This window comes from Catenuloplanes sp. NPDC051500 (assembly GCF_044454585.1).
In the GTDB taxonomy this organism is placed as follows: domain Bacteria; phylum Actinomycetota; class Actinomycetes; order Mycobacteriales; family Micromonosporaceae; genus Catenuloplanes.
In genome coordinates, this window is the sequence record NZ_JBITDX010000001.1 from 178,477 (window position 1) to 235,117 (window position 56,641).

The 56,641-nt window shown below is 69.9% G+C and carries 54 protein-coding genes and 3 pseudogenes (1 of these 57 cut by a window edge); 16 read left to right on the forward strand and 41 right to left on the reverse strand.

What is annotated here, in order from left to right:
- Positions 1–401: 401 nt before the first annotated feature.
- The 7 genes from ACIA8K_RS00710 to ACIA8K_RS00740 all read right to left on the reverse strand — a co-directional run bounded on the left by ACIA8K_RS00710 (position 402) and on the right by ACIA8K_RS00740 (position 5,363).
- Positions 402–647, reverse strand: a complete 246-nt coding sequence (locus tag ACIA8K_RS00710) for a DUF2630 family protein (RefSeq protein ID WP_396053465.1) — start codon at positions 645–647, stop codon at positions 402–404.
- Between the two features lie 9 nt (positions 648–656).
- Positions 657–1,562, reverse strand: coding sequence for a serine protein kinase RIO (locus ACIA8K_RS00715; protein ID WP_396053467.1), 906 nt, complete (start codon positions 1,560–1,562; stop codon positions 657–659).
- Between the two features lie 183 nt (positions 1,563–1,745).
- Positions 1,746–2,408, reverse strand: a complete 663-nt coding sequence (locus ACIA8K_RS00720; RefSeq protein WP_396053469.1) for an HAD family hydrolase — start codon at positions 2,406–2,408, stop codon at positions 1,746–1,748.
- A gap of 66 nt (positions 2,409–2,474) precedes the next feature.
- Complete coding sequence (locus ACIA8K_RS00725) at positions 2,475–2,909, reverse strand: hypothetical protein (protein WP_396053471.1); 435 nt, start codon at positions 2,907–2,909, stop codon at positions 2,475–2,477.
- Positions 2,902–3,726 (reverse strand): DUF692 domain-containing protein, encoded by an 825-nt coding sequence (locus ACIA8K_RS00730; protein WP_396053473.1) that lies wholly within the window; start codon positions 3,724–3,726, stop codon positions 2,902–2,904. Before ACIA8K_RS00730 ends, ACIA8K_RS00725 begins: the two co-directional genes overlap by 8 nt.
- Positions 3,727–3,786: 60 nt before the next feature.
- Entirely contained in the window at positions 3,787–4,731 is a 945-nt protein-coding gene (locus tag ACIA8K_RS00735; protein WP_396053475.1) for a TIGR04222 domain-containing membrane protein, read from the reverse strand.
- Positions 4,732–4,790: 59 nt separating this feature from the next.
- The gene (locus ACIA8K_RS00740) at positions 4,791–5,363 is read right to left on the reverse strand and encodes a TetR/AcrR family transcriptional regulator (protein ID WP_396053477.1); all 573 of its coding nucleotides are present in this window, start codon (positions 5,361–5,363) and stop codon (positions 4,791–4,793) included.
- Between the two features lie 82 nt (positions 5,364–5,445).
- On the opposite strand from ACIA8K_RS00740, the gene ACIA8K_RS00745 reads away from it, so the two are divergent.
- The 4 genes from ACIA8K_RS00745 (at position 5,446) to ACIA8K_RS00760 (ending at position 7,500) form a co-directional block, all read left to right on the forward strand.
- Positions 5,446–6,201, forward strand: a complete 756-nt coding sequence (locus tag ACIA8K_RS00745; protein ID WP_396053479.1) for an SDR family oxidoreductase — start codon at positions 5,446–5,448, stop codon at positions 6,199–6,201.
- The gene (gene mug, locus ACIA8K_RS00750) at positions 6,201–6,743 is read left to right on the forward strand and encodes a G/U mismatch-specific DNA glycosylase (protein WP_396053481.1); all 543 of its coding nucleotides are present in this window, start codon (positions 6,201–6,203) and stop codon (positions 6,741–6,743) included. The genes ACIA8K_RS00745 and mug overlap by 1 nt, the downstream gene beginning before the upstream one ends.
- A 9-nt stretch (positions 6,744–6,752) precedes the next feature.
- Entirely contained in the window at positions 6,753–7,220 is a 468-nt protein-coding gene (locus ACIA8K_RS00755) for a MarR family winged helix-turn-helix transcriptional regulator (protein WP_396053482.1), read from the forward strand.
- A 76-nt stretch (positions 7,221–7,296) separates the two neighbouring features.
- Complete coding sequence (locus ACIA8K_RS00760; RefSeq protein ID WP_396053484.1) at positions 7,297–7,500, forward strand: hypothetical protein; 204 nt, start codon at positions 7,297–7,299, stop codon at positions 7,498–7,500.
- Positions 7,501–7,531: 31 nt separating this feature from the next.
- Here the strand turns inward: ACIA8K_RS00760 and ACIA8K_RS00765 are convergent.
- From ACIA8K_RS00765 to ACIA8K_RS00780, 4 genes and pseudogenes are all read right to left on the reverse strand, one after another.
- A pseudogene (locus ACIA8K_RS00765) lies at positions 7,532–9,409 on the reverse strand (ABC transporter ATP-binding protein); the annotation flags it as partial.
- Positions 9,410–9,440: 31 nt separating this feature from the next.
- Positions 9,441–10,196, reverse strand: a complete 756-nt coding sequence (locus ACIA8K_RS00770; protein ID WP_396053486.1) for an enoyl-CoA hydratase/isomerase family protein — start codon at positions 10,194–10,196, stop codon at positions 9,441–9,443.
- Positions 10,197–10,242: 46 nt separating this feature from the next.
- Entirely contained in the window at positions 10,243–10,470 is a 228-nt protein-coding gene (locus ACIA8K_RS00775; protein WP_085066491.1) for a helix-turn-helix domain-containing protein, read from the reverse strand.
- A 370-nt stretch (positions 10,471–10,840) separates the two neighbouring features.
- Positions 10,841–12,439: an ABC-F family ATP-binding cassette domain-containing protein gene (locus tag ACIA8K_RS00780; RefSeq protein ID WP_396053489.1), complete on the reverse strand. Its 1,599-nt coding sequence runs from the start codon at positions 12,437–12,439 to the stop codon at positions 10,841–10,843.
- Positions 12,440–12,643: 204 nt separating this feature from the next.
- On the opposite strand from ACIA8K_RS00780, the gene ACIA8K_RS00785 reads away from it, so the two are divergent.
- Positions 12,644–13,567 (forward strand): neutral zinc metallopeptidase, encoded by a 924-nt coding sequence (locus ACIA8K_RS00785; protein WP_396053491.1) that lies wholly within the window; start codon positions 12,644–12,646, stop codon positions 13,565–13,567.
- A 16-nt stretch (positions 13,568–13,583) separates the two neighbouring features.
- On the opposite strand, the gene ACIA8K_RS00790 is transcribed toward ACIA8K_RS00785, so the two are convergent.
- The 15 genes and pseudogenes from ACIA8K_RS00790 to ACIA8K_RS00860 form a co-directional block, all read right to left on the reverse strand.
- Complete coding sequence (locus tag ACIA8K_RS00790; protein WP_396053492.1) at positions 13,584–14,225, reverse strand: acVLRF1 family peptidyl-tRNA hydrolase; 642 nt, start codon at positions 14,223–14,225, stop codon at positions 13,584–13,586.
- A gap of 13 nt (positions 14,226–14,238) precedes the next feature.
- Positions 14,239–14,871 (reverse strand): sigma-70 family RNA polymerase sigma factor, encoded by a 633-nt coding sequence (locus ACIA8K_RS00795; RefSeq protein WP_396053494.1) that lies wholly within the window; start codon positions 14,869–14,871, stop codon positions 14,239–14,241.
- Positions 14,872–15,810, reverse strand: a complete 939-nt coding sequence (locus tag ACIA8K_RS00800; RefSeq protein WP_396053496.1) for a hypothetical protein — start codon at positions 15,808–15,810, stop codon at positions 14,872–14,874. It lies immediately after the preceding gene.
- A 26-nt stretch (positions 15,811–15,836) separates the two neighbouring features.
- Positions 15,837–17,306, reverse strand: coding sequence for a bifunctional 3-(3-hydroxy-phenyl)propionate/3-hydroxycinnamic acid hydroxylase (locus tag ACIA8K_RS00805; RefSeq protein WP_396053498.1), 1,470 nt, complete (start codon positions 17,304–17,306; stop codon positions 15,837–15,839).
- Positions 17,307–18,138: 832 nt separating this feature from the next.
- Entirely contained in the window at positions 18,139–18,768 is a 630-nt protein-coding gene (locus ACIA8K_RS00810; protein ID WP_396053500.1) for a LysE family transporter, read from the reverse strand.
- Between the two features lie 348 nt (positions 18,769–19,116).
- Positions 19,117–19,860 (reverse strand): HAD family hydrolase, encoded by a 744-nt coding sequence (locus ACIA8K_RS00815; RefSeq protein ID WP_396053502.1) that lies wholly within the window; start codon positions 19,858–19,860, stop codon positions 19,117–19,119.
- Between the two features lie 75 nt (positions 19,861–19,935).
- Positions 19,936–20,343, reverse strand: coding sequence for a metal-sulfur cluster assembly factor (locus tag ACIA8K_RS00820; protein WP_396054446.1), 408 nt, complete (start codon positions 20,341–20,343; stop codon positions 19,936–19,938).
- A gap of 46 nt (positions 20,344–20,389) precedes the next feature.
- Complete coding sequence (sufU, locus tag ACIA8K_RS00825; RefSeq protein ID WP_396053504.1) at positions 20,390–20,848, reverse strand: Fe-S cluster assembly sulfur transfer protein SufU; 459 nt, start codon at positions 20,846–20,848, stop codon at positions 20,390–20,392.
- Positions 20,849–20,859: 11 nt separating this feature from the next.
- Positions 20,860–22,152 (reverse strand): cysteine desulfurase, encoded by a 1,293-nt coding sequence (locus ACIA8K_RS00830; RefSeq protein WP_396053506.1) that lies wholly within the window; start codon positions 22,150–22,152, stop codon positions 20,860–20,862.
- Between the two features lie 16 nt (positions 22,153–22,168).
- A complete protein-coding gene (gene sufC, locus ACIA8K_RS00835; RefSeq protein ID WP_396053508.1) occupies positions 22,169–22,942 on the reverse strand; it encodes a Fe-S cluster assembly ATPase SufC in 774 nt (257 codons plus the stop codon).
- Entirely contained in the window at positions 22,939–23,274 is a 336-nt protein-coding gene (locus ACIA8K_RS00840) for a non-heme iron oxygenase ferredoxin subunit (protein WP_396053510.1), read from the reverse strand. The genes sufC and ACIA8K_RS00840 overlap by 4 nt, the downstream gene beginning before the upstream one ends.
- Before the next feature lie 3 nt (positions 23,275–23,277).
- A pseudogene (gene sufD / locus ACIA8K_RS00845) lies at positions 23,278–24,177 on the reverse strand (Fe-S cluster assembly protein SufD); the annotation flags it as partial.
- A gap of 92 nt (positions 24,178–24,269) precedes the next feature.
- Positions 24,270–24,408, reverse strand: a pseudogene (locus ACIA8K_RS00850) (Fe-S cluster assembly protein SufD); the annotation flags it as partial.
- A 35-nt stretch (positions 24,409–24,443) separates the two neighbouring features.
- Positions 24,444–25,874: a Fe-S cluster assembly protein SufB gene (gene sufB, locus ACIA8K_RS00855; protein ID WP_396053512.1), complete on the reverse strand. Its 1,431-nt coding sequence runs from the start codon at positions 25,872–25,874 to the stop codon at positions 24,444–24,446.
- Positions 25,871–26,635: a helix-turn-helix transcriptional regulator gene (locus tag ACIA8K_RS00860; protein WP_396054448.1), complete on the reverse strand. Its 765-nt coding sequence runs from the start codon at positions 26,633–26,635 to the stop codon at positions 25,871–25,873. The genes sufB and ACIA8K_RS00860 overlap by 4 nt, the downstream gene beginning before the upstream one ends.
- A 151-nt stretch (positions 26,636–26,786) precedes the next feature.
- Between ACIA8K_RS00860 and ACIA8K_RS00865 the strand changes: the two genes are divergently transcribed.
- From ACIA8K_RS00865 to ACIA8K_RS00875, 3 genes are all read left to right on the forward strand, one after another.
- The gene (locus tag ACIA8K_RS00865) at positions 26,787–27,647 is read left to right on the forward strand and encodes a heme A synthase (RefSeq protein WP_396053514.1); all 861 of its coding nucleotides are present in this window, start codon (positions 26,787–26,789) and stop codon (positions 27,645–27,647) included.
- Positions 27,648–27,912: 265 nt separating this feature from the next.
- A complete protein-coding gene (locus ACIA8K_RS00870) occupies positions 27,913–28,830 on the forward strand; it encodes a ParA family protein (protein ID WP_396053516.1) in 918 nt (305 codons plus the stop codon).
- Positions 28,827–29,387 carry a hypothetical protein gene (locus ACIA8K_RS00875; RefSeq protein ID WP_396053518.1) on the forward strand — a complete coding sequence of 187 codons (561 nt, stop codon included), beginning with the start codon at positions 28,827–28,829 and terminating at the stop codon, positions 29,385–29,387. Before ACIA8K_RS00870 ends, ACIA8K_RS00875 begins: the two co-directional genes overlap by 4 nt.
- Before the next feature lie 121 nt (positions 29,388–29,508).
- On the opposite strand, the gene ACIA8K_RS00880 is transcribed toward ACIA8K_RS00875, so the two are convergent.
- Complete coding sequence (locus ACIA8K_RS00880) at positions 29,509–30,156, reverse strand: TetR/AcrR family transcriptional regulator (protein ID WP_396053520.1); 648 nt, start codon at positions 30,154–30,156, stop codon at positions 29,509–29,511.
- A gap of 105 nt (positions 30,157–30,261) precedes the next feature.
- Here ACIA8K_RS00880 and ACIA8K_RS00885 point away from each other — a divergent pair, with 105 nt between their 5' ends.
- The gene (locus ACIA8K_RS00885; RefSeq protein WP_396053522.1) at positions 30,262–31,407 is read left to right on the forward strand and encodes an FAD-dependent oxidoreductase; all 1,146 of its coding nucleotides are present in this window, start codon (positions 30,262–30,264) and stop codon (positions 31,405–31,407) included.
- 26 nt (positions 31,408–31,433) lie between these two features.
- On the opposite strand, the gene ACIA8K_RS00890 is transcribed toward ACIA8K_RS00885, so the two are convergent.
- The 4 genes from ACIA8K_RS00890 to ACIA8K_RS00905 form a co-directional block, all read right to left on the reverse strand.
- Positions 31,434–31,568, reverse strand: a complete 135-nt coding sequence (locus ACIA8K_RS00890) for a hypothetical protein (protein ID WP_396053524.1) — start codon at positions 31,566–31,568, stop codon at positions 31,434–31,436.
- Positions 31,569–31,794: 226 nt separating this feature from the next.
- Positions 31,795–32,721, reverse strand: a complete 927-nt coding sequence (locus ACIA8K_RS00895; RefSeq protein ID WP_396053526.1) for a RimK family alpha-L-glutamate ligase — start codon at positions 32,719–32,721, stop codon at positions 31,795–31,797.
- Positions 32,722–32,780: 59 nt separating this feature from the next.
- Positions 32,781–33,107 carry a hypothetical protein gene (locus tag ACIA8K_RS00900; protein WP_396053528.1) on the reverse strand — a complete coding sequence of 109 codons (327 nt, stop codon included), beginning with the start codon at positions 33,105–33,107 and terminating at the stop codon, positions 32,781–32,783.
- Positions 33,108–33,394: 287 nt separating this feature from the next.
- Positions 33,395–34,291, reverse strand: a complete 897-nt coding sequence (locus ACIA8K_RS00905) for a heme o synthase (RefSeq protein ID WP_396054450.1) — start codon at positions 34,289–34,291, stop codon at positions 33,395–33,397.
- A 399-nt stretch (positions 34,292–34,690) separates the two neighbouring features.
- Here ACIA8K_RS00905 and tkt point away from each other — a divergent pair, with 399 nt between their 5' ends.
- From tkt to ACIA8K_RS00940, 7 genes are all read left to right on the forward strand, one after another.
- Positions 34,691–36,829: a transketolase gene (tkt, locus tag ACIA8K_RS00910; protein WP_396053530.1), complete on the forward strand. Its 2,139-nt coding sequence runs from the start codon at positions 34,691–34,693 to the stop codon at positions 36,827–36,829.
- A gap of 32 nt (positions 36,830–36,861) precedes the next feature.
- Positions 36,862–37,998 (forward strand): transaldolase, encoded by a 1,137-nt coding sequence (tal, locus tag ACIA8K_RS00915; RefSeq protein ID WP_396053532.1) that lies wholly within the window; start codon positions 36,862–36,864, stop codon positions 37,996–37,998.
- A complete protein-coding gene (locus ACIA8K_RS00920) occupies positions 37,998–39,659 on the forward strand; it encodes a glucose-6-phosphate isomerase (RefSeq protein ID WP_396053534.1) in 1,662 nt (553 codons plus the stop codon). The genes tal and ACIA8K_RS00920 overlap by 1 nt, the downstream gene beginning before the upstream one ends.
- 37 nt (positions 39,660–39,696) lie before the next feature.
- Entirely contained in the window at positions 39,697–41,214 is a 1,518-nt protein-coding gene (gene zwf / locus ACIA8K_RS00925) for a glucose-6-phosphate dehydrogenase (RefSeq protein WP_396053536.1), read from the forward strand.
- Positions 41,211–42,179, forward strand: a complete 969-nt coding sequence (locus ACIA8K_RS00930) for a glucose-6-phosphate dehydrogenase assembly protein OpcA (RefSeq protein ID WP_396053538.1) — start codon at positions 41,211–41,213, stop codon at positions 42,177–42,179. The genes zwf and ACIA8K_RS00930 overlap by 4 nt, the downstream gene beginning before the upstream one ends.
- A 145-nt stretch (positions 42,180–42,324) precedes the next feature.
- Positions 42,325–43,047: a 6-phosphogluconolactonase gene (gene pgl, locus ACIA8K_RS00935; RefSeq protein ID WP_396053540.1), complete on the forward strand. Its 723-nt coding sequence runs from the start codon at positions 42,325–42,327 to the stop codon at positions 43,045–43,047.
- Positions 43,048–43,317: 270 nt separating this feature from the next.
- Entirely contained in the window at positions 43,318–43,968 is a 651-nt protein-coding gene (locus tag ACIA8K_RS00940) for a M50 family metallopeptidase (RefSeq protein ID WP_396053542.1), read from the forward strand.
- Here ACIA8K_RS00940 and ACIA8K_RS00945 read toward each other — a convergent pair.
- The 10 genes from ACIA8K_RS00945 to whiA form a co-directional block, all read right to left on the reverse strand.
- A complete protein-coding gene (locus ACIA8K_RS00945) occupies positions 43,946–47,434 on the reverse strand; it encodes a helicase HerA domain-containing protein (protein ID WP_396053544.1) in 3,489 nt (1,162 codons plus the stop codon). The two genes, ACIA8K_RS00940 and ACIA8K_RS00945, sit on opposite strands and share 23 nt — an antisense overlap.
- A complete protein-coding gene (locus tag ACIA8K_RS00950; RefSeq protein ID WP_396053546.1) occupies positions 47,434–48,099 on the reverse strand; it encodes a hypothetical protein in 666 nt (221 codons plus the stop codon). The genes ACIA8K_RS00945 and ACIA8K_RS00950 overlap by 1 nt, the downstream gene beginning before the upstream one ends.
- Entirely contained in the window at positions 48,096–49,181 is a 1,086-nt protein-coding gene (locus tag ACIA8K_RS00955) for a DUF559 domain-containing protein (RefSeq protein ID WP_396053548.1), read from the reverse strand. The genes ACIA8K_RS00950 and ACIA8K_RS00955 overlap by 4 nt, the downstream gene beginning before the upstream one ends.
- 23 nt (positions 49,182–49,204) lie before the next feature.
- Complete coding sequence (locus ACIA8K_RS00960) at positions 49,205–51,289, reverse strand: hypothetical protein (protein ID WP_396053550.1); 2,085 nt, start codon at positions 51,287–51,289, stop codon at positions 49,205–49,207.
- A 534-nt stretch (positions 51,290–51,823) separates the two neighbouring features.
- On the reverse strand, positions 51,824–52,168 hold the full coding sequence (locus tag ACIA8K_RS00965; protein ID WP_396053552.1) for an RNA polymerase-binding protein RbpA: 345 nt from the start codon (positions 52,166–52,168) through the stop codon (positions 51,824–51,826).
- A gap of 141 nt (positions 52,169–52,309) precedes the next feature.
- Positions 52,310–52,570 carry a preprotein translocase subunit SecG gene (secG, locus tag ACIA8K_RS00970; protein ID WP_396053554.1) on the reverse strand — a complete coding sequence of 87 codons (261 nt, stop codon included), beginning with the start codon at positions 52,568–52,570 and terminating at the stop codon, positions 52,310–52,312.
- A gap of 119 nt (positions 52,571–52,689) precedes the next feature.
- Complete coding sequence (gene tpiA, locus ACIA8K_RS00975) at positions 52,690–53,481, reverse strand: triose-phosphate isomerase (protein WP_396053556.1); 792 nt, start codon at positions 53,479–53,481, stop codon at positions 52,690–52,692.
- Between the two features lie 5 nt (positions 53,482–53,486).
- Positions 53,487–54,686: a phosphoglycerate kinase gene (locus ACIA8K_RS00980; RefSeq protein ID WP_396053558.1), complete on the reverse strand. Its 1,200-nt coding sequence runs from the start codon at positions 54,684–54,686 to the stop codon at positions 53,487–53,489.
- Positions 54,687–54,695: 9 nt separating this feature from the next.
- Entirely contained in the window at positions 54,696–55,703 is a 1,008-nt protein-coding gene (gap, locus tag ACIA8K_RS00985; RefSeq protein WP_396053560.1) for a type I glyceraldehyde-3-phosphate dehydrogenase, read from the reverse strand.
- 479 nt (positions 55,704–56,182) lie between these two features.
- A protein-coding gene (whiA, locus tag ACIA8K_RS00990; RefSeq protein WP_396053562.1) for a DNA-binding protein WhiA crosses the window boundary here: on the reverse strand, positions 56,183–56,641 show its end. The gene runs 522 nt beyond the window's last position; only the last 459 of its 981 coding nucleotides appear in the window; its start codon lies off the right edge, out of view; the stop codon is at positions 56,183–56,185.

The window sequence follows — 56,641 nt, forward strand, 5'->3', positions numbered from 1 at the left end:
ACGCGCCACGCGCCACGCGCCACGCGCCACGCGCCACGCGCCACGCGCCACGCGCCACGCGCCACGCGCCACGCGCCACGCGCCACGCGCCACGCGCCACGCGCCATGCGCCATGCGCCAATTAAGCCTGAGTGCCGCAAAAGGTAGATCGACTAGCAAAGTCGATCTACCTTTTGCGGCACTCAGCGATATTTCCCGCGTTGCGTTCTCAGGCCCGTCCGGAGCAGCCTGCCGCCCAGGCGCCTTATCACGATATATCGGGCACCGGGCCGAATGCCGAGAGCGAAACCGCGCCACGCCCGGCACGCGCGGTCGTCCGTCAGGCGTGAATGACGGTGCCGCCGAGAGGAAGCGCCGCCGGCCCGCGCGTGACATCACGCCAGGGCCGGCGGCGGTGTGGGCTAGTTGATGTAGCCCTCGACCTGCTCCTCGGGGCGGACCTGCTGCTCCTCCGGGTTCTGGCCGAACTCTCGGGCGGCACGCCGGCGGCGCAGGAGGTCCCAGCACTGGTCGAGGGAGACCTCGACGGCACGGAGGCGCTCGTGCTCCTCGGCGGCGGAGATCTCGCCGGAGGCGAGCTGCATGCGCAGCTTGTGCTCCTCGTCGACCAGGTCGTTGATTTTGCTCAGGATTGACGTGTCTTCCATGGGTTATTCCTACCGCAGGTTCGCCTCGTCGAGGAGGGTGGAGATCAACGGGTCGGGGTCGGCAAGCTCGGCGGGGAGGCCGCGGGCGGCGAACCAGGCGGAGACGACCTTGACGTCGCGGCTCAGGAATTCCCGTCCCTGGGGGTTGGCGATCACGTCGACGATCTGCGGCAGGTCGATCAGGATCAGCCTGCCCTGGTGGACGAGCATGTTGTAGGGCGACAGGTCGCCGTGGGCCAGGCCGCAGCGGGCCAGTACGGTCAGCGCCTCGATCATCTGGCGCCACAGGTCGAGCAGTTCGGCGGGTTCGGGGCGGGCTTGGGCCAGGCGGGGTGCGGCTTGGCCGTCGTCGTCGCCGATGAATTCGAGCATCAGCTCGGTGCCGAGCAGTTGCACCGGGTACGGCACGTGGATGCCGCCCATGGTGCGGCCGATGTGCCAGAGGCGGGAGAGCGCGGCGAACTCGGCCGCGGCCCACTGTCCGGCGATCATCTGGCGGCCGAACGAGGTGCGGTTCTCCATCGCGCGCATCTCGCGGGAGCGGCGCACGCGGCGCCCTTCCAGGTAACCGGCGTCGCGGTGGAAGAGGCGGTGGTCGGCGTCCCGGTAGCGTTTGACGGCGAGCAGGACGGAGCGGCCGGTTTCCGGGACGGCACGGCGTACCAGATGGACGTCGGCTTCTTTTCCGGTTTTGAGAATGCCGAGTTCGTCGTCGACGGCCGCGTGTTCGGTGACCACCCAGTCGGGGATCGGGTCGGGGCCGTGGTCGGCGGCCTCCCAGGTGGACCAGCGGTCGCCGATGTCGGGAAGGTCGGCTTCGGCGACCGCTTGACGGCGGGCACCGCGGAACTTCAGATCGTTTGACTCGTCGTCGTCGAATGTGCGGCGACCACGCCGGCGGGAACTATCGAACACTTTAGGGTCTCCTCGACCGAGAAAAGAAAGAAAGGCATGGCGAAGTTCGTGACCATGACAGCCATTCCTCGCACCTCCTCCTTCTCCCGCCGAGAGCTCTCCGCCCCGGTCAAGCACACGATCACCCTGGTCAGGGCGCCGCGAGCATCACTATTGCGAACCAGCCCGCGATCCGCAACCCATTTATCCGTGGACCACGCGACCACCGGCCAGCACGGCGGACAGGCCCTGGATGAGCGAACCAGCGCTTGTCGTCGGTTCGAAGCGCGACTCCATCCAGCGCCGGCCGCGGTGCAGCCAGACGCTTGGCAGGCCCATCGCGGCGGCGGCGCCGATGTCCGCCTCGGGGCTGTCGCCGACGATCCAGGCGTCCTCCAGGTGCATGCGCACCCGCTCGGCGGCGAGCGTGAAGATCCGCGGGTTCGGCTTGCTGACCCCGGCGGCCTCGGAGATCACCCAGTCGGCGACGTAACGGTCCAGGCCGGTGCGGCGGATGATGGTCTCCTGCCGGTAGGCGGGGCCGTTGCTCACCACCACAGGCATCCAGCCGGCGTCGTCAGCGATCCGCAGCGCGCACGCGACAAGCGGGTCCAGCCGGGTGTTCTCCATCAGGCCGAGGTCCAGCTCGTCGACCAGGTCCACGGCGGAGGCGCGCAGGTGGTACCGGTTCAACATCGAGTCGGCGAGGTCCCAGCGGGACGTGAGGCCGTCGGCGTCGATGGAGACCAGCCACTCCAGGTCCCCGGGGGGCGCCCCGATCTCGTCGAGGAACTTCGCACCCCAGGCACGGAACGCCGCCTCCCGGTCGAGGAGGGTGTTGTCTAGCGCCAGCAACATGAGGGGCACTCGCGCACACTAGTTGAGCAGTCCGGGGGCCGACCAGTCCCACCATGTAAACAGCACGTTTATCTGTCAGTATCCGCCCCGGCGCCGGGTGAACGTGCGACCACCCAACTGCACGATCACGGACTCGGGGGTACGCCGAAGCGCCGGCAGACGCCGTGGCCGGGGCGGCTTCGCGCCGTCGTAGACCCAGGCCGCCTCCCGCCGGGCCAGCTCGTCCGCCGCTGCCGCACCGAGCGGGCCGCACTGCCGCGCGAAGTCCCAGCCGTCGCGAAGCGAGCCGCTTGTGGGCCGCCCGGCCGCCCAGTCCGCGAACTCCGGTACCCAGCGATCGCCGAGTGTGAACGCCAGCACCGGCCAGTGCCGCGCCACGTCCCCGGCACGCTTGCGCAGCAGCGCCTTCCGGGCCACGCCGACCAGCCGCTCGTCGAAGCCGTCCGGGATCGGCGCACCGCTGGTCAGCGCCGCGACCAGCGCTTCCTGCCGGGCGGCGAGGTCACCCACGGCTCGGGTCCGGATAGCCGGCCGCGGCCGCGATCGAGGACAGCTCCGCGGTCAGCTCCGCCGCCGGTGGATAGTCGCCGTCCCGTTCCAGCATCAGGGCGGGCGGCCGGGCCCGTTTCACCAGCTCGCCGATCAGGTCGAGCACCGTCTGGGGCGTCGCCGCCGTGTGCGTGTCGTGATAGATGCCGTCGTGGTCGTCGCCGCCCGCCACGTGGCAGTAGGCGATCCGCTCCAGCGGGAGCCGGTCGAGCAGGTCCACCGGGTCGGTGCCGCGGTTGCGCGCGTTCGCGTACACGTTTGCCACGTCGAGCAGCAGCAGCGCGTCCGACCGTTCCAGGATCTCGGTGATGAAGTCCGCCTCGGACAGTTCGTCGTCCGGCCAGTCGAAGACTGCCGCGATCGGCTCCAGCGCGATCGGCACGGACACGGCGGCGCGCAGGCGGCGCACGTTGGCCACGACCGCGTCGACCGCCTCCCGGCTGCGTGGCAGCGGCAGCAGATGCCCCGCCTCCACGCCGCCGGCCCGGACGAACGCGATGTGCTCGCTGACAAGTGGCGCGTCGAGCATTTCGGCCGCGGCCGCGAAGTGCTCGAGCCGGTGCGGGTCGACCGGCTCGGCGCCGCCAAGCGAGAGCCGGACGCCGTGCGGCACCACTGTCACGCCGCGGGCGCGCAGCGCGGCGAGCGCGGGCGGTGGCGGGCCGGCGTGCGGTAACGACTCCGCCACCACCTCGGCGAACCGCAGGCCGGGCAGCTCGGCGACGAAGCCGGCGATCTCCGGCCGCCAGCCGATGCCCACGCCGTAGAATGGGGTCATATGCCACCGCCTCCGCCGTAGAGGGAGGTCATCCGCCACAGCCTCCGCCGTAGAAGGAGGTCATCCGCCACAGCCTCCGCCGCCGCCGCAGCCACCACCGCCGCCGCAGGAGCTGCCGCCGCCGTCCGAGCCGCTGCTGCCGCCGTCCGATCCGGACCAGGACGAGCCGCCGTCGCTGCCGGTCCAGCCGCTGCTGCCGGACGCCGCGGCCTGCCGCTGGATCTCCGCCTCGGCCGCGAACGCCGGGTCGTAGGAGTAGAGCGACGCGGTGCCCCAGAGCGCCACGCCCATCGCCACGCCTGTCGCGCCGTACGTCGCCCACGCCGGCGACTGGGACGGCGACAGGTACTGGTAGCGGGTGCGCAGCCCGGCGACCGCGCGCCGCCCGGCGCGGGTCATCCAGGGCTTGCGGGAGCGCAGGATCAGCGTGACCACGCCGAGGATCACCAGGATGAACACCAGGTTCATCACCGGCTTGTCACCTGCCACCCCGAATGCACCCCGCGCCACGCCGAGCGCGAACAGCGCGGTGAGCAGCAGCGTCGTGTTGCGGTAGGCGCGGCGGTCGTCCTCGCTGAACGCCAGCCCGAGCCGTTCCAGATCGGTACGCAGCACGTCGAGCGCGCTGCGGACCTGGGTGTCGTTGCGGGCGGCGCGCACCGAGCGGTGCAGCTCGATCGCCCGGTAGACGGCGGTGTCGAGCGGCGGCACCCCGTACGGCAGCGGCGCGGTCGGCACCGGCCGCTTGTCCGGCCCGGTGCCGATCAGCCCGGCGCTGCGCAGCGCCGCGATCGCTGAGTAGACGGCCTGGTCGGGGCCGCCGGTGAGGTAGGCGGCCTGTTGCGCGGTCAGCTGGTCCGCACCCGGGACGGTCTTGCCGCCCGCGATCGTGTGACGGCGGACCAGGACGACCACGAGGGCGACGGCGATCGCCCCGAGGTACAGCGCGAGGAAGGTCGGCCCCGGGATCCCCCAGGTGTCGCCCGATGCCATTGGCGCGTTCATGCCGTCATTGTGCTGCACGAACGCCAGCGGGTGATCTCCCCGGATCGTGCCGGCAATCGTTACGGGTGCCGGACCGCTTCCTCGACCACGTCGAGCACCCTGCTGAGCGAGCCCGCCGGCCGCCCCATCGCCAGGTGCAGCACAAGCCCGTCGTAGGCGAGCTCAAGGAACTCCGCGAGCACGTCAAGCGGTACGTCGTCGCGCAGCTTCCCGGCGTCGCGCAGCCGGCCGAGGCGCTCGCGGGTGGCCTCCTCGATCGCGGCCTGCCGCTGCGCCCACCGGGACGCGAAGTCCGGGTCGGTGCGCAGCCGCCGGGACACCTCCAGCTGACTGCCGAGCCAGCCGGCCGTGTCCGGCGACGCGGCGCGGGCGAGCAGATCGCGCATCACCTGGACGAGTCCGTTCTCCGCGACCGTGCTGACCATGGCGGCCGCGTCGTCCTCCGCGACCGCGAGGAACAGCGAGTCCTTGTCCCGGAAGTGGTGGAAGATCGCGCCCCGGGAAAGCCCGGTGGCCTCTTCCAGGCGACGGACTGTGGCGCCCTCGTATCCGTGCCGGGCGAAGCAGGCGCGCGCGGCTGAGAGAATCTCCTGGCGGCGCGCGTCGAGCTGATCCTGGCTTACCCTTGGCACGCGATCGATCGTGTCACGCAGCGCAGTCAAAGTGCAATCCGTACGTACGGCTTGTAACCCGCCCGTGAGTAGGATGACACCCATGGATCTCGGTCTGGACGGTCGTGTCTACGTGCTCACCGGCGCCTCTCGCGGGCTCGGCTTCGCCACCGCTGCCGCGCTCGTCGCGGACGGCGCCCGGGTGGTCATCTCCGCCCGGGACGCGGACGCGGTGAACGACGCGGTCTCCCGGCTGGGCGATCACGCGCACGGCCTGGCCGTCGATCTCGCCGACCCGGCCGCGGCCCAAGCGCTTGTCGACGCGGCCACCACCCGCTTCGGCCGGATCGACGGCGCGCTGATCTCGGTCGGCGGCCCGCCGCTGGGCGGCTCACTTGAGATCACCGACGAGCTGTGGCGGGCGTCGTTCGAGACCGTCTTCCTGGGCGCGGTGCGCACGGCCAGGACCGTGGCCGGCGCGCTGACCGAGGGCGGCGCGATCGCGTTCGTGGCGTCCAACTCGGTCCGGTCACCGATCAGCGGGCTCGGCATCTCCAACGGCCTGCGCCCGGGCCTCGCCATGGTCGCCAAGGAGATGGCCGACGAGCTGGGCCCGCGTGGCATCCGGGTGCTGAGCCTGTTGCCCGGCCGCATTCTCACCGACCGGCTCCGCCAGTTGTTCGCGTCGAGCGCCGACCCGGCCGCCGAGGAGGCGAAGTCCGCGAACGCGATCCCGCTACGGCGCGTCGGCACCCCGGAGGAGTTCGGCCGCGTCGCCGCGTTCGTGCTCTCCCCCGCCGCGAGCTTCCTCACCGGGCTCGCGTTGCCTGTCGACGGCGGCGCGATGCGTACCCCCTGATGGGCTTCACGGCTTCTGAACTCCAGGCCGCGTCCGGCAACGTCATTCCGGACGTGATCGCGCCCGGGCTGCGGGTGCTCTTCTGCGGCATCAACCCGGGGCTCTGGTCCGCCGCGACCGGACACCACTTCGCCCGGCCCGGCAACCGGTTCTGGCCCGCTCTGCACGGCGCCGGCTTCACCCCTGAACGGCTCAAACCCGCAGATCAAGACCGCCTTCCGGGGTACGGGCTGGGGATCACGAACCTGGCGCCGCGCGCTTCGGCCCGGGCGGACGAGCTGACCGCGGACGAGCTTGCGGCCGGCGGGGCGGCACTTGCCGAGCGGGTGATCACGTTCAAGCCGGCCTGGCTGGCCGTGCTGGGCATCGGTGCCTACCGCACCGCGTTCGCCCGCCCGAAGGCGACGATCGGCCCGCAGCCGGACCGGATCGGCGACACAGGCATCTGGATCCTGCCGAACCCGAGCGGCCTCAACGCGTCCTACCAGCTGCCGCGCCTGATCGAGGAGTTCGGGAAACTGCGCGCCGCGGCCGCCGGTTAGCCTCTTCGCATGTCCCGTTCCGGCTCCGATCTCGCACTCCTGCTGCTCGGCGGCTTCCGCACCCTGGTGGACGCCGCCCTCGCCGAGCTGGCCGCCCGCGGCCACGAGGACGTGCGGCCGGTGCACGAGTTTGCGATGCGCGCGATCGCGGCCGGCGCGGACAGCGCGTCCGAGCTGGGCCGCCGCCTCTCGATCACCAAGCAGTCCGCCGCGAAGATCATCGTGGTGCTGCAGGAGCGCGGCTACGTCACCCGCGGGCCCGACCCGGCCGACGCCCGCCGCAAGCGCCTTGAGGTCACGCCGCTCGGCTTCCAGGTGATGAGCGAGGGCGAGGCGATCTTCGAGGCGCTGCGCGCGCAGTGGGCCCGGCAGATCGGCACCGCCGAGCTGGAGACGCTTGAGCGGCACCTGACCGAGCTGGTCGGCGCGAGCCCGATCCGGCTCGACACGCCCGGCTGGGTCGCGCACGAACTCTGAGGTTGGGGCGCGCGGACCGGCCCCGGGCGCGGACGATGGGCATGGTGTCCCGTCGTCCTCGAGAAAGGCCAGACCCATGTCCATCGGTTCCGTCCCCTCCTCGCCGAGCGAGCTGACCGGCGCCCGCGCGCAGTTGCAGAAGGACCAGCAGCAACTGGCGGCGGACCGGGCCGCGAAGGCGGACGAGAAGACGCTCTCGGCCGACCGGGCCACGGTCGCGAAGGATCAGCAGCAGGTGACACCTACCGCGCCGCCCGGGCGGCTCGACACGTACGCCTGAGCCGCTACGCGGGCCTACGCCTGAGCCGCTACGCGGGCGCGAACTGCGTGCGGTAGAGGTCCGCGTAGAGCCCGCCCGCGCCAAGCAGCGACTCGTGCGTGCCGCGCTCGACGATCCGGCCGTGGTCCATCACCAGGATCTGGTCCGCCGCCCGGATTGTCGACAGCCGGTGCGCGATGACAAGCGCGGTACGCCCGGCCAGCGCCGCGGTGAGCGCGGCCTGCACCGCCGCCTCGCTCTCCGAGTCCAGGTGCGCGGTGGCCTCGTCGAGAAGCACCACGGCCGGTGCCTTGAGCAGCAGCCGGGCGATCGCGATCCGCTGCTTCTCGCCGCCGGAGAACCGGTAGCCGCGCTCCCCCACCACGGTGTCCAGCCCGTCCGGAAGCGCGCACACCACGTCCGACACCCTGGCCGCGTCAAGCGCGGCCCACAGCTCGGCGTCGGTCGCGGCCGGGCGCGCGTACCTCAGGTTCTCCGCGATCGTCTCGTGGAACAGGTGCGCGTCCTGGGTGACCACGCCGACCGTGTCGCGAAGCGAGGTCAGCCGCGCGTCGCGCACGTCAGTCCCGCCGATGGTGATCGCGCCCTCGGTGACGTCGTAGACGCGGGACAGCAGCATCGCGGTGGTCGACTTGCCCGCGCCGGACGGCCCGACCAGCGCCACCAGGCTGCCCGGCTCGACCGTGAACGAGACGCCGCGAAGCACCGGCGGGGACTCGGTGCGGTCCAGCACTGCCACGTCCTCAAGCGACGCGAGCGAGGTCTCCGCCGCGGTCGGGTACCGGAACGTCACGTCGTCGAAGACAACCCGCGCGTCGGTCCGGGACAGGGTCACCGCGTCGGCGCGCTCCGCGATGGCCGGGTGCAGGTCGAGCACCTCGAAGACGCGCTCGAAGCTGACGAGCGCGCTCATCACGTCGACCCGGACGTTCGACAACGCGGTCAGCGGGCCGTAGAGCCGGGTGAGCAGCAGCGCTAGCGTGACGACGGTGCCGGCGCTGACCGCGCCGTTGACCGCGAGCCAGCCGCCGAGGCCGTAGGTGAGCGCCTGGGCGAGCGACGCGACAAGCAGCATGGCCACGAAGAACGTGCGCGAGTAGATCGCCTGCCGGATGCCGATGTCCTTCACCCGCCGCGCCTTGGCCTCGAACTTCCGCGCCTCCGCCACCGGGTCGCCGAACAGCTTGACCAGCAGCGCGCCGGCCACCCCGAAGCGCTCGACCATGGTGGCCTGCATGGACGCGCTCAGCTCGTACGACTCCCGGGTGATCTCCGCGAGCCGCCGCCCGACGCGCCGGGCCGGGATGATGAAGACCGGCAGCATGATCAGCGACAGCAGCGTGATCTGCCAGGACAGCGTGAACATGACGCCCGCCGTGAGCGCGAGCTGGATCGCGTTGCTGACCACGCCGGAGAGCGTGGACGTGAACGCCTGTTGCGCGCCGATCACGTCGTTGTTGAGGCGGCTGACCAGCGCTCCGGTCTGGGTGCGGGTGAAGAAGGCAAGCGGCTGGCGCTGCACGTGGTCGAAGACCTTGGTGCGCAGGTCGAGGATGATGCTCTCGCCGACCCGGGCGGAGTACCAGCGCTGACCGAGCGAGAGCAGCGAGTCCGCGAGCGCGATGCCGGCGATGGCGACCGCGATCAGGACGATCGTGCGGGCCGCCTCCGGACCGCCCTCGGTGATCTCGTTGACCACGTCGCCGGCCAGCACGGGCGTGGCGACGCCGAGAACCGCCGAGATCACCACCGCGACCAGGAAGATCAAAATATCGCGGCGGTACGGGGTGGCGAAGCGCAGCACCCGCCTGGTGATCTTCCAGTCGACCCTGCGCCCGGCCAGCTTCTTCTCGTTGTCGAGCGACCGCAGCGTCGACCAGCCGCCCATGCTCCCGGGACCCCCGGGCATTCCCCGCATGTTGTTCATCAGGCCGCCAAGCCTAACGCCGCTCCTGGAACAGCTCCCTCAGGCGCCTGACCTGGGCCTCACGCTCGGCACGGTCGGCCTCGGCATAGGAGCGGTCGGCGGCGCCGCTCAGCAGCGCCTTGATCTCGATGACCGCGTCGCGGTTGCTCGACAGGACCGCGGCGGCCAGGTCACGGGCGGCCGAGTCGAGGTCCGCGAGCGGTACGACAAGGTTCGCCAGGCCGAGCGCCGCGGCCTCGGGGGCGGGGATGCGGCGGGCGGTCGTGCAGATCTCCAGCGCGCGGGCGTACCCGACAAGTTCGACAAGGCGCTTGGTGCCGCCGAGGTCGGGCACGAGGCCGAGCGTCACCTCGGCCATGGTCAGTTTGGCGTCATCAGCAAGGATGCGCAGATCGCAGTTGAGCGCGAGCTGGAAACCGGCGCCGATCGCGTGACCCTGCACCGCGGCGATGGTGATCAGGTCCGGGCGGCGCAGCCAGGTGAAAGCGTCCTGGAAGAACGCGATCCGGTCGACGGCCTCATCGTCGGGCAGAGCGGCGAGGTCGGTGAAGTCGGTGCCGGTGAGCACGGCACGGTCGAGGCCTGCGGAGAATGCGCGTCCTTCACCCTTGACGAGAACAACCCGGACGTCGCCGGTGAGTTCGCGGGAGAAATTGCGAAGAGTCCGCCACATTTCGGGAGTCTGTGCATTGAGCACGTCGGGCCGGCACAACGTCACCGTCGCCACCGGCCCGTCGCATTCAAGCCGCACGCCACTATCTGAATTCATCGGGGGGATCCCGGACGCGCGTACTGTTTGCCGGCGATTGCTGGCCTCACGCCTTCTTGCGACGGCGCGCGCCGCCGCGCTGGCGCAGTTGAACGCCGCTTTCGGTCAGAACACGGTGCACGAAACCGTAGGAACGGCCGGTCGAGGCCGCCAAGGCGCGGATGCTTTCCCCCGAGGTATACCGCTTTACGAGGTCCTTGGCGAGCGTCTGCCGCTCTGCCCCAACAATTCGGCGACCTTTCTCAGTGCTGGTGGCTGTGCCAGTGGCTGCCATGTTGAATCCTCACGTCCCAGACTGTGCGGTTCGATGCGGTCCCACCTATTAGACCGCCTCGAACGATCATGCGCCAGATACCATTCGTTCGCCAACCGACACGCATGGCGGTGTCCGGCGGCGAGCGCGGCGGCCGAGTCGCTTCCTGAGCTGGCTCGTTAGCGGCCTATCGGCTTGTACCTGCGCATTCTTGGCATGACCGGTCGGGAGGGGCATCGTCGGCCGTACATCGGGGGCGGCACGGAGTGTGCCAAGATTTTCACACTCCCGTGTCGCCGCCGGCACCAGAAGGCGTCAATACCTACCGTCACTGAAACTTTCGGCGCTAATTCCATGCGCGGGATCTGCAAAACATGGGATTAGCTGCCGGTCAGGCGAGTTCGACAAGCTCAAGCAGGTCGTCGCTCCACGCGTCCTCGTCACCGTCCGGCAGAAGGATCGCGCGGTCCGGCTTCAGCGCCAGCACACAACCCGGATCGTGGGTCACCAGCACGATGGCGCCGGGGTAGTTCGCGATCGCGTCCAGCACCTGTTCACGACTGGCCGGGTCGAGGTTGTTCGTGGGCTCGTCGAGAAGCAGCACGTTCGCCCCCGAGCAGACGAGCGTGGCAAGCGCCAGGCGGGTCTTCTCGCCACCGGAGAGCACGCCGGCCGGCTTGTTCACGTCGTCGCCGGTGAACAGGAACGCGCCGAGGATCTTCCGCAGCTCGGTGTCGTTCTGATCGCCCGAGGCGCTGCGCATGTGCTCAAGAATCGTGCGGTCCACGTCAAGCGTCTCGTGCTCCTGGGCGTAGTAGCCGAGGCGCAGGCCGTGCCCGGGGTTCACCGAGCCGGTGTCCGACCGCAGCAGCCCGCCGAGCATCCGCAGCAGCGTGGTCTTGCCGGCGCCGTTCAGCCCGAGGATCGCGACCCGGGAGCCGCGGTCGACCGCCACGTTCACATCCGTGAAGATCTCCAGCGAGCCGTACGACTTCGACAGGTTCGACGCGGTGAGCGGCGTCTTGCCGCACGGCACCGGCGCGGGGAAGCGCACCTTCGCCACCCGGTCGGCGGAGCGCACCTCCTCCAGACCGCCGAGCAGCCGCTCCGCGCGCTTCGCCATGTTCTGCGCGGCGACGGTCTTGGTGGCCTTGGCCCGCATCTTGTCCGCCTGGGCGAACAGCGCGCCGGCCTTCTTCTCCGCGTTGGCCCGCTCGCGCTTACGGCGGCGCTCGTCCGTCTCGCGCTGCTCCAGGTACGCCTTCCAGCCCAGGTTGTACTGGTCGACGACGGACCGGGTGGCGTCCAGGTACCAGACCTTGTTGACCACGGCCTCCAGCAGCGCGCCGTCGTGGGAGATCACCACGAGCCCGCCCTTGTGCGCGGAGAGGAAGCTCTTCAGCCAGTTGATCGAGTCGGCGTCCAGGTGGTTCGTCGGCTCGTCGAGAAGCAGGATGCCGCTGTCGCCGGCGTCCCGGAACAGAATCCGGGCCAGCTCGATCCGGCGGCGCTGACCGCCGGAGAGCGTGCCGATCGTCTGCGCCAGGATGCGGTCCTCGAGCCCGAGGTTCGCACAGATCCGGGCCGCCTCGGCCTCGGCCGCGTAACCGCCGAGGCCTGCGAACTGGTCCTCGAGCGTGCCGTACCTGCGGATCAGGCGGTCGTCCGTGTCGTACGCGAGCTTCTCCTGCAACTCGTTCATCTCGCGGAGGAGCGCGTCCAGCCCGCGGGCGGAGAGCACCCGGTCGCGGGCGGTGACACCGAGGTCGCCGGTGCGGGGGTCCTGTGGCAGGTAGCCTGCCTCGCCGCGGCGTTCGACCTTCCCGGCGTACGGCTGGCCCTCGCCGGCCAGCACCTTGAGCGATGTGGTCTTGCCGGCCCCGTTGCGGCCGACCAGGCCGATCCGGTCGCCGGGCTGAATCCGCAGATTCGCCTCGGAAAGAAGAATTCGAGACCCGGCGCGCAGCTCCAGGCCGGTGGCGGTGATCATGCGGTGACTCGCTCTCGATGGAGATCCGGACCGGGCCGAACCCGGCGCAGAAAAACCGGGCTGACCCGGAACAGTGAGAAGCTCCGCCGAGGCGGAGCACCAACCTTCAGTGTACCGACCGCTCAACGCGCACTGCTCCGGATTGATTTCCAAGATCAACGGGTACGTCGAGGCCAACCCCTGATCGATGAGTGGAGTCGGGCGATGGAGCTCAACGAAAACGCACAGGTCGACGCCGACCAGGTGACCGACCGGCGAGGCAGCGGCGGCGGTGGCGGCGGTCTGTCCGGCATTCCGATTCCGATCGGCGGCGGCAAGGGCGCCTGGATCGGATTCGCGGTCTTTCTGGTGATCTCGCTCATCGGCGGCGGCGTCGGCCTCAACTCGCTTGGCGGCGGCGCGGACAGCTCCGGCGGCGGCTCCGGTGAGTCGCTGTCCCAGGAGTGCAGCGGGGCGGACAAGCTCGACAAGCTCGACTGCCGCAACGCGCTCTACGTGAACTCGATCCAGGACTACTGGAAGGACGCGCTGCCCCAGCAGTTCGGCGACCAGTACACGGCGGCGGACACGGTCTTCTTCGAGCAGGCCGTCAGCACCGGGTGCGGCAACGCGGACTCCGGCGTCGGGCCGTTCTACTGCCCCGCGGACGACCTGGTCTACATCGACCTCTCGTTCTACAAGCAGCTCGCGGACCAGCTCGGCGCGCCCGGCGAGTTCGCCCAGCCGTACGTGCTCGCCCACGAGTACGGCCACCATGTCCAGGACCTGCTCGGCACGGAGGCGGAGATGCGCCGCGCCCAGGAGCGCGACCCGGGCGCGCAGAACAAGCTGTCCGTGATGCTCGAGCTGCAGGCCGACTGCTACGCGGGCGCCTGGGCGAAGAACGCGACCGGCACCGACGACGCGAGCGGGCAGAAGATCTTCACGAGCATCACGGACAAGGACATCCAGGAGGGTCTGGACACCGCGGCCGCGATCGGCGACGACACGCTGCAGAAGAAGTCAGGCAACCCGGTCGACGAGGCCGCGTTCACCCACGGCTCGTCCGCGGACCGGCAGAAGTGGTTCCGCACCGGCTACGACAGCGGCAACCCGAAGTCGTGCGACACGTTCGGCAGCGCCATCTGACCTGGGCCTCGCACGCCTAATCGGTCAGCAGGATCGTTACCGCCCGGGCCTCGGGCAGCGCGGCGACAAGCACCGCGTGCCGGGGCTCGGGCACGTCCAGGAAGCGCTCCGCACGCAACGCGAGCAGCGGCTCCAGCCGGCGGTCGGACAGGATCGTCTCGATCGTCTTCCGGTCGCCGCCGGTCACCAGCGCGGACAGCTCCGCGGCCCGGGGCACCAGCAGGCGCAGCACGATGTCGACCGCGTCGCCGGCCGCCGCCTTCGCCTGGTTGTCCCGCCGCCGGGCGAAGCGCTGCTGCGACCAGCCACCCGCCGCGGTACGCGACTGCACGTAGCTGGTGTCGACCTTCGACTCGCGCAGCTCGTCACCCACCGCGTAGCCGACCGCGACAGCTGACTTCCGGGCCAGCAGCAGGCCGAGCGGGCGGGGCGCGACCGCGGCGGCCAGGAACGCCTCCGGGTCCGCGGCCTCCGGTGCGCCGGGCGGGGCGTGCAGCTCGGCGACCGCGCCGTCCGGGGCTTCGAGGCGCACGGCGTACCCCCGCATGCTTGTGAGGGGTTGACCGTGTCTGGCGGTGAAGTTGTCGAGCCAGCGGGCGAGCCGGCCGGGCACCACCTCGACCTGGCGGCCGCCGCCGGCGACGGGTCGGGCGCGCATGGACACAGGTTAGCTAATCCCTCTCCTGCAGGAGCAGCGCGCGGTGGTCGCCGAGCAGCCGGCGCAGGCGCTCCAGGCAGCGCTTGCTCTGCGACTTGACGACAGTGGTGGTGACGCCCATGACCTCGGCGACCGTCTCCACGCTGTGGTCCTCCCAGTAGCGCAGCACCACTATCGCGCGGTCCCGCTCCGGAAGCGTGCCGAGCGCCTCAAGCAGCGTCATCCGCAGCTCGGGGCCCGGGTCCGGCACGGGCGCGTCCAGATGGTCCGCGACGGAGATGCCGACGAACTCGCGGTTGCCCCGGCGCCGGTGGTCGAAGAGCGCGTTCATCAGGACCTTGTGGCTATACGCCTCGACGTTGACCGTGCCGTGTATGCGCTTCCACGACACGTACATCTTGGTGAGCGTGATCTGCGTGAGATCCTGCGCCAGGTGCCAGTCGCGGCACATCAGGAACGCGGTGCGCCGCAACCGCTCCGCCATCGCCTGGGCGAACTCGACGTACTCGTCCTCCTGCTCCTGGCGTGCGGACCGGGCCCGGCCGGTGCGCAGCAGGCGGCGGACGCCGGACTCGGCCGGCGGCTGGGGCGGTGCGGAAGCCGCCACGGCCGGCGCCAGGACGTAGTTGCCGGAAACGCCTGTCACTCAGCCTCCCACGATCGGATCAAGCTTCGGGAAGTTGAACTCACCCGACTTGATCAACGAGTCCGGCACGGTGGGGCCCCACGCCGGATTCAGCACCAGGGTCACGGCCTCCTGCAGGTCAAGCGCGATCGCACCGGCCGGGTTCCGCTCCCCGTCCCACATCAGGCAGTCCGCGAGTTGCAGAGTGATCTCGACGCCGTCCAGGCGCTGCAGCGTGACCGCGAGGAGCCGGGTGCAATCGGTCGGATTGTGCTCCACCACGAGCAGGCCGACGCCCACGACGTCGGCGCAGGTCTGCTCCGCGTAACACACCGCGGGCTCCGCCACGCCGCCGACATAGACGCGGATCATACCGGGACCGTCGCCACGATCGAGGTACACCTGCACGTGGGCGTAACCCTCCGGCAGAAAGGCGAAGCCGTCGGTCTGGCCCTTCGGCAGCAGCCCGACGAGCAGCTCAAGCGCGGACTCGGGCGTGGTCCGGCCGACCTGGCCATCCGAGGTGGGCCGCACGTCCGGCACGGTCAGATCGAGTGCGCGCACCTCGCTCGGGCAGGGGGTCGCACTCGATGCGGCGGGCCGGTCGATGCCGGTGCTGCTGCGGTCGGTGTCGTCGGCGCTCGGTGACGCCTGCGGCAGGACGCAGCGGGCCGACACGGACGGCACCGGGTCGGACGGGGACGGAACCGCCACCCTCACCGACGTCGGCGAGGGCGCCTCGGCGGCCTGCCCGGCGGGAGGGGGCGGCGTGCCCAGCGCGAGGAGCCCGGCAACGGCGAGCACGGCAGCCGCGGCACCGCCACCAGCCCCGGCGAACAACCGGCGCCGGCGGCGGACGCGTCGCCCCGAGTCGACCGACACCCGGACGACGTCTCCGAGCGGCGGCGGGGTCTCCCCGGCCAACTCCTCCTCGAGGAGCCTCCGTAGTTCATGTGTCACTGGCGTGTTTCCTCTTCTGGCCGACGCTATGGAGACTCCGCCCGGCCCGGTCCGGTGACACGCCCGCTCGAGAATCTGTGATTCTCACTCAAGATCAAACGATCAGGGCGAACCACGAGGGTACGACCCGGGGGCGCCCACCTCCGCAGCATGCCGCTGTCATCCTGGATCTCCGCGGGGTCGATCAGCCGCGCCCCCAGCTCGTCGGCCCAGCGCCGTTCCCGCGCGGTCTCCCGGCCGGTGATCAGCGCGAATCCCGGCCCGAGCACCTCGTCGAGCAGGACGTCACGGCCCTGGTGGCGAACCCGGGGCTGCGGCAGGAAGCGGCCGACCGGCGCGCGACTCCAGCGCGGCCGCAGCGCGCTCGGCCCGACAAGCGGCGCGATCCCCCGCAGGCCCGCCGCGGTGAAGCCGGGCACCCGGACCGCCGCGGCAAGCACAGTCCGCCGTACCGCCGCCGCGCGGTCCTGCCCGCCCGTCATCGCGGCCCCCAGCAGCCGCGCGACCTGGATCAGGCGGAGCGCGGGCCGGCGGCGCTCAAGCTGGTACGTGTCGAGCAACGCCTCGTCGGCCTGATTGCGCAGCACGAGTTCGAGCTTCCAGGCCAGGTTCGCCGCATCACGCAGGCCGGCGCCGAGCCCCTGCCCGATGAACGGTGGCGTCTCGTGGGCCGCGTCGCCGAGCAGGAACACCCGCCCGTGCCGCCAGCGGTCCGCGATCCGCGCCCGGAACGTGTAAGCGGCCTTCCTGGTGATCTCGATCTCCGCACCGCCGGTCCAGGGCGCGAGCAGCGCGGCCAGGTCCGGGCTGTCCACGGTCTCGCCCGGCAGCAGCCGAAACTCCCAGCGGAAACGATGCGTGCTGACCTGCATGAAGGTGGCGGCGCGCCGAGGATCGCTTACCTGGTGGACGCCCGGCCAGTGTTCCGGGCCGCCGGTGCCGGCCGCGTCCACGACAAGCCAATTCTCGCTGTAGCCGAGGTCGGTGCTACGCGCGCCGATCAGGGTGCGGACCGTGGAGTTCGCGCCGTCGCAGGCGAGGATCGCGCTCGCTTGCTGCCTATATTCTGTTTTATCCGCTTTCAGCGTGGCGGATCGGCCGCTTGAGTCGATGTCGACCAGCTCTGTGCGGGTCCGCACCTCGGCGTGTGGCAGCGCGGACAGGCGGGCCAGCAGCAGGGCATCAAGCGCCGGCTGGTCGAACATGTTCGCCTGCGGCCAGCCGTGCAACCCGACCGGGCTGTCCCGCCGGAACTCGGCAAGCGTACGCAACCGCGCGTCCACGATCCGCAGGCCGAGCGCGGGACGGCTGATCGCGCTGAACGCGTCCGCCACACCGGCCCACTGCAGGATCCGGTGTCCCTCGTCATCCAGGTGCACCGCCCGCGGCAGCCCGTAGGGCTCCGCATGCCGCTCCACCACGATCACCGGAATGGCGCGCTGGGCGAGCAGAATCGCGACGGTCAATCCCGTCGGGCCCGCCCCGACCACCAGCACCGGCTCCACCTCGCCATATAACCCCAGCCGGGCGGTGTGCGCACGTCAGCGCGTCTGTTGCCCATCCGGGAGAGGGGGTCGGGATCGACATTTCATGGCCTACCGACCGTTCTGGTCGCGGTCCGGCAGCAGGCGCCGAGCGGCGTGCGTCTTACCATGTGTCGGCCGGCGGCAGTGCGCGCTCTACCTCGACAGTTTCTATCTGTTGGTGATGTTGGGTGGGTTGGCTGCGGTTCTTTTGCCTCCGGCGGCCCTCCGGGGGGAGCGCTCCGGCTCCGGGGCAACCGAAAGTACTGTCAGCTTCGCTGGTAAAGCTTTGTCTGTGGCTGGGTTTCGTGTGGCCTGGCTGTCACCTTTGTGTGCTGCGCACACGGCACAAGATCAAAGGCGGGGCGGGGCAGGCGCGGCGCGGCAGGCGGGGCAGGCCCGGCGGGGCAGAGCGGGGCTGGGCGGAGCGGAGCGGGTCTGGGCTGGGCGGAGCGGGGCTGGGCGGAGCGGGGCTGGGCGGAGCGGGGCTGGGCGGAGCGGCGGGGATATGGGTGAAATGCGGGGAAGTGGCGACGGTCGAGGGCGTCAGGTGAGGCATGTGCACGCTATTCGTCTCGAATGACGTGCACATGCCTCACCTGGCCGTTGATCTATCGGCTGATGCCGATTGTTTACGGCAGTGGCACGGGCGCAGCGGTGGACTTTTCGTGATATTTCTGGCGAGCGTTGTCTGATCGAGCGATAACTGGGTGTGCCCCGAGTGGGCAATGGAGTCGTCAGCGCGGCCGAGGCAGGCGAGTCCTACCGGAGTCGTCTGATACTTGGCCGTCATAGGTTGGCACGATCAGCTGACCACCGTGGTCACCGCCAGCGCCACGATCAATGCGGCGGAGGCGAGTGCGGTCCACAACCTGCCCCGGCGGCCGGTGAGCGCCCTGCCCACAAGTGAGCCGCCGGCGGCGATGAGCAGTTGCCAGCTGGCCGAGGCCAGGAAGGCGCCAAGCACGAAGGCGGCCGCCTCGCCGGGTGGCAGGTCGCCGCCGGCCTGGCGGGCCAGCACCAGTGCGCCGAAGTAGACGACGGTCATCGGGTTGAGCAGCGTGAGCGCGAGAATCCCGCCGAACGCGCGGGTGGGCGTGGTGAGCGAACCGCCGGGCCGAGCGGCGGCCAATGACTGGTCACGGTGGTGGCGGACCGCGCTGACTGCGGTCGTGGTGGCGAGTCCGACCAGGACGACCGCGGCGACCCAGCGGAGTGGGGTGGCGATCGGCGCGATCAGCCCGGCCAGCGCGGCACCGCCGGTGACCGCGACGGCGGCGTAGAGGCCGTCCGCGGTGGCCACGCCGAGTGCGGCAGCAGCGCCGACCCGCAGGGACGTGCGGGCGGAGAGGCCGGCGATCAGGACCGCGATAGCGCCGACCGGTACGGCGACGCCATAACCCGCGATCAGCCCGGCCACAAATGCGGCGCTCATCGCCGCGGACAACGGATCGGCGCGGACGCGGATGCGGCGCTCATCGGCGTGGGCGATGGACCGGGATGGACGCGGGGACGCGCTGCTGTCGTGCGGCCAGGGTGGCCGTCGCGACAGTGAGCTGCGTGCGCTTCGTCTCGGTCATGTGGTCATGCTGCCCCGCCACAGGTGGTGCGGGCCACCGCTTTTCGGGCACGCTCGCTGGTGTCGCGGGAGACAGGGTTTTGCGGTGGAGGTGATCAGCGGCGGCGCGTGCAGGGAGGAGCGCCAGCGACGACCGTTGCCCGCGGGAGCGTGCGGGCCGCGACCACCCGCAGAGTGGGAAAATGTTTCAGGCTGTTGGGCTGGTCAGGTCAGGTAGGCCTGGAGGAGTTTTTGGAGGGCGTCGGCGTCGGCGACGTTGGTGTGGGGCTGGAGCCAGGGGTGCGGGATGGGCTCGGGTGACATCAGGACTGTGGCGCCGACGCCGGCCCGGCGGCCGCAGAGGATGTCGCGGTCGAGTTTGTCGCCGGCGAACCAGGCGTGGGCGAGGTCGGCGCCGAGGCGGTCGGCGGCGTGCTTGAGGATCGCCGGGTTGGGCTTGCGGACACCGACCTCGTCGCTGTAGATCTCCGCGCCGAAGGCGCCGTCGAGCGGTGACTGGGCGATGATCTCGCGGAACGCGGCGCCGCAGAGCGTGTTGCTGACCACGGCGACCGGGAGGCCGGCGTCGACGGCGGACTTGACAAGTTCGACGATGCCGGGGAGCAGCGTCCACTCGTTGTTGTCGATGAGCCAGAGGCGGCTGAGCACCTCGGCGCTGGCTCCGACGGCGGCGCGCGCCTTCTCCGGCCAGTCGGCGGCCACGTAATCGGTCCAGAACTCCTGCTGGGTGAGCTCCGGCGGGGCGGGCAACCGGGACATGGCGTTGCGCCACTCACGGTAGGCGGTGAGGCCGGCGACGTGGTCCGCGCGGATGCGATCGGCGGGCACGGACGGCCCGGCGATGCGGGCGAGGACCTCGACGAAGGCATCCTCGCGGTCGGGGTGCGCCTCGGCGCGGCCGATCACCCCGTGAAAGTCGAGCAGCAACGCCCGTGGCCTGATCAACACGGCCTTGATCCTGACATGTGAGTGATAGTAGGTCCACAGCGGCCGGTGCCCGGACGTGCCGGGCACCGGATCGAATCAGACGTTGAAGCCGAGCGAGCGCAGCTGGTCCCGGCCCTCGTCGGTGATCTTGTCGGGGCCCCACGGCGGCAGCCACACCCAGTTGATCCGGACATCGTTGACCAGGCCGCCGTCCGGGCCGCTCATCAGCGCGCTCCGGGTCTGGTCCTCGATCACGTCGGTAAGCGGGCAGGCCGCGGAGGTGAGCGTCATGTCCAGCGTGGCGACCTTCTCGGCGTCGACGTAGACGCCGTAGATCAGGCCGAGGTCGACGACGTTGATGCCGAGCTCGGGGTCGACGACGTCCTTCATCGCCTCCTCGATGTCCGCGACCAGCTTCGGGTCGACGGCCGCGGGGGCGACGGCCGCGGTGGCCTCCGCGGTCGTGGTCCGGGACGGGGTGACTGTGGCGTCGGCGTCGTACATCGAGTCAGGTGAATCAGTCATCGGGGTCACCTCAGTTTTCACGAGTTCAGGCGGCGGGGGACGTCACGGCGACGCCGGCACGGGCCGCCGCGTCCTTGAACGCCATCCAGGGCAGCAGCGCGCACTTGACGCGTGCCGGGTATTTCGCGACGCCGGCGAACGCGACGCCGTCGCCGAGCAGGTCCTCGTCGGGCTCGACCGTGCCGCGGCCACCCATCAGCTCGGCGAACGCCTCGTGCACGCGGGCGGCCTCGTCGGCGCGGCGGCCGCGGAGCAGCTCGTGCAGCACGCTTGCGGACGCCTGGCTGATCGAGCAGCCCTGCCCGTCGTACGAGATGTCGGAGAGCATCCCGGCGGAGTCGACGGCGACGCGCATGGTGACCTCGTCGCCGCACGTCGGGTTCACGTGGTGCGCCTCCCCGCCGAACGGGTCGCGCAGACCGCGTCCGTGCGGGTGCTTGTAGTGGTCCAGGATGATCTCCTGGTACAGCTGGTCAAGCCGCATCGCTCCGCCCCTCAGCCGAATATTTTCCGCACCTGGTCGAGGCCGCGCACGAGGGCATCGACCTCCTCGGTGGTCGTGTATAGATAGAACGACGCACGTGTCATCGCCGGAACGCCGTACCGCGCGCATACCGGGCGGGCGCAGTGGTGACCGACGCGCACCTCGACGCCGACCGAGTCGAGCACCTGGCCGACGTCGTGCGGGTGCACGCCGTCGAGCGCGAACGAGAGCGTGCCGCCGCGGCCGACCGGCGTCTCCGGGCCGAAGATCCGAAGACCCGGAACGGCCAGGAGAGCGTCGAGCGCGTACGTCGTCAGTTCCTTCTCGTGCCAGGCGATGGCTTCCATGCCGATGCCGGAGAGGTAGTCCACGGCCGCGCCGAGTCCCACCACCTCCACGATCGGCGGCGTACCCGCCTCGAACCGGGCCGGCGGCGCCGCGAACGTGGAGCCGCTCATCGACACGGTCTCGATCATCGAGCCGCCACCGAGGAACGGGGGCATTGCGTTGAGCAGCTCGTACCGGCCCCAGAGCACGCCGACGCCGGTCGGGCCGCACATCTTGTGGCCGGTGAACGCGATGAAGTCCACGTTCAGGTCCTGGACGTCGACCGGGATGTGCGGCACGGCCTGCGAAGCGTCGAGCATGACAAGCGCGCCGACCTGCCGCGCCCGCGTGGTGATCGCGGACGTCGGGTTGATCGTGCCGAGCGTGTTGGAGACCAGCGCGTACGACACGATCCTGGTGCGCTCGTTGATCAGGTCTTCGAGCTTGTCCAGCCCGAGCCGGCCCTGATCGGTGATGGAGAACCAGCGCAGCGTCGCGCCGGTGCGCTCACAGAGCAGCTGCCACGGCACGATGTTGGAGTGGTGCTCCATCTCCGAGATGACGATCTCGTCGCCGGGCTGGAGGCGGAAGCGCGGGTCGTCGGCCCGGTCGGAGAACGAGTACGCCACCAGGTTGATCGCCTCGGTGGCGTTCTTGGTGAACACCACCTCGTCGACGCTCGGCGCGTTGATGAAGCCCGCGACCTTCGCCCGGGCCCCCTCGTACGCCTCGGTCGCCTCGGTGCCGAGCGTGTGGACCGAGCGGGACACGTTGCCGTTGTGCCGCTCCAGGTGCGCCTGCATGACCTCGAGCACCTGGCGGGGCTTCTGCGACGTGTTGCCGCTGTCCAGGTAGACCATGCGGTGACCGTTGACCTCGCGGTCGAGGATCGGGAAATCGGCGCGGACCTTCTCCACGTCGAACCGGGGCTTGTCCTCGTACTGAGGCATGCCCTGCGGAATCGCGGCGGTCGACATCAGGCTCCTTCGACGATCAGATCGCGGCCGCGCCGGCGCCGGCGGCGTACTGCTCGTAGCCCTCGGACTCCAGCTTGTCGGCCAGCTCCGAACCGCCCTCTTCGACGATCTTGCCGTTGACGAAGACGTGCACGAAGTCCGGTTTGATGTAGCGCAGGATCCGGGTGTAGTGGGTGATCAGCAGCAGGCCGGTGTCGCCGGTCTCGCGGACCCGGTTGACGCCCTCGGAGACCACCCGCAGCGCGTCCACGTCGAGGCCGGAGTCGGTCTCGTCGAGGATGGCGATCTTCGGCTTGAGCAGCTCCAGCTGGACGATCTCGTGGCGCTTCTTCTCGCCGCCGGAGAAGCCCTCGTTCACGTTGCGCTGGGCGAACGCGGGGTCCATCTGCAGCTTCTCCATGGCGCCGCGCAGCTCGCCGGCCCAGGTGCGCAGCTTCGGCGCCTCGCCGTCGATCGCGGTCTTCGCGGTGCGCAGGAAGTTCGCCACGGAGACGCCGGGGACCTCGACCGGGTACTGCATGGCGAGGAACAGGCCGGCGCGGGCCCGCTCGTCCACCGTCATCTCCAGCACGTCGACGCCGTCGAGCGTGACAGTGCCGCCGGTGATCTGGTACCGCGGGTGGCCGGCGAGCGAGTAGGCAAGCGTGGACTTGCCCGAGCCGTTGGGGCCCATGATGGCGTGCGTCTCGCCCGACCGCACGGTCAGGTCGACGCCGCGCAGGATCGGCTTGAGCTCGCCCTCGGGCAGCTTGACCGACACCTGCAGGTCGCGGATCTCCAGGGTGCTCAAAGCGTTACTCCATTACTCGGATTCAGGTCAACGTAGATGTCCCCGTCACGGATCTCGACGGGGAAGACGGCCACCGGCTCGGTGGCGGGCAGGCCGGACGGCTCGCCGGTACGCAGGTCGAAGCGCGAGCCGTGCAGCCAGCACTCGAGGGTGCAGCCGTCGACCTCGCCCTCGGAGAGCGGGATGGTGGCGTGCGAGCACTCGTCGTGGACGGCGTAGAACTCGCCGTCGTCCGCGTGCACGACCGCGAGCGGGACACCCTCTGCCTCCACTGCCATCGCCGTTCCCTTGGCGAGGTTAGCGGCGGCTGCGATCCGTACCGTGGCAGGCACTTGTCAGGCCCCTGTCCTGGCGAGCCGGGCCTCGATGGCGTCGCCGAGGCGCTCACGCAGCTCCTCGACCGGGATCTTGTGCAGGATCTCGGCGAAGAAGCCACGGACCACCAGGCGGCGGGCCTCGTCCTCCGGGATGCCCCGGGCCATCAGGTAGAACAGCTGCTCGTCGTCGAACCGGCCGGTGGTGCTGGCGTGGCCGGCGCCGGCGATCTCGCCCGTCTCGATCTCCAGGTTCGGTACCGAGTCGGCGCGGGCGCCGTCCGTGAGCACCAGGTTCCTGTTGATCTCGTACGTGTCGGTGCCCGTCGCCTCGGCCTGGATCAGCACGTCGCCGACCCAGACCGTGTGCGAGTCCGCGCCCTGCAGCGCGCCGCGGTAGCCGACGTAGCTGCGGCAGTCCGGCACGCTGTGGTCGATGAGCTGGCGGTGCTCCTGGTGCTGACCGGCGTCCGCGAAGTAGAGGCCGTAGAGCTCGGCGTCGCCGCCGCGCTCGGTGTACTCCACGCTCGTGAACTGCCGGACCAGGTCGCCGCCCAGCGTGACCTGGGTGTGCACGACACGCGCGTCCCGGCCGAGGCGGATCTTGATGTGCTGCGCCTGGACCGCGTCGGACGCCCAGTCGGCGACCGTGACCAGGTTCAGCCGGGCGCCGTCCGCGATCACGACCTCGATGTTGTCGGCGAGCGTGACCGAACCCTGCTGCCAGAGCACAAGCGAGGCCTCGGCGAACCGGCCCACGGTGATCTGGGTGCGGGCGGCGTGCAGCCCTTCGGCGCCGGTACCGGTCACCGTGACGACGGCCGGCTCCTTGATCACCGCGTCCTTGGCGATCTCGATAAGCGTGACCTCGGTGGCGGCGCCGTAGCCGAGCGCGCTGATCCGGTCGAACGGGGTGAGCACCTTCTCGGCGCTCTCCACAGTCGTCAGGGTCAGGCCCTCGACCGGCGTGCTCAGCGCGACATTGACGCCACCACTCACCGCGGAGGAGGCGGCGGCCAGCCCGCGGAGGCGCTTGAGCGGCGTGAACCGCCAGTCCTCCTCCAGGCCGGTCAGCGCCGGGAAGTCCGCGACATCGTAGGAGCGCAACGCCTGCGACTTGGTCTTCGGCGGCGCTATGGCTTCAGCAGTCATCTCGTCCTAGCTCTTGTGTTCGGGATGCGCCGGAATTAACCGACGGCGCCTTCCATCTGCAGCTCGATCAGGCGGTTGAGCTCCAGCGCGTACTCCATCGGGAGCTCCTTGGCGATCGGCTCGATGAATCCGCGCACGATCATCGCCATGGCCTCGTCCTCGGTCAGGCCGCGGCTCATCAGGTAGAAGAGCTGGTCGTCGCTGATCTTCGAGACCGTGGCCTCGTGCCCCATCGACACGTCATCCTCGCGGATGTCGACGTAGGGGTACGTGTCCGACCGGGAGATCGTGTCGACGAGCAGCGCGTCGCACTTCACGGTCGACTTCGACTGGTTCGCACCCTCGAGGACCTGGATCAGGCCGCGGTACGACGTGCGGCCGCCGCCCCGGGCGATCGACTTCGAGATGATGCTCGACGACGTGTTCGGCGCCGCGTGCACCATCTTCGCCCCGGCGTCCTGGTGCTGGCCCTCGCCTGCCATCGCGACCGAGAGCACCTCGCCCTTGGCGTGCGGGCCGGTCATGTAGACCGCCGGGTACTTCATCGTGACCTTGGAGCCGAGGTTGCCGTCGATCCACTCCATGGTCGCGCCCTCGTGGCACACGGCCCGCTTGGTGACCAGGTTGTAGACGTTGTTCGACCAGTTCTGGATGGTCGTGTAGCGCACCCGGGCGTTCTTCTTCACGATGATCTCGACGACCGCGCTGTGCAGCGAGTCGGACGAGTAGATCGGCGCGGTGCAGCCCTCGACGTAGTGCACGTACGAGCCCTCGTCCGCGATGATCAGCGTCCGCTCGAACTGGCCCATGTTCTCCGTGTTGATCCGGAAGTAGGCCTGCAGCGGAATCTCGACCTGCACGCCCTTCGGCACGTAGATGAACGAGCCGCCGGACCAGGTCGCGGTGTTCAGCGCGGCGAACTTGTTGTCACCGACCGGGATGACCGTCCCGAAGTACTCCTTGAACAGCTCCGCGTGCTCCTTGAGCGCGGAGTCGGTGTCCACGAAGATGACGCCCTGCTCCTCGAGGTCCTCACGGATCGCGTGGTAGACGACCTCGGACTCGTACTGCGCGGCGACGCCCGCGACGAGGCGCTGCTTCTCCGCCTCCGGGATGCCGAGCCGGTCGTAGGTGTTCTTGATGTCCTCGGGCAGGTCCTCCCAGCTGGAGGCCTGCTTCTCGGTGGACCGCACGAAGTACTTGATGTTGTCGAAGTCGATGCCGGTCAGGTCCGCGCCCCAGGACGGCATCGGCTTGCGGCCGAACAGGCGCAGGCCCTTCAGCCGCAGGTCGAGCATCCACTCGGGCTCGCTCTTCTTCGCGGAGATGTCGCGCACGACAGCCTCGGACAAGCCTCGCTGCGCAGCCTCGCCGGCCTTGTCGGAGTCGGCCCAGCCGTACTCGTACTTTCCGAGTGCGGCGAGGTGCTCCTCCTGGCTGATCGGCTGCACGATCTGGTCTGTCATCGATCTGTCCTCACAGTGGAGTTTCTGTTCGAGATGGTCTTTCCTGCGTGCCCGGGAGACGACGGGATATGCGTGGTGCACACCCCGTCGCCGTGGGCGATGGTGGCGAGACGCTGCACGTGGGTGCCGATCAGGCGGGAGATGACCGCCGTCTCCGCCTCGCAGAGCTGGGGGAACTCGGCGGCCACGTGCGCCACCGGGCAGTGGTGCTGACACAGCTGCCCTCCGGTGGCGATCGCGGTCGCGTTGGCAGCGTAGCCCTCGTCGGTAAGCACTGCCGCGAGCGCCTCCGCCCTGGCCAGCGGGTCGTCGCCGGCGCCCTCCATGGCCGCGCGGCAGCGCTGCTCAAGCGCGGAGACCTGCGCCTCAGCGAACTCGGCGACCGCCTGCTCGCCACTGCGCGCCGCGATGAACCGCAACGCGGCTGAGGCGATGTTGTCGTAGGCGTGCGTGCCACAGCGCAGCCGGGCCGCGTCCGTGAGCAGGAAGACCTTGGCGGGCCGGCCCCGGCCACGCGGCGCGCCCGCCGAGCGGGTGGTCACGTCGCCGTCCGCGAGCAGTGCCTCCAGATGGCGGCGGATGCCGGCCGGGCTCAGCCCGAGCGCGCGACCGACCTCGGCCGCGGTGGCGCCGCCCCGCTCCAGCAGCAACGCGGTGATCTTGTCCCGGGTGCGCCCGTCCGGCGTACCGGCGGCCGGGTCGGCCTCCGCCACGCCCACCGGCAGCAGCTCCAGGTTTTTCACTACGCCAGTGTTACGTATTTCGGGGGGCACCTGCAAACCGCCCCTCCGGTGACTCCTACCACCTGCGTGAACGGGCCCTCTACGACGCTGCGTAGGATTCGACGTCGTGAGTCAATCTTCCGTGATCACGCCGCTTCCGCCCACCACCGGTTCCGGACATATCCGAAACATGGACGGATGGTTGCGCGGGCTGGGCCTGGCGTCGATCGTCGCGAACGTCGGAATCGTCGTCACCGGCGGCGCGGTGCGTCTCACCAAGTCCGGGCTCGGCTGCCCGACCTGGCCGCGGTGCACGGACGCGTCCTACACCACCACGCCCGAGATGGGCGTGCACGGCGTGATCGAGTTCGGCAACCGGCTGCTCACGTTCGTGGTCATCGCGATCGCGGTCGCCGCACTGATCGCCGCGGTGCTCGAGCGCCCCCGGCGCCGGCCGCTTGTCGTGCTCGCGCTCGTCACGCTGATCGGGCTGCCGATGCAGGGCGTGATCGGCGGCATCACGGTGCTGACCAACCTCAACCCGTGGGTGGTCGGCCTGCACTTCCTCGGCTCGATCTTCGTGATCACCACGGCGTACCAGTTCTACCGCCGCGTCGTCGACGCCCCGCTCACCACCGCGCCGCCCGTCCTGCTGCGCCGGCTCGCCTGGGTGATCACCGGTGTCAGCCTCGCGGTCGTGGTGGTCGGCGTGATCGTCACGAACGCGGGCCCACACTCCGGCGACGGCGGCGTGAAACGCAACCACCTCGACCCGGAGCTGATCACCCAACTGCACGTGGACCTGGTCATGCTGCTGATCGGGCTGTCCGTCGCGTACTGGTTCGCCGCCCGGCTCACCGGCGCACAGACCCGGCCCGCGCTCATCCTGATCGCGGTCGAGCTGTCCCAGAGCCTGATCGGCTTCGTCCAGCACTTCACGCACCTGCCGGTCATCCTGGTCGGGCTGCACATGCTCGGCGCCTGCCTGGTCTGGATCGCCACGCTTCACGTCCTGCACAGCACCAGGACACCGGAACAGATCAAGATCTAGCTTTCCCGCTTCCGAGGGAGGCAAGAGTTCACTCCGGCTTAGGGGGCGGGGGCCGGGGCGGCAGCTGGGCCGCATGCTCCCGCGGGCCGGCGGTTCCGCCGTGGCCGGGCTTAACCCGATCGGGTGGCGTCGTTGCTTATTTCCGTGCACGTCTCACCCCTGTCGCGCTTACGACCGGAATCGCGCAATTCACGATCCGCATAGAATCTGGCCGGGTCGGTTCCTATTGCTCATCCAGGGGTTGCGTGTGCGGGTCGTTTCGGTCATGAATTACAAAGGCGGCGTCGGGAAGACCACCCTCACCGCCAATCTCGCGGCCGAGACGGCACGACTCGGATATCGCGTTCTCACAGTCGACCTGGACCCCCAGTCCAACCTGACGTTCTCGTTCTACTCGGCCGCGGACTGGCACGAGGATCTGCGCGAATCGCGCACAATCAAGTGCTGGTTCGACACCCGGCCGCCGGGCCGGGACGTGCCGCTTCGCGACCTGGTGCTGACCCCGCCGCGGGTCAACCACGTCCTTAAGAAACACCTCGGCCAGCTCGACATGATCGCCTCCCACCTGGGACTGATCGACATCGACCTGCAGCTGGCACTGGCGCTGCACGACGGCCGCGACCCCGCGCTCGGCTACCTCACGGTGCACGGCGCGCTCGGCGAGGCGCTACGTGATCCGTTCTTCCAGACCTACGATCTGGTGCTGATCGACTGCGCGCCCAATTTCGGCCTGGTCACCAAGTCGGCCATCGCGGCGAGCGACTACATCATCGTGCCCGCGAAACCCGACTATCTCTCCACGCTCGGCATCGGCTACATGGTCGGCAGCCTGCACCACCTCGTCGACGAATTCAACACGATGGCGGACCGGGCGACCGCGCTGGGATATCCGACCCGGCACGTCACTCCGGAGATCGCCGGCGCCGTATTCACGATGACCCACATCCATGACGGCAGGCCGATCAACGCACAGCGCAATCAGATCGCCCAGGTCTATGCGGAAGGCATCACCCGGGTGTTCCGGGCCACGGTCCGCAACAGCGCCCGGTACTTCGCCGAGGCCGGCGAGAGCGGCGTGCCCGCGGTCCTCCGCGGCGCCCAGTCCGACCTCCTGACCGTCGAACTCCGAGCGCTGACCGACGAGATCCTGTCCGCGCTCACCGAGAAAGGATCGCCCCGATGACCCAGTCGTCCCTGATGGGCCTGCTGCGCCTGGCCCACGGCGTGCTCGATTTCCTGATCTCGCAGCCGGAGGAGCGGGTACTCGCCTTCACCGAGGGCCGCACCCAACTGGCCTTCGTCTCCCCGATCCCCCACCAGCCCGAGCCTGCACCGGTATTCGGGGCCACTGCGCGCCCCGCACCGGAGCCCACGCCCGCGCCGATGTTCGCGCCGGTGGCCGGGGCCGGTGCGGTCCCGGCGCCGGAGCACGCCGTGCGGTCGCCGGCCGGCCCTGAGCCGCGGCCCGTAACGAAGCCGAGCCCGCCGCCGTCCCCGCAGGCCGGGATGAGCGACGAGGAGGCGGCTGCGATCGCGGAGCAGTTGCGGGCCTGCGAGACCGAGGCCGAAGGGCTGAAGCTTCTCAACCGGGTGGCGACGAACAACCCCACTCGCCGGACGATCGCGGCGGCGCTGAACATCGAGGTCACGAAGAGCATGACAAGCGACCATCTCAAGACGCTCATCCTTCGGCACGCGATCGGCGCCCGGCGCACCTTCGCCGGGCTCTCCTCCTGGTGACTCCCGGCGTCCTGGTGACCCCCGGCGTCGCGGCCTGGCGACCGCACCGTTGACCCAGCGTCGCGGCTCGGCGATCGCATCAGTTGGCCAAGCATCGCGGCCCGGCGAGCGCGCCGTTGGCCTAGCGTCGCGGCGTGGCGATGGCGCCGTTGATCAGGACGCGGTAGCCCCAGTCGAGGCGCTCCCGTCCCGTACCCCCGAGAAGCTCTTTTGAGGCTTTGGCCAGGTGCGGGTGACGGTCCGGCGCGGCGGCGGCGATCGAGGCCCGCAGCGGGTCCATCGCCTGGTCGTCGCCCGGCGGGCCATGCTCGGCCGCCGTAGCGGCGCCGCGCTGCAGGAGCAGATCCACCAGCCACGCGGCCCGGTCCAGCGGAAGGCCGCCCTCGGCGAGCAGCCCGAGCAGCCGGTCGACAAGCGCCATCGAGTGCGGGCCGGCGGGGTGGGTGAGCAGCGCGGTCCTGGCCAGCTCCGGATGCCGGAAGAGCACTCCGGTGTACGACACGAGCACCGCGACCAGCCGGTCCTCCCAGTCGCCGTCGCCGCCGGACAGGTCGGTCTCGCCAAGTACCTCGTCGAGCACCGCGGCGTGGAGATCGTCAGTGTTCCGCACGTAGACGTAGAGCGAGGCGGGGCCGGTGTCCAGTTCGGTGGCCAGCCGGCGCATGGTCACCCGCGCCAGCCCCTCCGTGCGCATCAGGCCGACCGCCAACCGCACGATGCCGTCCCTGGTCAGTGCCGGTTTCGCCGGTCGCTCCCGCCGTGAGGTCACGCCCGCGAGAGTAACGAACATGTTCGCTACAAACAAGACCGAAACGAACTTGTTCGTAACGAACATGTTCGTCATGCTGGGGTGGACACACCGAGGAGGCCTTTCATGAACCACCACCCCATCGCGATCGCCGGCGCCGGGCTGGGCGGGCTCGCGCTCGCCGCCATCCTGCACCGGCACGGCGTCGAGGCCGCGCTGTTCGACCTGGACAGCGGCCCGGACGCCCGCACCCAGGGCGGCATGCTCGACATCCACGACGACTCCGGCCAGGAGGCGCTTCGCGCGGCCGGCCTGCACGACCGATTCGTCACGCTGATCCACCGCGGCGGCCAGGAGATGCGCATCCTCGACGGCGATGCCGTCCTCCACTACGCCAGCGCCGCACCGGAGGACGAGGTGGCCGGCCGCCCGGAGATCACCCGCGGCGCACTCCGGGACCTGCTGCTCAGCGCGCTCCCACCTGGCGCCGTCCGCTGGAACAGCCGGATCACCTCCGTCCGCCCGCTCGACGACGGCCACTCCCTCGACGGCGGGCGGCACGAGGTCAGGCTCGCGGACGGGACCGTCTTCACCACCGGTCTGCTGATCGGTGCGGACGGCGCCTGGTCCCGCGTCCGGCCGCTGGTCTCCGCTGCCCGGCCGGCCTACTCCGGCATCTCGTTCATCGAGAGCACTGTCCCGGATGCTGACACACACGTCCCCGAGACCGCCGCGCTCGCCGGTCACGGCATGCTCTTCGCGCTCTCCGGCGGCAAGGGCTTCTTGGCCCACCGCGAGCCGGACGGCGCGCTCCACGCCTACGTCGCACTCCGCACCCCGCCGGGCTGGATCGACACCGCCGCGCTCGACCGGCCGTCCATCGCCGCGCTCTTCCCCGGCTGGGACGCCCGCCTGCTCGCGCTGATCACCGCCGCCGAGGGCCCGCTGATCCCCCGCCCGATCCACGCGCTGCCGATCGGGCACCGCTGGTCCCGTACACCCGGCGTCACGCTCCTCGGCGACGCCGCACACCTGATGTCACCGTTCGCCGGTGAGGGCGCCAACCTCGCCCTCCAGGACGCCGCCGAGCTGGCCGCCGCCCTCATTGCCCACCCCGCCGACGCCGAGGCGGCGCTCGCCACCTACGAGTCCGCACTCTTCCCGCGCGCCGAGGCCGCCGCCGCCCTCTCCGCCTCCAACCTCGACCTGATCTTCCACCCGGACGCGCCGCACCCCATGGTCACGCTGATGAAGAGCTTCCAGCCGGCCTGACCGGTATGGGAATCCTGACCCGATCACTAGGCGGTCCGGTAGGCGTGGATGACGGTCTGGACGACCGAGTTGCCTGCCGTGTCGGTGGCGGTGGCGCGCAGGGAGACGAAGCCCGGGCCGGCCGGGTGGTCGAGCGTGACCGTGCGCGCCTCGGCGGCCACCGCGGGCGCCGGATCAGCGTTGTCACGGCCTCGGCTGCGGGCGCCTGGCGAAGGGCGCCGACAAGCACGGCGAGGATCAGCGGCGGGAAGCGCTCATTCATCGACAACAACATATGAACGCAGGCAAAATCAACATTCACCGACATCAATCTCAGGGGGTACGCCGAGCGCGCTCTCGCCGTACCCCCGAGGATCGTGATGCCCCTAAAGGAGGAAATAGGTTTCCCTAACGGGTGATGTGGGCCGAAACCGCTGCGGCGAACCGGGTCGCCGCGTCCTGGTCATATCCGAAGAAAAGGGATGGCTCGGTCAGCTCCAGCTCGACCACGACCGGATCGCCGCCGGGCCCGGGTAGCAGGTCCACGCGCGCGTAGAGCAGCCGCTCCTCACCACCGGGAATCGCGGCCAGCGCACGCTCCGCCACCGCCCGCTGCGCGTCCGTCGCCACCCGCGGGTCGATCTGCTCCTGCCTGTAGAGCCCTTCCATGCCGGTGTCCGGGCCGGTCAGCATGGCCCCCTTGCGGATCGCGTGGCTGTACGCGAGCCGCCCGGTCGCCGGATCCGTGAAGTAGAGCAGCGCGGTCTCGCCGTCCGTGTCCACGGCGGACAGGTAGGGCTGCACCATCGCCAGCCGCGCGGCCGCGAGCAGCCGCTCCACGTGCAGCTCGGCCAGTTCCCGCTGCTCCGGGTCGGCGCAGTCGTAACGGCCCGCGTCCACGCTGCCGGCGCCGATCGCGGGCTTGACCACCCACTCCCCGGCCTCGGGCGCCGTCCACACGTCGCCCCCGCCGATCCATTGCGTCTCGGTGACCGGTACACCGGCCGCGGCAAGCTCGCGCAGGTAGGTCTTCTCCGTGTTCCAGACGACCACGTCGGCCGGGTTGAGCAGGCGCGGGAGGGAGCCGGCCCAGGCCAGGAAGTCGGCGCGGCGAAGCGTGTAGTCCCACGGCGAGCGGAGCAGCACCAGGTCGTAGGCGGTCCAGTCGGCGTCCGGGTCGGTCCAGACGACCGGCTCCGCGGCGATGCCGGCGGTGGCGAGCGGCGCGAGAATCAGCCGGTCGTCCAGCTCCAGGTCGGGGAAGGCCTCAGCGGTTACGACAGCGACCCGGGGCTGGGCCCGGGTCGCGGTGTCGTCGAAGGGAAGGGTTGTCACGTCATGATCGTGCGGGAGGGTGGTGCGGCCCGGTATTCCGGGGTCCTGCGCGGGAGCCCCTAGCGAGCCATCATGCGGCGGCCCATGGACCGCCAGAGGTCGTTGCTGGGCCGCATCTGCTCCATCAGCTCGCGCTCCCACTCGTTCTCCACCTCGACGCCGGCGGTCTCACAGGCCTGCCGGGCCGTCTTGGTGTCGGAGGCGAACTGGTCGGCCCACTCACCGTCGTCACCGACGAGAACGATGCGGGCGCCGCGCTTACCGACGTATTCGACGACCGCCTTCGCGCCACCGTGCCCTGCGGCGAAAGAGCGGATGCTTCCGGCCAGACCGGCCGGCTGCGACTTCTCGTCGATCGTCAGTGTCGTATCGGAACCTTCTGCCATGGACGAAGCGTAGGCAGACAGAACATGAAACACAGGGGTTACCTAGGTGTTTTGTGATGCCTCTTACCCGACGTTTAACCTATTCGATTATCCGTTTTCGCCCGATTTTTCTTATAAAAAAGGGACAAAATTTGCGGACGAATGGGACTTAACGGAATGCTCCGGCGGGGTAATCCGTCTCAGCGATCATTTTCGGGCGTTCACGGCCAAGTCGGTCCGTAAGGGACGGGCAGGCATCGACCGATCGGAGGAAGAACCAATGGTCAGACGGGGTGGAACGCCCGTTCTCAGACCAGCGCGTCGATCGCCACGGTGAGGAAGACGATCGTCAGGTACGTAGTGGACCAGTGGAACAGCCGCATCGGCTTGACCGGCTGCCCCGTGGACGCGCGGCGGGCCAGCAGGTGCGCCTCAAGCACGAACATCAGGCCGACGATCGTGGACGGCACGCCGTAGATCCAGCTCAGGCCGAACGGCCAGGCCGCCAGCGAGGAGATCAGCGTCAGCCAGGCGAACCCGACGATCTCCAGGTTGACCCGCTTGACCGAGGCCACCACCGGCAGCATCGGGATGCCGGCCCGCGCGTAGTCGTCCTTGTACTTGATGGCGAGCGCGTAGAAGTGCGGCATCTGCCAGAAGAAGACCACCGCGAACAGCGCCCAGGCGACAGGCGACAGCGAGCCGGTGACCGCGGCCCAGCCGATCAGCACCGGGGTGGAGCCGCAGATGCCGCCCCAGAACGTGTTCGCCGAGGTGGTGCGCTTCAGCCAGAGCGTGTAGACGAGGTCGTAGTAGACGATCGAGCCCAGCGTCATCGCCGTGGCCAGCCAGTTCGTCGTCAGCGCCATGATCACGACGCTCAGCGCGGAGAGCGTGAGGCCGAAGTAGAGCGCGTTGCGCGGCGAAACGGTGTGGGCCGGCAGCGGGCGCCGCTTGGTGCGCCGCATGAGCTGGTCGATGTCGCGGTCGATGTAGCAGTTCAACGCGCTGGCGCCGCCCGCGGCGAGCGAGCCGCCGACCAGAACCGCCGCCATCAGCCAGAGTGACGGCAGCCCGTTTGCGGCAAGCATCATCGTGGGTACGGTCGTGACGAGAAGAAGTTCCACGATGCGCGGCTTGGTAAGCGCCACGTACGACTTGATCACGTCACGGGCACGGGGCCTGGCCGCCGGAGGACGCTTCACCGACCGGGACTTCGGCGCGCCGGCCTTGGGCGCGGCGGGAAGAACCGGTTGTTCGGTGAGTGCACTCACGGATTGTCACCTTCCGGCATCGGCGATGTGGAGACCCTCGGCGCCGGCCACCCGTGGGAGGACGCGCGCCGCCGGCAGCGTCGATCGAGGCAGTACCCGCCAAGGTCACCGCGCCACGCGACAGCCTATCCGCCCCCGAAATGCCGCCCCGCCAGACCCGTCGGGGATGCACGGCGTCACATCAGCGCACACGGTTGATCATGCGTGTGTCCGCTCACAGCTTAGGTTGTTAGCGCGTTCCCCGGGCGCATGTTCAACAGCGCTCGCTAGGGTCGAATACTGGAGTCGTTGAAATCTCATCGCCGGTCATACCCGAGGAGCACACTAATCGTGGCTGCCACCCATTCCGAGGACAGCGCCCTGAGCTGGTCCGATCTCGACCGTAAGGCGGTCGACACCGTCCGCGTACTGGCCATGGACGCCGTGGAGAAGTCCGGCAACGGTCACCCCGGCACCGCCATGAGCCTGGCGCCCGCGGCCTACCTGCTCTTCAACAAGGTCATGAGGCACAACCCCACCAACTCGGCGTGGCCGGGCCGCGACCGGTTCGTGCTGTCCGCCGGCCACTCCAGCCTCACCCTCTACATCCAGCTCTACCTCTCGGGGTACGGGCTGGGCCTCGACGACCTCAAGTCGTTGCGGCAGTGGGGCTCGCTCACCCCCGGACACCCGGAGGTCGGGCACACCGACGGCGTCGAGACCACCACCGGCCCGCTGGGTCAGGGCATCGGCAACGCGGTCGGCTTCGCGATCGCGGCCCGCCGTGAGCGTGGCCTGTTCGACCCGGAGAGCCCGGACGGTGAGTCGCTCTTCGACCACAACGTCTGGGCGATCGCCTCCGACGGCGACATCGAGGAGGGCATCAGCCACGAGGCCAGCGCGATCGCCGGTCACCAGAAGCTTGGCAACCTCACGCTGATCTGGGATGACAACGAGATCTCGATCGAGGACGACACCAAGATCGCGAAGTCCGAGGACGTGGCGGCGCGGTACGAGGCGTACGGCTGGCACGTGCAGGTCGTCGACTGGCGCAAGTCCTTCGACGAGGGCGGCGACTACGCCGAGGACGTCGAGGCGCTGCACGCGGCACTTGTCGCGGCGAAGGCCACCACCGACAAGCCGTCGTTCATCGCGCTGCGCACCGTGATCGGCTTCCCCGCGCCGAAGAAGCGGAACACCGGCAAGATCCACGGCTCCGCGCTCGGCAAGGACGAGGTCGCCGCCACGAAGACCATCATGGGCTTCGACCCGGCGCAGGACTTCCAGGTGGACGAGAAGGTCCTCCAGCACGCCCGCGAGGTCGTCGAGCGCGGCCGCGCCGCCGAGGCCGCCTGGCAGGAGAAGTACGACGCGTGGGCCGCCGCCAACCCGGAGCGCAAGGCGCTGTGGGACCGGATGGCCAAGCGTGAACTGCCGGCCGGCTGGGACGCCGCGCTGCCGGTCTGGGAGGCCGACGCGAAGGGCGTCGCCACCCGCGCCGCCTCCGGCAAGGTGCTCAACGCGCTCGCGCCGGTGCTGCCGGAGCTGTGGGGCGGTTCCGCCGACCTCGCCGAGTCGAACAACACCACCATGGAGGGCGAGCCGTCCTTCATCCCCGAGGAGTACGCCACCAAGGCATTCCCCGGTCACAAGTACGGCCGCACGCTGCACTTCGGCATCCGTGAGCACGGCATGGGCGCGATCATGAACGGCATCGCGCTGCACGGCGGCACCCGCGTCTACGGCGGCACGTTCGCCGTGTTCAGCGACTACATGCGCCCGTCGGTGCGGCTTGCCGCGCTGATGAAGCTGCCTGTCACCTACGTGTGGACGCACGACTCGATCGGCCTCGGTGAGGACGGCCCGACCCACCAGCCGGTCGAGCACCTGACCGCGCTGCGCGCCATCCCCAACCTCGACGTGGTCCGCCCCGCGGACGCGAACGAGACGGCCCAGGCGTGGAAGGCCGCGCTGGAGCGGACCAACCGGCCGACCGCGCTGATCCTCTCCCGGCAGAACCTGCCGACCGTGGACCGTTCCACGCACGCCTCCGCGGAGAACACCGCAAAGGGCGCGTACACGCTCATCGACGCGGCCAACGGCCAGCCGTCGGTGATCCTGCTGGCGTCCGGCTCCGAGGTGCAGATCGCGCTGGCCGCGCGGGAGCGCCTGGAGGCGGAGGGCACCCCCACCCGCGTCGTGTCGGTGCCGTGCCAGGAGTGGTTCGAGGACCAGGACCAGTCGTACCGTGAGTCGGTGCTGCCGTCCTCGGTCAAGGCCCGGGTCAGCGTCGAGGCGGGCATCGCGATGTCCTGGCGTCACCTGATCGGCGACGCCGGCGAGTCGGTGAGCATCGAGCACTACGGAGCCTCCGCGCCGTACACGGTGCTGTTCGAGCAGTTCGGTTTCACAGCCGACAACGTGGTGGCCAAGGCGCACGCCTCGCTCACCAAGGTCGGCGTCATCACCGGTTCCAAGACGGGTAACTGAACTACTCAAGACTGAGTGAGGGTGTGATTCCCATGACCGATCGGCTCAAGGAACTCTCCGATGCCGGCGTGGCGGTGTGGCTCGACGACCTGTCGCGCGTCCGCCTCGCTACCGGCACGCTTGACAAGCTCCGCACGGAGAAGCACGTGGTGGGTGTGACCACCAACCCGACCATCTTCGCGAAGGCCCTCTCCGACGCGGACGCCTACGACGAGCAGCTGCGTGAGCTCGCCGACCGTGACGTCACAGTGGAGGAGGCGACCCGCGCGCTGACCACGTACGACGTCCGCTGGGCGGCCGACGTGATGAAGCCGGCGTACGACGCCTCCGCGGGCCAGGACGGCCGCGTCTCCATCGAGGTCGACCCGCGCCTGGCGCACGAGACCTCGAAGACGGTCGCCGAGGCCAAGGCGCTCTGGTGGCTCGTCGACCGGGAGAACGTGCTCATCAAGATCCCGGCGACGCTGGCCGGCCTGCCGGCGATCACGGCGACGCTCGCCGCGGGCATCAGCGTGAACGTCACGCTGATCTTCTCGCTGGACCGCTACGGCAAGGTGATCGACGCGTTCCTGGACGGTCTGGAGCAGGCGAAGGCGAACGGCCACGACCTGACCAAGATCGCCTCGGTCGCGTCGTTCTTCGTGTCCCGGGTGGACAGCGAGATCGACAAGCGGCTCGACAAGATCGGCTCCGACGAGGCCAAGGCGCTGAAGGGCAAGGCGGCGGTCGCCAACGCCCAGCTGGCGTACAAGCTCTACGAGGAGAAGTTCGGCGGCGAGCGGTGGGCGGCCCTTAAGTCGGCCGGCGCGCACCCGCAGCGTCCGCTCTGGGCGTCCACCGGCACCAAGAGCGCCGAGCTCAAGGACACCATCTACGTCGAGGAGCTGATCGCGCCCGGCACCGTCAACACGATGCCGGAGTCGGTCATCAAGGCCTTCGACGACCACGGTGAGACCCGTGGCGACACCGTCACCGGTCAGTACGCGACCGCCCAGAAGGTCTTCGACGACCTGGCCGCCGTCGGGATCGACTTCGACGACGTGGTGAAGGTGCTGGAGTCCGAGGGCGTCGACAAGTTCGAGGTGTCCTGGGGCGAGCTGCTTGAGGGCCTGACCAAGTCCCTCGCCGCGGCGAAGGCCGGCGCGCAGAACCCGAGCGACGCCGCCTGATGTCCGACCTGCTCAGTGGTGGCGCCGAGGCGGCGGCCGGGTTGGCCGTCCACGGCGCTCGTGCCATCGACGAGCAGTCACCGGCGTCCACCCGGCGGGCGCTGGTCTCCGACGGTGTGCCCGGCCTGCTGGCCCGCAAGGACCCCACGCTCTGGGGTCCTGAGGCGGAGCCGGCGGCCGGGGCACACCTCGGCTGGCTCGACACGTTCCACAGGTCCCGCGAGCTGCTCCCCCAGCTCGCGGAGCTGACAGCGGAACTCGCCGATCTGGACCACGTGGTCCTGTGCGGCATGGGCGGGTCGTCCCTCGCCCCGGAGGCGATCGCCCGCACGCTCGGGCGGCCGCTCACCGTGCTCGACACCACAGACGCCGGCCAGATCCGGGCCGCGCTCGGCGACCGGCTGGACACCACAGTGGTGGTCGTCGCAAGCAAGTCCGGCGGCACGATCGAGACCGATGCGCAGCGCCGGGCGTACCACCAGGCGTTCCTTGATCTGGGTCGCACCCCCGAGGAGGCCGGCCGGCACTTCGTGATCGTCACCGATCCGGGCTCGCCACTCGTCGAGGCCGGGCTGGAGATGGGCGCGTTCGTCATCGTGGCGGACCCGACGGTCGGCGGGCGGTTCGCGGCGCTGTCCGCGTTCGGCCTGGTGCCGGCCGCGCTGGCCGGGGTGGACGTGGCCGAGCTGCTTGATCAGGCGGAGGAGTTCGCCGCCTCGCTCGGCGGCGACGACGACAATCCCGCGCTGGCCCTGGGCGCCGCGCTCGGCGGTGCCGCCACCGCGGGCTACACCTCGGTGGCGCTTGTGCCGGACGGCAGCGGGCTGGACGGGCTCGGCGACTGGGCGGAGCAACTGCTCGCCGAGTCGCTTGGCAAGGACGGCATGGGACTGCTTCCGGTGGTGGTCGAGTCGCCGGCCGCGCCCGGTGCGACCGGGCCCGGCGTGCTGACCGTGGCCTACGGCGGCTCGCTCGGCGCGGGCGCGGTGCCGGGTGGCGGCGCCGACGCGCACCTGGCGGTCAACGGGCCGCTCGGCGCGCAGTTCCTGGCCTGGGAGTTCGCGACCGCGATCGCGGCGCGTGTCCTGGGTGTGGACCCGTTCAGCCAGCCGGATGTGGCGTCGGCGAAGTCACACACCCTTCGCATTCTTGACGATGCCCCAGACGACGATGCCCCGGACAACGATGCCCCAGACGATGATGCCCGAGCTGACGAGGCGCCGGCCGCCTCGGACGGCGCCATCGAGGTCTACGGAGCGGCGTCGGTGGCCGACGCGCTCCGGACCGTCCTGGACTCGGGCGACTATCTTGCGGTCATGGCCTACCTGGACCGGCACGCGGATCACGCGATCGCCGATCTCAGGTCCATTTTGGCGGATAAGTCCGGCAAGCCGGTCACGTTCGGCTGGGGGCCGCGTCTGCTTCACTCGGCCGGCCAGTTCCACAAGGGCGGGCCGGCAGTCGGCGCGTTCCTGCAGATCACCGGCGTGGTCGCGGAGGATCTGGACGTTCCCGGCCGCCCCTACACGTTCGGCCGGCTGCAGGCCGCGCAGGCCGCCGGCGACCGTGCCGCGCTCGCCGCGCGTCCGGTCATCCGCCTGCATCTCACCGACCGCTCGGCCGGAATCAATCAACTCGTAACGGCCGCGCAGGCACTGTAACCCTGCTCTGCCTGGCAAAAACTGGGAGGATGGCGGCGTGAGAAATCCGCTGCGCGACCCGCAGGATCGCCGGCTGCCAAGAATTCCGGAGCCCTGTGCTCTGGTCATCTTCGGAGTGACCGGCGACCTGTCCCGTAAGAAGCTGATCCCCGCGGTGTACGACCTGGCCAACCGTGGCCTGCTCCCGCCCGGTTTCGTGGTGCTCGGCTTCGCCCGCCGCGACTGGGGCGACGGAGACTTCGAGTCGCTGGCGTACGAAGCGGCCAAGAAGGGCGCCCGCACCCCCTGGCGGGAGGACGTCTGGGCCCGGCTGGCCGACAACATCAAGTTCGTGGCCGGCTCGTTCGACGACGACGCCGCGTTCGACACGCTCGCCTCCTCGCTTGACGAGTTGCGCGCCTCGCACGGCATCGCCGGCAACGCCGCGTTCTACTTCTCGATCCCGCCGGTCGCGTTTCCCGTCGTGCTCAAGCAGCTGGCCCGCACCGGCATGGCCGACAACGAGTCGTCAGGCGGCTGGCGGCGGGTGGTCGTGGAGAAGCCGTTCGGCTACGACATGGCGACCGCCAAGGAGCTCAACCGGCTCGTCGACTCCGTCTTCACCGCCGACGACGTGTTCCGCATCGACCACTACCTCGGCAAGGAGACCGTCCAGAACATCCTGGCGCTCCGCTTCGCGAACTCGCTGTTCGAGCCGGTGTGGAACTCGAAGTACGTCGACCACGTGCAGATCACCATGGCCGAGGACGTCGGCATCGGCACCCGCGCCGGGTTCTACGACGGCGCCGGCGCCGCCCGTGACGTGCTGCAGAACCACCTGCTCCAACTCCTGGCGATGTTCGCGATGGAGGAGCCGACAAGCTTCGACCCGTCCGAGATCCGCGCCGAGAAGCTGAAGGTGCTCAAGGCCGTCAGCGTCCCGAAGGACATCGAGGCGGACACGGTTCGCGGGCAGTACCTTCCGGGCTGGGTCGCGGGCGAGCGCGCGGTCGGCTACCTGGAGGAGAAGAACATCCCGGCCGAGTCGACAACCGAGACGTACGTCGCGGTCAAGCTCGCCATCCAGAACCGCCGCTGGGCCGGCGTCCCGTTCTACGTGCGCTGCGGCAAGCGGCTGCCCCGCCGGGTCACCGAGATCGCGATCGTCTTCAAGAAGGCGCCGCACCTGCCGTTCGACCCGGCCGACGTGGAGATGCTCGGCCACAACCAGCTGGTCGTGCGCGTGCAGCCGGACGAGGGCATGGTGCTCAAGTTCGGCTCCAAGGTGCCCGGCACCACGATGGAGGTCCGCGACATCGCGATGGACTTCCAGTACGGCGAGGCGTTCACCGAGAGCAGCCCGGAAGCGTACGAGCGGCTGGTCCTGGACGTGCTCGTCGGCGACCGGACACTCTTCCCGGATGCGGCAGAGGTCGAGCAGAGCTGGGCGGTGATCGACCCGCTCGAGGAGGTCTGGGCGGGCACGACGCCGGAACCGTACCGGGCTGGCGAGTGGGGACCCCGCGCCGCCGACGAGCTGCTGGCCCGCGAGGGCCGTACCTGGAGGCGGGCATGATCGGCCTGTGGGACACGACCGGCAACGAGGTCGTCAAGGCGCTCGCCGCCGAGCGCCGGAGCGCGGGCGGTGTGGCAAGTGGCCTGGCGCTCACGCTTATCGCTGTGGTGGACGAGAAGCGCGTCCGGGAGGCGGAGGCGGCGGCGACGATCGCCGCGGCCGCCCACCCCTGCCGGCTGCTGATCGTCGTCCGCTCCGATGTGGAGAGCCAGCGCAGCCGGCTGGACGCGGAGATCGTGGTCGGCGGCCGGCTCGGCCCGGCCGAGGCCGCGGTGCTGCGGATGTACGGCCGGCTCGCGCTGCACGCCGAGTCGGTGGTGATGCCGCTGCTGGCCCCGGACGTGCCGGTGGTCACCTGGTGGCACAGCGAGCCGCCCGCTCAGATCGCCAACGACTTCCTCGGCGTCGTCGCGGACCGGCGGATCACCGACTCCGCCCAGGCGCCGGACCCGGTCGAGGCGCTGCGCGAGCGGGCACGGGACTACGCACCCGGCGACACCGACCTCACCTGGACCCGGATCACGCTCTGGCGCACGCTTGTGGCAAGCGCGTTCGACACCACCATGGAACAGGTCGTCGGCGCCACGATCGTCGCGCCGGAGAAGGACCCGACCGCCGCGCTGATGGGCGGCTGGCTCGGCGCACGGCTCGGCATCACGCCGGTCCTCGAGTCGACGGACGAGTTCCCGCGCATGCGGTCGGTCGAGCTGCAGTGTGCCAACGGCGACTGCATCAAGGTCACCCGCGACGAGAACACCGCGCTGTTCAGCCGTACCGGCCAGGCAGACCGTGAAATGCCGCTTGTCCGCCGCCCGGTCGGCGACGAACTCGCGGAGGAGCTGCGCCGCCTCGACCCGGACCAGGTCTACTCGTCCGCGCTCGGCTCGCTCGCCGGCATGCCGCACCTGGAGAGCCGGGCCGCACAGCGCGTGCACGTCTGGAAAGACCCGGCAGTCGTTCGCTAGTGCTTCCTCAGGGGGTTCGCTCGCGCTTCATCGCGGGCGAACCCCTTTTTTCACGATCATCAGGGGGTACGGGAGGAGCTCCATCCGCCCGGCCGTGCCCCCGCCGCCCACAGTCCCATCCCGACCAGCATGCGAGGTCCCCGCGATGACAGAACCCACAGTGATCGTCCACGCTGACGCGGACATCCAGACCCAGGCCGTCGCCGCCCGCCTGATCGTGAAGATCATCGACGCGCAGGCCGCCCGCGGCACCGCCGACGTGGTCCTCACCGGCGGCCGCGGCGCCGCAAAGATCTACCGCGCGATCGCGTCCTCGCCGGCCGCCACCGCAATCGACTGGTCCCGCGTCGACCTCTGGTGGGGCGACGAGCGCTTCCTTCCCCTCGGCGACAAGGACCGCAACGAGACCCAGGCCCGCGAGGCCCTGCTCGACGCGCTCCCCCTCGACCCGAAGCGCATCCACCCGATGCCCCCGTCCGACGGCCCCGACGGCCCCGACGCGTCGGCCGCCGCCGCCCGGTACGCCGCCGAGTGGACCGCCGCCGCCCCGCACATCGACGTGGTGCTGCTCGGCGTCGGCGAGGACGGCCACGTCGCCTCCCTCTTCCCCGGCCACCCCGGCCTGACCGAGACCGGTGTGGCCGCCGGCGTCCAGGACAGCCCGAAGCCGCCACCCACCCGCGTCACGCTCACCCTCCCCACAATCAACGCCGCCGACGAGGTCTGGCTGATCGTCACCGGCGCGGACAAGGCCGACCCGGTCGCGGCGGCACTCAGCGGCGGCTCGGACCTGCCGTGCGCCCGGGTGGGAGGCACGTCCCGCACGCTGTGGCTGCTCGACAAGGCTGCCGCCGCCGGAATCAGGTAGCTTCCGGCCCCGACCTTCCGGGCCGGCCCCTTCCTGACCGCACCGCTCCGGCCTGCGCTGTTCCGGGCCGCGCCGTTCCGGGCCGCACTATTCCGGGCCGCACCGTTCCGGGACGTGCCGTTCCGGACCGCACTGTTCCGGGCCGCGCTGTTCCGGGCGGCGGTATTGCGGGACGTGTGGTCGTGGGACGGGTCATGTCGCGCCGGAGCCGGAATCGGGTCGTCCAAAAGCGGATGTTCCGGCGCTGGTCAACGCGCTTACGCTGCGCGCATGACCAGCGCCGAACCTTCGCTGCTGCTGGCCGTCGGCTCGCTCATCCTCGGCCTGGCGGCCTCGGTCCTCTGGACTCTCACGCGTTACCTGATCACCGCCGCGCACGAGGGCAGCCATGCCCTCTTCGGATCGGTCTCGGGCGGCCGGGTGGACAGTGTGCGGTTGCATCCCGACAGCTCCGGACTCACCGTCACGATCTCCGGGAGCCTCTTCCTCACCGCGGTGTCCGGTTACCTCGGGCCGTCGCTCTTCGGCCTGGCCGGCGCCACGATGCTGGCACACGGCATCCGGCCGGACGCGGTGCTCTGGACCTGCCTGGTCCTGCTGATCGTCGTGTTCATCCAACTCAAGAACGTCTTCGGCCTCTTCATCGTCGGCCTCTACGGCACGTTCTTCTTTCTCCTGGTCCGCTACGGCTCCCCCGGCCTGCGCGCGCTCGGTGCGTACACGCTGATCTGGTTTCTGCTCCTCGGCGGCGTGATCCACACCGCGATGGGTGATCTCAAGAACGGGGACTCCGTCAACCTGCGCAAGGCCACGATGATCCCGGTCGGCTTCTGGGGCGGGTTCTGGTGGCTGTCCACGATGGCCGCACTGATCTACGGCGGCGGCATCCTGCTCGGCCTCATCGCGCCGCCGCTCGGGTGACCACCTCTTCGGTGGAGAGCGGGCTCGCCGGGTGGTGGGTCAGGCAGAGCGGCGTGCGCAGTTTCCGCGGCGGCGCACCCTCCGCCGCCAGGTAGAACTCGCCGCTTGTCAGGCGCGCGATGTCAGGCACGTCGCCGCCCTTCGCCTTCGCCATCTCGCGCGCCGTGTCCATCTGGATCGGGCTGTTCAGCCGCCCGTAGAGCTGCGTCGCCGCGTTGCCCGGGATCCGGTTGTGCAGCCCTTTCGGCGACTGGGTGGCGAAGATCAGGCCGAGGCCGTACTTCCGCGCCTGGGAGGCGAGCGCAAGCGTGCTCTGCGTGCAGGCCGTCATCGCCCCGGACGGCGCCAGGTTCTGCGCCTCGTCCATGATCAACAATCCGCCGAGCGGCCGGTCCCCCGCCGGATTCCGCTTGATCCACGCGAACAACGCCATCTGCAGCTGATTCACGAAGCTCTGCCGCACGTCATCGTTGCCCAGCCCGACCATGCTGATCACCGACACCCGCGCGCGCTTGCCCGCCGTGGGCGTGAGCAGCAACCCCGGATCCATCGCGGTCCCGCCGCCCCCGAACAGCGGATCATTCACCATCGCCGCGGTCAGCGCCTCCGCAAGCTGCCCCGCGATCTTCGCGGAGTCGGCCAGGTCGATCACATCCTCCGGGAAGTCGTTCAACGTCGCGACCAGCCCCTGCAGCCGATTCCCGCCCTGGCGGCCGTAGTGCTCGACCGCCTTGCGCAGCACCGCCAGCCCCAGGTGCGATTTCACCGACCTCCCGCCGAGCAGCGCACGCGGTGCAAGCGACGCCACGGCCGACTCCACCGCCTCGTTGAACTCGTCCGGATCGTCCCGTACCCCCATGAAGTCCGGCAGCGGCTGGAAGCTCAGCGGCCGCCCGGCGTCCCGGCGCGGCGTCCAGATCACCACGTCCGTATTCGCCAGGTAGTCAGCCGCCCTCGCCGCGTCCCCCTCACCCCAGGCCGCCGGCTCCTCCGGCCACGCATCCCCCAGCCGCGCCAGATCATTGTTCAGATCCAGCACGATCGAGGACACCCCCCGCAGCGCACACTCCTCAACGATCCGCCTGATCAACACCGTCTTCCCGGACCCTGACCCGGCGAAGATCGTCAGGTGCTTCCGCAGCGCCTCCAACTCCAGCGGGACCGCGACCCCAGAGTCGTGCCGGTGACCGATCGTGAAGGCCGCCGTTCCCGCGGACTCGGGCACCGCCTGCCTCGGCACCCGGCCGGCCGCGGGCGACACCGGCGTGGACCGCTCACCGGACCCTGCGGCGCTCCGAACGCCGAGAAGGTTCCCGCTTCCGCCGCCAGGGCCCGCGTTCCCCGCCGTGGGCATCCCGCCGGTGGGGAAGCTGGCCGCGCCGAGGCGGCCGAGGGTCTGCGTAGCGGCCACGCGGCCGTCCGTACGGTCGTCGGCGGTGGTGAGTTGGCGCTCTGCCTCCGCCGTCCGATCGCCGAAGGCTGCCGCACGGTCGCCGGCACCCACTCCCCGGCCGGGCAGCGCTATAGGCGGGCCGCCGGAAGCCGCGGCCGGGCCACCCCGCGGGGCCTCGCGGACCGGCTGATCCGGCATTGTGACCGGCGCAGCTGGGGTGATGTCATGTACGGGAAGCCAGACGTCCGCGTCCGCAAGCGCGGTCTGGAACACCGCGACGCTACGGGTCGGGCGGCGGGCCACCAGCCACGCCCGAAGATCGGCGGACGGGTCCTGCAACATCATTCGCAGCGCGAAAAGGATCCGCAGATCCTCGACGTCTAGCGGTAGACGCGTGCCGCCTTCCCTTCCGAACGCCGCCACCGTCTCCCGCATCTTCGGACCGCCGGTCATGTCACGGTCGCGAAGCACGAACAGCTTCCGCTTCGGCACTTGGGCGTCGAGACCTGCGGCATTGCAGGCTTTGCGTAGCCGGGACAGGACCGCGTTCCCATGATGGCCGTCGCTGATTGCCCGGAAGGACCAGTGGACCTGATCCTCACGATCCTCGTCGAGAGTCAACCGTAGGCGCGCGTGGAGCGCCGGCCGAGAACTGGGCGGCGGGTCCAGACTGAACCTCTCGCCGGCCTCTCCGCGCTCCTGAATCCAGGCGTCGAGACCCGCTGCGAGAAGCGCCGGCATCTCGACATCCTCGGTGATTCCGGTAAGCGGACGAACCACATCGGCGACACGTTTGAACTCGACGAAGCGCGCGTCCAACAGTTCCAGGTCGTCCGTACCCACGTCCGGCACCCTGCGCTCGACAGGTGGCCTCGTCTCCCCGAGCTGCGTCAGTTCCCGCACCTCGCCGGCCAGCAGACAGCTACGAATATGCTCGTCGATCTCCTTGAGGAGCGCCCGCGGTGTGAACGAACCGACCTTGGCGAATGCCTTCTCACTGACTGGCCAGGTCGGATACGGCGGATGGAAACCGATCTCCTCGAAGCGCACCGCGAATCGCTTCTCCACGATCGCCCGGCCGAGTTCGTTGTCCTTGATAGTACTGAGGGCACCGGAGGTGATCCGGAAGCGATCAGCCACCGAACTCGTCGCCTTGGTCCTGATCCGGGCCCAGGTCGCCGGAATACACGAGAGCACCGTCAGCGTGCGTCTGGTGCGCTCGCGGAGCGTCATGAGTCCGCCTGCGACCTGCTCCAACGCCACCGAGTCTGCGATTTCGCCCGCTTCCGGAGCACGGGCCGCCGCGTCCGACGTGCCGGCATATTGCGCGATCAAGGTGTCGATCTGGTCCACCGCGATCACGGTGGGACCAGTCATCGACAACAGCCGGGAAAGCTCCTGGACGATCTCCTCCGACGTTTTCGGCATCCGTCGCATGCCCCACGCCGCGCGTTCCCCCGGCACGGCCTCATCCAGCAGTGCGAAGAATCCATCGGCCAGATCCTGATGCGTCACGTCGTCGGACGCGCTCAGAGCCAGCGCTCGTGCGGTGTCCTGGCTGTTCCTACCCACATAAGGGTCATAGGCGAGGAGACCATGGATGAAAGCATCCAGCGTCTCGCGGGTCAGGTTCGTATCCCCCATAAACGCGCGGCGGGCCAGTCGCGGCGCGCCGACCTTTGAAGACAAGCGACGCAACAGCAGATGGAGCTGGGTCTCGCTGCCCGGCACCGGACGGGCCAGCCCATCCAACATCGAGGCGAGAACGCTGTCCCAGAAGCCCTTCGAGTCAAGCAGGCTGACGAGGAAAAAGTAGCCACCGAGCTGCTGGGTGTGTTGGCGGACCCAGCCCAGCATGTGGGTCTTGCCGGAGCCAGGTGGCCCTTGCAGCACCACGCCGATCGGGCTGCCGTCCACGCTCTTGTCCGCTTCCGCGATCCCTTCCACGACGTTATGCACGACCTCGGGGTGTAGCCCGTCCACGTGGAACCGCGAGGGCCGCCAGACGTCGTCCGGCACTCGTGCCCGGTCGAAGTTGAGCGCCTGAAGGGCAGCCCGCTCCTCCTCGATCATCACACTCCGATCGCCAACAGGTGGTTGTCCTGGCCACCGCTGCGCAGCGCCGCATCGACCTCGTCCGCGTTCAGCGCCTTCTGGTTGGATTCCGGCACCAAGTGGACGCCCGTCTGGAGACTCAGCCGCTCAAGCGCCTCATCCAGCTCAGCCCGCGGCACATCGGTCAGCCGGCCTCGGAGCCGGGCAAGGCTCACCCAAGCACCCGGCTCGCTCATCAGGGACTTGTAGGCGTCCCTGATCCGCCCGTCGAGGTCGGTCCTCACCTCCGGCTCCGATGTCAGCTCAGCCCGCTGGGCCGGTACCACCGGCTTCTGCGAGAACATCTCGCCGAACGTTGTGAAGTCGGTTCGGGGAAGCACGCGGTCCCGCAAGTTCGACTGGATGAGCGAGAGAGCCGCGCCCAGCGCCCGGCCCGTACTACTGGCGAAGTTTAGATCCTCCTGAACCCGGACCCAGCCCGCATCCGCCAGCTCATGCACGAAGAACCGGCCCGGCTTACTGCTTGTGACATATCCGAGCCCGTTCAGCTTGTCGCGGTTCTCCTTCCGGATCTCCATCTTGAAACGCGTCTTCAGCTCAGGACTGGAGACTTCACGCGCTTCCGCCATGAGAATGAAAAGAATGGCGCTCTCGGCCGGGGTGAGACCGTCGTCGGTGGTCATGGTTGTTTCCCTTTCAGGAGTTCGTGTCGGCGGTGGTGGATGAAGGAGCCGATCTGGCGGACGACTGCCTCGATGTCGTGACCTATTCGCGCGTTCGTGAACCGCAGGACTGCGAAGCCGTCCAGTTGGAGTCGCACGTCGCGTTGCCGGTCGGACTCGAACACCTCCGGGCGGCAGTGTTCGGGCCCGTCGATCTCTACAACGCAGCGCTCGTTTCGCCACACCAGGTCAAGTCGCAGAGGGCTGGCGAGCGCGTGCGGCTGGTAGGTCTGGTTCCACGCGCGGCCTCCCGCCCACGGCTGACGGGCGAGCGCGGCTTCCAACGCCTTCTCGGCACCGCTCCGCGGATGCGGCTGCCCCACTAACCCGGAGGTCAGCAGTCCGTCTCCGGTCAGCTCGGCCGCACCGAACATGACACCATCCGCGCCAGCTGAGCCTGCGACGTGAAGCCTGCGGTCCGCGCTGGGTAGCCCACGAACCGCGCGGACCGGTGCCGGGGCATCGAGATCCGGTATGTGGGCGGTGGTCAGGCGGTCAATAGTGGTCAGTGGCGTGCCGCAGAGCCAGATACCGAGGCCGCCCCGGTCTGCCAGCCACTCCGCTCCAGCCGCAAGCGTGCGTTCCTGGTCTGCGCTCAGTCCTTCCGGCACCGAGACCACCAGCACCAGTCGCGCCCGTCCCAGCCCATCCGCGACCGCGCGGGCCAGACCCCGGGCACAGATCTCCGAGGAAAATCGACGGCGCACAGGCCCTCCGGAAAGCGCCCCCTCCGCGAGATCCGCCATGAAGGGTCCAAAGTGCTGTGTTCCGAGCGCCCGTGTCGTTGCCAACGCGCGGACCGCCGCGATCCCGGCGCCGCCGGGCGAGTCAATATGCTCCGCCTCCGGCAGCCACGCCGGGAACAGCTCGGTCGCCGCCCCTTCCAAATCGTCAAGGAGTGCGTCCACAAGTCCGACGACCCTGGGAGCCAAGTGATACCGGTGGCTGAGCACGGCCGGCAGCTTCGGGCCGCCACGCGCCGCGAGCAAAGCGAGGCGCCCGGGGTCACCGCCGTGTAGTTGCACCACCCGGTCGGCCGGCACCCCGGCCAGCGTTGGTACTCGGGTCACCACGGGCCTCCGGGCGGGGAGGCCGGCACCGGCCGGCCGCTTTCGTCGATGCCCCAGGCGCGCAGCAGGTGCAGCGTCTCCAGGTCCGTCTCCTCGCGCGCGGTGAGCAGCGCCAGGTAGCGGTCGACCGCTCCCGGCGTGCCCGCGTTCACCTCGGCCAGCAGCGCGTCGGCCTCGCCCAGCTCGAAGAGGAGCGCGGTGAGTTCGCGGGCCGCGTCCTCATCGCCGGCGTCGACCCGGGCGCGGAGCGCGTCGACCTGTCGGGTGACGGCCGCGTCCGGGCCAGTGGTGTCGCGATCAATCAGCTTGTTGTAGCGGCGGGTCGCGGCTTCGTCGCCATGTTCAGCTCGGGTGCGCAGCTCATCGGTTCGGCCGTGCGCCGCCAGCAGATCGGCGAGTTGCTCGGCCGCGTAGCCATGGCCGCGGTCGGCGTGCTCGCGCAGCTCGTCCAGTCGGCCGCGGTCAACGAGCCGGTCGACGAGTGCTTCGGCCGCGACCGTGTCGCCGGCGGCGGCACGTTCCCGCAGGTCACTGAGGTCTCCGGAGTCGGCAAGCAGTTCGTCGAGTGCGTGGGCGGCGCGCGGCTGGGTAGGGATCAGCGGCCGGAGCGCATCCGCGCGCCGCTGGAGCCGTTGCAGCTCGGTCCGCCGGTCGCGCAACTCGGGCGCGAGGCTGATGGTCATCCGGCGGTCGATGGTGTCGATCGCCTCGGCCAGCCGGTCCTGGCGGGTGAGCAGGTGGGCGAGGTCGAGCGCGGTGAGGTCGTTACGTTCGGGCAGGCGACGCAGTGCGGCCTCGGCGTACCGGTACCGCATGCGGGACTGCGCGCTGGCCGCGAGCCGGCGCAGGTCGTCCGGTGTGGTCACATGGGCGAGCAGCGCGGCCCAGAGGCTGGCCGGAGGGCAGCTGGTGCGGCTGACCCGGCGGATATGCTGGGCGAGGAAGTCGGCGATCATGTACCCCTCGGGTGCGCCGGGCCGCCGTGCCCACGGCGCTAGCGCGGTGACGCCGCCCTTGAGCTTCGTGGTGGCGTGCGGCAGGGCCTCGCCGAGCCAGGAGCCGGGCGGGGCGGCCAGGTCGGCTGGGTCGAGATAGTCCTCGATCGCCTCGCGGAGCAGCGGCTCCGGTAGCGGTGCACCGACCCCGAGGCGCCGGGCATCGGCCGCGGCGGTGATCACGGCGCGGGCGTACGGGTTCGGCGCGTGTTCCCACCACCGGACCAGAGCGGGCGCGCCGGCGAGCGCCTGGGACAGCCCCGTGCCGGCCTCCAGCGCCTCTCGGATGCGGCTGTCCGTGCTGGCGAGAGCGAGCGCCTTCTCCCGTTCCCGGTCGGAGAGCGCGGCATGCACATCGATCACCGTGGCCGTGTCGAGCAGGCGCCGGTCGGACGCGTACTTGTCCGCGCCGGCGGTACGGCGCAGCGCGGTGCGGGGCAGGTATTCCTCGGACCAGAGCGTGCCGACGATAATGGTGCCGGCCCGCCGGAGCCCGTCCAGGACCGCGCGGTGCAGCGGCGGGTCCGCGCCGAAGAAGTTCTGCAACTCGTCGAGCCAGAGCACGGTCTTCTCGGTCGGGTTCTCGGCGGCGCGGAGCACATCGGCGGTGTCGGCCGGGTGCAGCAGCCACCAGTCCGGCACCACCGCGAGAATCGCCTCGTAGAGTGATCTCGTCTTTCCGGTGGAGGAGCCGCCGACCATGAGCACGAAACAGCCGTCGGCCGCGCCTTTTGTGATGACCGCACGGAGATGGTCGTCAAAGTCCCGCCCGACATAGGCGGGCAGTTCGCTGACGGATTCGTTCGCCCGGATGGCGGCGTGAATGCCGAGGGTACGGGGTGCGGCGTCGCGGCATCGGCCGGCGCCGGGCGGCCCGGAGCTCACGTGCGCGTCCAGCCGGTGCCAGGCCGCCCGCACCTCGCCGCGCATGCCGTCGGAGAGCGGCCACGCCGCAAGCAGGCTCTCCAGCAGCGACTGCCGGATCGGCCCGGTCCCGATCAGCGCGTCGCTGACCACCCCTCGTCCCAGCTCACGCCCCCGATGCGCCCACCCCGACTCGGCTTCTTCGAGGTCCCCCCAGCTCATGCCCGTGGCTTGGTGAATGAGGCTCAGACAACGCGAGAACTCGGACCAGGTCCGAATCCCGGAAAGATCGGCAAGGGTGGCTGCGGACAGCGTGCTCAACCCCTCCGTCGCATGCTTCCGGATTTCTGCAACAGCCTAGAAGCCCGCGGTGGCGGTATTCCATAGTCGACGTGGAGAGCAGCCGATCGGCGGGGAGGGCACACCGATCGGCCAATCCGTTCCGGGTGAATGCGTCCGTCCATGTGGGAATTGCGCGAATTCGCAATTGCGTGACCAACGGTCCGGCAACGCAACTCACCGGCCCGGTCGTGCAGCCGAGACGAAGCAGACCGGGCGCCGCTCCCCCACCCGGACGCGGGCTGGTTCCCACGTAACAATCGTCGGCTGACGGACCCCCGAACGAGAAAAAAGCGCCTCAGTGGTAGACCGCTGAGGCGCTCTTCGGGTGGAACGGGACCACCCACGGGTCCGCCGGCCCGCGGGAGCTCGCGAGGCCGGGCCACGGCGTGAGCGGGACGATGGATTGAAGGCTTGTCAGACCTCGCCGCGTCGGGCGCGGACCGCGCGGAGGGCCTCGGCCAGGATGGCCTCGCCGTCCTCAGGGGAGCGGCGTTCCTTCACGTAGGCCAGGTGGGTCTTGTACGGCTCGGGGCGGGCCGGGCCGGGCGGGTTCTCGCGGTCGCGGCCGGCGGGCTGGCCGCAGCGAGGGCAGTCCCAGATCTCGGGCGCCGGGGCTTCCGCCGCGAGCAGCAGCTCCGTGGTGTGGCCGTTGCCGCACCAGTAGCTGACCGGGATGCGCGGGGCTGGTTCGCTTCTCTCGGTGGGACGCATGGGGCTGGAACCCACGCGGGTGCCCCGGATAGCGCTGCCGTTCGGCACGGTGTCGCTCCTGTCCGTTGGGGGTCATCGGTGGTTGCGAATCCTCGCCGACGGCAGCCCGCTCGGCGCTGGTCCAAAAAAATACTCTGCGCCCGGTCCCGAGGACGGGGACCAAGCGCAGAGTGTACGACTACGAAATGCTCAGGCACCACCGTCGACTGCCAGCTTGAGCCAGAAGCCCAGGCCGACGATGCACGCGAACCATACGATTCCGACCAGAACGGTGTAGCGGTCGAGGTTCTTCTCCGCCACCGAGGAGCCGGCCAGGCTGGAGGTGACGCCGCCGCCGAACATGCTGGACATGCCGCCGCCCTTGCCCCGGTGGAGCAGGATGAGCATGGTCAGGATGGCGCTGGTGATAATCAGCAACACGATCAACGTGTAGGCGAACCCGATGGGCATTATCGGTTCGCTCCTCTCTTCGGACGGTGGCCGAGCCAAGGATAGCGGGCGGTCGAAGTCGCGGTCACGCGGGGCACGCGGAAAGGGGGCCCCGAAGGACCCCCTTCCTCGAAAAAACCCTAGCGGGCGACGTGCTCCGGGAAACGGACAATCTGCACGAACTGCTCGGCGTCGATGCTGGCGCCGCCGATCAGCGCGCCGTCCACGTCCGGCTGGGCCATGATCGAGGCGATGTTGTTCGCCTTGACCGAGCCGCCGTAGAGCACGCGCACCTTGTCCGCGGTCTCCTGGCCGTACTTCTTCGCCAGGCGGGCGCGGATGTCGCCGCACACCTCCTGCGCGTCATCAGGCGTGGCGGTCTTGCCGGTGCCGATCGCCCAGACCGGCTCGTACGCGATGACGATCTTCTCGACCTCGGCGGCCGAGAAGCCCGCGAGCCCGGCTTCGAGCTGGTCGGCGCAGTGGGCGATGTGCCCGCCGGCCTCCCGGACCTCGAGTCCCTCGCCGAGGCAGAGGATCGGGGTCAGCTCGTTGGCAAGCGCGGCCTTGGCCTTCGCGTTCACCAGGCCGTCCGACTCGTTGTGGTACTCGCGACGCTCCGAGTGCCCGACCACCACGTACGTGACGCCGAGCTTCGCGAGCATGGCGCCCGAGATCTCGCCGGTGTACGCGCCGGACTTGTGCGCGGAGACGTCCTGCGCGCCGTAGCCGATCAGCAGCTTGTCACCGTCGACAGCGGTCTGCACCGTGCGGATGTCGGTGAACGGCGGGATGACCACGGTCTCCACGTCGGTCAGCTGCTTCTCGGTGAGCCCGGCGGCCAGCTTCTGGACGAGCAGGTTCGCCTCGAAGTGGTTGAGGTTCATCTTCCAGTTGCCGGCCATCAGCGGCCGACGCGACGAGGTCGCCATCTACTTCACTTCTCCAAAGCGGCGATGCCGGGGAGGGTCTTGCCCTCCAGGTACTCCAGGGAGGCGCCGCCACCCGTGGAGATGTGGCCGAAGCCGTTCTCGTCCAGGCCGAGCGTGCGCACGGCCGCGGCCGAGTCGCCGCCGCCGACGACCGTGAAGCCGTCGACAGCGAGGATGGCCTCGGCGACGCCCCGGGTGCCGGCCGCGAACGGCGCCAGCTCGAAGACGCCCATCGGCCCGTTCCAGAACACGGTCTTGGCGTTGCTCACCGCGTCGGCGAAGAGCTTCACCGACTCAGGACCGATGTCCAGGCCCAGGCGGTCGGCGGGAATTCCGTCGACGGGAACGATGTCGTGCTCAGCGTCGGCGGCGAACGCCGTGGCAGCCACCACGTCCACCGGGAGCACGATCCGGTCGCCACCGCGCGCGAGCAGGTCGCGGCAGGTGTCCACCATCTCGTCCTGGAGCAGCGACTTCCCGACCTCGTGGCCCTGGGCCTTGAGGAACGTGAAGCACATGCCACCGCCGATGAGCAGCTTGTCCGCAGTGCCGAGCAGCGCCTCGATGACGGCCAGCTTGTCGCTGACCTTCGAGCCGCCGAGCACCACCACGTAGGGGTGCTCCGGCGCGTCACTGACCCGCTTCAGCACCTCGACCTCGCGGCCGACCAGGCCACCGGCGTAGTGCGGGAGCAGGGCCGGCACGTCGTAGACGCTTGCGTGCTTGCGGTGCACGGCGCCGAAGCCGTCACCCACGTACACGTCGGCGAACGCGGCCAGCTGCGCCGCGAAGGCCGCACGCTCGGCATCGTCCTTGCTTGTCTCGCCCGCGTTGAAGCGCAGGTTCTCAAGCAGGACGACGTGGCCGTCCTCAAGCGCGGCGACCGCGGTCTCCGCACTGGGGCCCACGGTGTCCTCCGCGTAGACCACGGCCGAGCCCAGCAGCTCACGGAGCCGGTCCGCGACAGGTGCGAGCGTGAAGGCGGGGTCCGGCGCGCCCTTCGGGCGGCCGAGGTGGGACATGACGATGACGCGAGCGCCGGCGTCCCGAAGTGCCACAAGAGTCGGCAGCACCGCACGGATCCGGCCGTCGTCGGTGATGACGCGCGGGTCGGAACCCTTCTCGAACGGGACGTTCAGGTCGGCGCGCACGAGCACGCGCCGACCCGAGACACCCTCGCCGAGCAGGTCGTCGAGAGTCTTCACAGATAGCCCTTAGAGGGAGGCGCCGACGTACTTGACCAGGTCGACGAGGCGGTTGGAGTAGCCCCACTCGTTGTCGTACCAGCCGACGACCTTGACCTGCGTGCCACCGATGACCTTGGTCAGCGGCGCGTCGAAGATGCAGGAGGCCGGGTCGGTCACGATGTCGGAGGAGACGATCGGGTCCTCGGAGTAGTTCAGGTAGCCCTTGAGCGCACCCTCGGCCGCGGCCTTGACAGCGGCGTTGACCTCCTCGACCGTGGTCTCGCGCGACGCGACGAAGGTCAGGTCGGTGGCGGAACCGGTCGGGATCGGCACGCGGACCGCGAAGCCGTCCAGCTTGCCCTTGAGCTCCGGCATGACCAGGCCGATCGCCTTGGCGGCGCCGGTCGAGGTCGGCACCAGGTTGAGCGCGGCGGCGCGGGCACGGCGGAGGTCGCTGTGCGGGCCGTCCTGCAGGTTCTGGTCCTGGGTGTACGCGTGGATCGTGGTCATCAGGCCGTGCTCGATGCCGATCGCGTCGTTGATTGCCTTGGCCATCGGCGCGAGGCAGTTCGTGGTGCAGGACGCGTTCGAGATGATCGAGTGGTTCGCCGGGTCGTAGGTCTCGTGGTTCACGCCCATGACGACCGTGACGTCCTCGTTCTTCGCCGGAGCGGAGATGATGACCTTCTTGGCGCCGGCCTCGATGTGCGCCTTGGCCTTGCCGCCGTCGGTGAAGAAGCCGGTCGACTCGATCACGATGTCGGCGCCGACGGCGTCCCACGCGAGCTTGCTCGGGTCACGCTCGGCGGACGCGCGGAACGTGGTGCCACCGACGGTGATCTCGGTGTCGGTCGCCTTGACCTCGTGGCCCAGGCGGCCCAGGATGCTGTCGTACTTCAGCAGGTGCGCGAGCGACTTGTTGTCGGTCAGGTCGTTGACGCCGACGATCTGCACGTCGGCACCGGACGCGAGCACCGCCCGGAAGAAGTTACGGCCGATACGGCCAAAGCCGTTGATACCAACCCGGATGGTCACAGGTCCGTCTCCTCGCGATCTGGCCCGCCAGCGGGTTTAACCCGTCACCGGCGGACACGTGTGCCGACCGTTACCGCAGCCGGCCGCCAAATGGTCGTACCGGGAAGCCCTGCCGCGGTTGCGCAAGAGACCGAACCACGACGAGGGTTGAACCGGTTTGCCGGCCCCGTCGCCGTACGCAGCGAACACTATCGGAGTTGTTGCAGCGCCGTTGCGGCGGGGCTAAGGATCCCACCCGCGCCCACCACACATGCCCTTACCAGGGCATTCCAGCCCCCAAAAGCCTCAAACGACGCAGCGGTACGGTCCGCGATCGACACCCCGGTGATGAAGTCTCTCCGGTGCGCCCACCATCCGGACCGCCCACGTGAGGCGCGGGCGACCAGAGAATGCGGGCAGCTCCAGACACGCCTTTCGTCTGGAACTGCCCGCATTCTCTGGGAGTGGCGCCGAGCCCGGAGGAGCGGAGCGACGACCAATTAGCAGCTGAGCATCTCCGGGGTCACTGCGGCTTCCGTGTCCGGTATTCCCAGGTCGCGGGCGCGCTTGTCGGCAAGCGCGAGCAGCCGCCGGATCCGGCCCGCGATCGCGTCCTTGGTGAGGGGAGGGTCGGCGAGCGCGCCCAGCTCCTCAAGCGACGCCTGCCGGTGCTGCAACCGCAGGTGACCGGCGGAGGTCAGATGGTTCGGCGCGTCCTCGGCGAGGATCTCCAGCGCCCGGGTGACCCGTGCCGCCGCCGCGACCGCCGCGCGGGCGGACCTTCGCAGGTTCGCGTCGTCGAAGTTGGCAAGCCGGTTAGCGGTGGCCCGGACCTCGCGACGCACCCGCCGCTCCTCCCAGGAGAGCACGCTTGAGTGCGCGCCGATCCTGGTCAGCAGCGCGGCGATCGCGTCGCCGTCCTTGACCACGACCCGGTCCACGCCGCGCACCTCGCGCTG

Excerpts from the sequence above, each read along its gene's own strand:
- ACIA8K_RS00710 (WP_396053465.1), bottom strand. The coding sequence starts at position 647 with ATGGAAGACACGTCAATCCTGAGCAAAATCAACGACCTGGTCGACGAG.
- ACIA8K_RS00730 (WP_396053473.1), bottom strand. The coding sequence starts at position 3,726 with ATGACCCCATTCTACGGCGTGGGCATCGGCTGGCGGCCGGAGATCGCC.
- ACIA8K_RS00735 (WP_396053475.1), bottom strand. The coding sequence starts at position 4,731 with ATGAACGCGCCAATGGCATCGGGCGACACCTGGGGGATCCCGGGGCCG.
- ACIA8K_RS00745 (WP_396053479.1), top strand. The coding sequence starts at position 5,446 with ATGGATCTCGGTCTGGACGGTCGTGTCTACGTGCTCACCGGCGCCTCT.
- mug (WP_396053481.1), top strand. The coding sequence starts at position 6,201 with ATGGGCTTCACGGCTTCTGAACTCCAGGCCGCGTCCGGCAACGTCATT.
- ACIA8K_RS00755 (WP_396053482.1), top strand. The coding sequence starts at position 6,753 with ATGTCCCGTTCCGGCTCCGATCTCGCACTCCTGCTGCTCGGCGGCTTC.
- ACIA8K_RS00760 (WP_396053484.1), top strand. The coding sequence starts at position 7,297 with ATGTCCATCGGTTCCGTCCCCTCCTCGCCGAGCGAGCTGACCGGCGCC.
- ACIA8K_RS00770 (WP_396053486.1), bottom strand. The coding sequence starts at position 10,196 with ATGAATTCAGATAGTGGCGTGCGGCTTGAATGCGACGGGCCGGTGGCG.
- ACIA8K_RS00775 (WP_085066491.1), bottom strand. The coding sequence starts at position 10,470 with ATGGCAGCCACTGGCACAGCCACCAGCACTGAGAAAGGTCGCCGAATT.
- ACIA8K_RS00780 (WP_396053489.1), bottom strand. The coding sequence starts at position 12,439 with ATGATCACCGCCACCGGCCTGGAGCTGCGCGCCGGGTCTCGAATTCTT.
- ACIA8K_RS00785 (WP_396053491.1), top strand. The coding sequence starts at position 12,644 with ATGGAGCTCAACGAAAACGCACAGGTCGACGCCGACCAGGTGACCGAC.
- ACIA8K_RS00790 (WP_396053492.1), bottom strand. The coding sequence starts at position 14,225 with ATGCGCGCCCGACCCGTCGCCGGCGGCGGCCGCCAGGTCGAGGTGGTG.
- ACIA8K_RS00810 (WP_396053500.1), bottom strand. The coding sequence starts at position 18,768 with ATGAGCGCCGCATTTGTGGCCGGGCTGATCGCGGGTTATGGCGTCGCC.
- ACIA8K_RS00820 (WP_396054446.1), bottom strand. The coding sequence starts at position 20,343 with ATGTACGACGCCGACGCCACAGTCACCCCGTCCCGGACCACGACCGCG.
- sufU (WP_396053504.1), bottom strand. The coding sequence starts at position 20,848 with ATGCGGCTTGACCAGCTGTACCAGGAGATCATCCTGGACCACTACAAG.
- ACIA8K_RS00830 (WP_396053506.1), bottom strand. The coding sequence starts at position 22,152 with ATGTCGACCGCCGCGATTCCGCAGGGCATGCCTCAGTACGAGGACAAG.
- sufB (WP_396053512.1), bottom strand. The coding sequence starts at position 25,874 with ATGACAGACCAGATCGTGCAGCCGATCAGCCAGGAGGAGCACCTCGCC.
- ACIA8K_RS00865 (WP_396053514.1), top strand. The coding sequence starts at position 26,787 with ATGGACGGATGGTTGCGCGGGCTGGGCCTGGCGTCGATCGTCGCGAAC.
- ACIA8K_RS00870 (WP_396053516.1), top strand. The coding sequence starts at position 27,913 with ATGAATTACAAAGGCGGCGTCGGGAAGACCACCCTCACCGCCAATCTC.
- ACIA8K_RS00875 (WP_396053518.1), top strand. The coding sequence starts at position 28,827 with ATGACCCAGTCGTCCCTGATGGGCCTGCTGCGCCTGGCCCACGGCGTG.
- ACIA8K_RS00885 (WP_396053522.1), top strand. The coding sequence starts at position 30,262 with ATGAACCACCACCCCATCGCGATCGCCGGCGCCGGGCTGGGCGGGCTC.
- ACIA8K_RS00900 (WP_396053528.1), bottom strand. The coding sequence starts at position 33,107 with ATGGCAGAAGGTTCCGATACGACACTGACGATCGACGAGAAGTCGCAG.
- tal (WP_396053532.1), top strand. The coding sequence starts at position 36,862 with ATGACCGATCGGCTCAAGGAACTCTCCGATGCCGGCGTGGCGGTGTGG.
- ACIA8K_RS00920 (WP_396053534.1), top strand. The coding sequence starts at position 37,998 with ATGTCCGACCTGCTCAGTGGTGGCGCCGAGGCGGCGGCCGGGTTGGCC.
- ACIA8K_RS00930 (WP_396053538.1), top strand. The coding sequence starts at position 41,211 with ATGATCGGCCTGTGGGACACGACCGGCAACGAGGTCGTCAAGGCGCTC.
- pgl (WP_396053540.1), top strand. The coding sequence starts at position 42,325 with ATGACAGAACCCACAGTGATCGTCCACGCTGACGCGGACATCCAGACC.
- ACIA8K_RS00940 (WP_396053542.1), top strand. The coding sequence starts at position 43,318 with ATGACCAGCGCCGAACCTTCGCTGCTGCTGGCCGTCGGCTCGCTCATC.
- ACIA8K_RS00945 (WP_396053544.1), bottom strand. The coding sequence starts at position 47,434 with ATGATCGAGGAGGAGCGGGCTGCCCTTCAGGCGCTCAACTTCGACCGG.
- ACIA8K_RS00950 (WP_396053546.1), bottom strand. The coding sequence starts at position 48,099 with ATGACCACCGACGACGGTCTCACCCCGGCCGAGAGCGCCATTCTTTTC.
- ACIA8K_RS00960 (WP_396053550.1), bottom strand. The coding sequence starts at position 51,289 with ATGAGCTGGGGGGACCTCGAAGAAGCCGAGTCGGGGTGGGCGCATCGG.
- secG (WP_396053554.1), bottom strand. The coding sequence starts at position 52,570 with ATGCCCATCGGGTTCGCCTACACGTTGATCGTGTTGCTGATTATCACC.
- tpiA (WP_396053556.1), bottom strand. The coding sequence starts at position 53,481 with ATGGCGACCTCGTCGCGTCGGCCGCTGATGGCCGGCAACTGGAAGATG.